Here is a 57,448-nt window from a genome sequence, read left to right as displayed (position 1 = left end):
AAGCCGAATGTGTAATGTCTTTGTGTGCGCTTAACCCTTTTGCTCTCTTGGTTAGCCATTAATAAGCCCCTCTTTGATAGACTTATTTCAGGGCGGGACAAATCACTCATTAAAAAAGCCCAAGCATAATGCTTGGGCTTTTCTGTTTAATAGTTTTAGTCGACTTAGTTAAATAAAAAAACCATTATTATAACTTATCTATTCACTATTGCCTTTGGCCCTCATTCATACTTTTCGCTTGGTAAATAGGTTTGCCATTTTTAATGGTGGTTACCACCTTAATGTCTCTAATCTGCATAGGTTTTACAGTCAGTGGGTTTTTCTCCAACACCACAAAGTCAGCCACTTTACCCACTTCCAGTGTTCCCTTGCTGTCCTCTTCGAACAATTGATAAGCAGCATGACTGGTGATTGATTTTAAAGCTTGATAAGGGCTGGCTTTTTGCTCAGAGCCAATAACTTTTCCACTTCTAGAAACCCTATTTACCGCAGTCCATAAGGTGAATATAGGATCAGTCGGCGTCACCGTGGCATCTGAATGGTTGGTGTATTTAAGCCCCAGTTTATCTGCACTGACTATCGGACTTAAAAACTCCGCTCTTTTTTTACCTAAGTTTTCAATGTGGACATCACCCCAAAAGTAGGCATGATTGGTAAAGAAAGATGGCTCTATATGGTATTTTTTAAAAGTTTGAAGCTGGTCAGGTCTGACAAATTGTGAATGTATCACCACAGTTCGGCGGTCTTTATCTAGTGGCTGCTGCAAAGCTTCTGCCGCATATTCATGTGCTTTGAGAATCATATCAATGCTGGCATCACCATTGGCATGAATAAACAGCTGATTGTCCGCTTGATACGCCAATTTGAATAAATCATTAAGGGTATCTTGGGATAGGCTGGGGAGCCCAGTACAGTCCTTATCACAGCCTTCAACCTGGGTTAGATAAGGCTGAGTAAAGTAGGCGGTCTTACCTTGGGGTGAGCCATCAGCGATAATTTTAGTGCCTTGGACTTTAAAACCGTTTTTATAGTCTTTAAATTTAAAATCTGAATCTTTTAGGTTGCTCTCTAGCTCACTAAAACCTGCCAGCGATACTAAGTCGATTTTCAATCTACCTTGGTCGGCTTGAGACTGGAAGAAGCGAATCGCCTCTCTATCCGTCATCCCATCTTGCGCGGTCGTAATGCCCTTCTCAGCATAAAAATCTTGAGTTTGGTCAAAGAACTCAGCCTGCTTACTGTTGAGCACTTGCAGCATATGACCGACGAAAGGATACATCGCCGTCTCTTGCACTAGCCCACTGGGTTCACTTGAATTTGGCAATCGAGCAATCATGCCCCCTTCTGGATTTTTGGTCTCTGCAGAAACCTGCATTTTTTCAAGTGCAAGAGAATTAGCAACCCCCATATGACCACTGGCATGCTGAATATATACTGGATTGTTGGGAAGGGCCTTATCAAGCTCCATCTTGGTAGGGTGACGCTTATCAGTCAATTGGCTTTCATCATAGCCCCAACCGTATAGCCACTCTCCGTCAGCAATATTATTGTTCTTTTTATAAGCCACTAAGGCCGCTAACATTTGTTCTATATTAGAAATATTGCCCACAGGAGGGGAATTCAAATCCACTTGACCCATGGTATTAGAAACCATACCAAAATGGCTGTGCGGGTCTATAAATCCTGGCAGTAAGGTTTTGCCTTTTAGATCCACCTGCTCAATGTCAGTAAACTGATCTTTGGCTTTTTCCAAGTTACCCACATAAACAATCTTGCCCCCTTGCTCAACCACTGCCTCAACCGTGCTAGGCTGATGGGTATTCATGGGGATAATATCACCATTATAATACAAGTGAGCCTTGGTAACTTTAGTCGCCTTAGGCTCAACACTAACCGTATTTTCAACATTAGAGTTGCAACCTGCAAGAAGACCTAAACTCACAATAGTGGGGATAATTTTTTTTAACATAACTTTTTTATGGAAACCTTTTAGTTCAAACCGGTTTTATAAATCAATGGTTTATTGAGCACTAACTGTGCTTAGCCTGTCTGTTCTCATTGATCTGGCTCTTTATAAATCATCAGCGGGCTATTCTAAGGTTTGAACACCGCCACCATTGACAAATAAAGTCTGGCCACTGACCCATTCAGAAATTGGCGCGGCAAAGTATAACATGGCTCCTGCAATATCATCAGCACTGCCCAAACGCTTAATCGGGGTATGCTGCAACATGGTCTCTTCAATCTCTGGCGTTAAGACACTCTCCAACGCTGCTGTCTTAGTAGCCCCTGGTCCCACAGCATTAATACGAACCTCAGGACCAAAGTCATGCGCTAAATTAGCAACCATATGATTTACGGCCGCTTTTGAGCCCCCATAGCCGCTCATATTTGGGCTCTTATTAATACTAGACATGGAGGTGGTAAATATAATTGAGCCGTAGCCAGCTTTTTTCATATGAGGCACCACCAATTGACACAAGCGCCAACCACTAAAGACATTTAGTTCAAAATCACGCTTAATGTCATCAACATCTATCTTAAATGGGTTCTCACGACCACCACCCCCACCGCCAGCATTGTTAATTAGAATGTGAATGGCTCCGAACTGCTTGACCGTCTCTTCTGTTAACCTGACCAAGTGCTCATCTTTTAACACATTACATTCAATAGCCAGTGCCTTTACCCCTAGCGCTTCAATCTCTTTGGCAGTAGCTTGGGCATCTTCTAATTTTAAGTCAGCAATAACAATGTTGGCCCCATGCTTGGCTAGCATAATCGCAGTGGCCTTACCGATACCATTTGCCCCACCGGTAACAATGGCTGTCTTGTCCGTTAAATTAAATAATTCACTCGCATGCATGGATGGCTCCTAAGTCTTTTTGGATTGTTCGGGGGTTTCAAATCCTATCATTATGGCAAGATTATGCAGGCCATAAACATAGCAAATTTAGCCCTAGTCAAAGGTGATTATTTGTTTCTTTCCAGTAAGGAGCAAAGATTTTATTCTAATGACTGTATGCTTTATAATAACCTCTATTATTAAATATAATATAAAAATATATTTTATATAAAGTTAACAATATACATTCCCCTTATTTATATCGTCATTTACTATCAAAGCAACTAAGGAGATAGTTATCATTACCGAAGACAGCCTCATTGAATATATTGAGGCTTTTTTACTTACCCTCTCCCTCATCCCTTGTGTTCTGTACGCCATAAAAAGCCGCTTCAATATAGCCCGATCGTTTTGGATAGGCTCCATCTTGGTCTTCTTCTCTGCTCTTCGCCGAGAACTGAGTTTTTTATCAGACCTATTAGTGCCTGAAGATTTTTTATGGCTTGGTAAAAACTATGAATGGTGGGAGGACACAGTATTATTGATCATTGCTTTAGCGGCTCTTGGTTTATTAATATCTGCGCGGCGCTATGTCTGGACAGTCCTAAAAGAGGTTCCTAAAAAACTATATCTAATCGTAACCCTTTTAGTGATAGTGCAATATCTGGCTGAAAACGAGATAGGATTTAATACCTTCAGTGGTACCCTAGTGGAAGAACTTTGTGAGGCCGTCATTTATATTATCGCCTTTACTTATTTATGGCGCTTTAAACTTGATGACTTTAATACGAGGTTTATCACTACTAGATTTGACAATAATGGGCTTGTCAATAAAAGGTAGCCCTTCATAAAAAGGCAGTCCCTACCACTCCGTTACAACTTTTTACCTCTATCACAGAATGCGAACAACTCATAACTCAGCCTTACTTATTAACCCAAAAATTGCTTTTATAATGGAATGGAATTAAAAGTTATTAACCAGTGGTTCTGTATTTTTATAGAACCTTTTTTTAGATAACTTTTGTTTAGATAGCTCTTTCTAATTCCAAATAAAATAACCAACAATAATTAATTGAGGATAATAATAATGAGTGATAAGCGCATCTCAGATAGTATGGAACAAGCTTTAAACGATCAAATGAATAATGAGGCGGCTCAAGCCCAAGCCTATTTATCCCTCGGAGTTTGGGCAGACTCAAACAATTACTCTGGTATTGCGGACTTCTTTTATAAGCATTCAGAAGAAGAGCGCCAACATATGTTTAAGTTCTTGGAGTACATCCAGACCAGAGGCGGCGAAGCAAAAATCAGTGCCATTCCTGCTCCGCGTGATAATCCAGTAGATTTAGAGTCTTGTATTGAAGATGTCTGGCAACATGAGCTTGATAACTCTAAGAAAATTTATGCGTTAGTGGACAAAGCTTTTGACGAGAGAGATTGGCCAACCTTTAATTTCTTGCAGTGGTTCGTTAAGGAGCAAATTGAAGAAGAGGCCCTAATTGATGAGCTTCGTGATAAATTTGCCTTAGCTTCAGAAAGTAAAGACAACAATGCTAACTTCTACTCTTTAGACCGCGATATGGCCAATGCTCCTCAAGAAGCTGAACTTCCTCGCGAAAAAAATCTATAAGCAATCGCACCTGTGAGGTTTATGGCTTCAATGCCGAAGCCAGTTTATTAAGCCTCGAGTTTAGCGAACCGATCACCCTAGGAGAATGCCATGAACGATCCAGAAAATAACTTAGATCAAATCACTACTCAGGAAGGACTAACGCCTATGCACCGTCAAAATATTGATGAGGCGCGTATTGATGAAGTCTTGGTGGAAGATAGCTTAGACAGCACTGATTATCCTGATATTCGTGATATCGCGGATGAAGATGCTGTTTCTCAAAGTCATGAAGATGAGTAATTATAAGTCTGTGTCATTAATTATCTGACTATTTGTACGTACTTTAATCTGCATTTTAAAAAGCCCCCTATCTATGGATAGAGGGCTTTTTTTATTGGATTAGTTGGTAGCTGATGGCAAATACAGATTAGTCCCAACCTTCCAGAGTAACCGCCCAAGCGGCAACTAAAGGCTTGGCTAAGGCTTCGATAAGGTCTATGTGAGCCTCATCATCATTTAAAGCAGGGATATAGTGATATTCTTGACCACCGGCGTTGATAAAGTTGTCTCGGTTTTCCATTGCCAGCTCCTCTAGCGTCTCTAAGCAATCAGCTGAGAAAGCAGGACTAACCACTTGCACTGAACGCACCCCAGCTTTGCCCCATTCCTCTAAGGTCACGTCGGTATAAGGCTTGACCCACTCTTGCTTACCAAAGCGTGACTGGAAGCTAATAATCCACTCATCATCATTAAGCCCCAACTCCTGTGCTACCTGAGCGGCGGTACATTTACAGCGCTTAGGATACGGATCACCTTTATCGGCATAAGGCTGCGGGATACCGTGGAAACTAAACATCAGCTTTTCAGGCTTACCGTGTACTGCTTGGAAACGGCGTATCGAATCGGCCAATGCTTTGATATATAAAGGATGGGCAAAGTAGTCTTTGACAATGGTGTAATTGGGCAGATTGCGCTGCTTAAGCGACCACTTAGTTAGCGCATCATAAACCGCACCCCCTGAAGTGGCTGAATACTGAGGAAATAGCGGTAAGATAACAAAATGATCCACCCCTTCACCGCGCAGCTGATCCATCACATCGGGTAGACCAGGGTTGCCATAGGTCATTGCGGCATGAACCGACACTTCAAAAGGCGCCATACTACCGTCTAAACGCGACTGTAGTTTTTCTACTTGCTGACCTAATATCTTGCGGATTGGCGAATCGCCTTCCCAAACACTGGCATAGGCCTCTGCCACACGCTTTGGTCGGCTGGGCAGTACAAATAGATTAAGGATAATCGCCCATAAAAACTGCGGTATCTCAATAACCCTAGGATCCGATAGAAACTGTTTCAGATAACGTCTTACAGCGGGTGCCGTAGGCTCATCGGGCGTACCAAGGTTGACGAGTAAAACGGCAATACGGGGGGGCTTATTGGGTTTCATAGTGCGCTGAGTGTCCTTGCTAAATCAAGTTTAATGATTCTATAAAGCATAATGGGTCTGGCCTAAACTGACGTTGTCAGGGCATCAAGGTATAAATCAAAGTACAAATAAAAACGCCTATAAATTAAAGCTGCGCCTTTAAGATTGATAACCGTTATTTAAGTCGCTGATTGACAACAGATATTGATTGGCCATAAAGCTTCAGTGTACCATTATTAACGGTCAATTTACTAAAGTAGTGCTAAACCATGATGGCCAGTTTTTATTTTGAGAGTCATGGACTTGACCACCACAGATGCAAGTTGTACTTATAGGCCCTTACGCCTACAATAGCCATGAGCGAACACTTCTACGTCCCCTATCCTAATTGACATAGCAAATATCATTATTGAGGTAATTTTGAGTATCCAATCGACTGCGACAGATCCAAAATTTGCCAACTCTGTGGGTATTGTAGCCCCGCAGACGATGCATTTTGATACCCCCCTAACTTTAGAGTGCAACCGTACTTTGCCTGAGTTCGATTTGGTTTATGAGACTTACGGCGAGTTAAATGCGGATAAATCCAATGCCATCCTGATTTGTCATGCCCTTTCAGGCAGTCATCATGCTGCCGGCTGGCACAGTGAAGAGGATAAAAAACCAGGCTGGTGGGACAATATGATTGGTCCTGGCAAAGCCATTGATACCACCCGTTATTTTGTGGTCTGTTTGAACAATATTGGTAGCTGTCATGGCTCTACAGGCCCAACCACGCCCATTCCAGAGTCTAGCGATGAAGGCACTCCAGGTAAGCCTTATGGTCCAGACTTCCCCTTAATTACCATCAAAGATTGGGTAAAAACCCAAGCCATGCTCTCTGATCGCTTAGACATAGAGGTGTGGCACGCAGTGGTCGGTGGATCAATGGGCGGGATGCAGGCCTTGCAGTGGTCGGTTGATTATCCCGATCGCTTAAAGCGCTGTGTCATCATTGCCAGTACCCCAAAATTGTCTGCCCAAAACATTGCCTTTAATGAGGTCGCCCGTCAATCTATATTGTCTGACCCTGACTTTAACAAAGGCCGTTATCTAGAAGCCGGTACTTATCCTCGCCGTGGCCTTATTCTGGCCCGTATGGTAGGTCATATCACCTATCTGACTGAAGATGCTATGAAGTCTAAATTTGGTCGTGACTTGAAGTCTGGCAAATTTATGTACGGCTACGATGTAGAGTTCCAAGTAGAGAGCTACTTACGCTATCAAGGCGAGCGCTTTAGCGAAAACTTTGATGCCAATACCTATCTGCTGATGACCAAAGCTTTGGATTACTTCGACCCCACTCGCGATTATGTCGATGATGAGTCATTATCCGATTTAGAGGCTTTAAAACAAACGCTAAAACATGCCCGCTGCCAGTTTTTAATCGTGTCTTTCACTACGGACTGGCGATTTGCTCCGGCCCGATCACAAGAAATTGTCGATGCCTTAATGGCAAATGATAAACCCGTTAGCTATGTCAATGTTGACGCTCCCCATGGTCATGACTCCTTCTTGTTCGATATCCCGCGTTATATGGATGCCATTAGAGGCTTCTTAAACGCGCCTTTTTTAACCCCTAATCCCAAAGCCCTGCCTCAACAAACTGAGGTCCAAACTGAAAATGACACCGAAGCCAGGAGAGCCTAACATGAGATTAGATCATGAACTTGCCAAACAATGGATTGCCCCGCACTCTCGTGTCTTGGACTTAGGCTGTGGCGACGGCTCGTTACTTGAGCAGATGCAGCATTCGCTAGGCGTCACTGGGTATGGGCTTGAGCTAGATGAAGAGAAAATAAACGAAGGAATTGCCAAAGGTTTGAATATCATCGAGCAGGACCTCAATGATGGTTTGGCCCGCTTTGCCGATAACAGTTTTGATACGGTGGTAATGGCTCGGGCGCTGCAAGCCGTTAAATCACCCGATACTTTATTACTAGACATGCTCCGTGTGGGCCGAGAAGCGGTCATTACCTTCCCTAACTTTGCTCATTGGCAAAACCGTCTGCATTTAGGCTTAAAAGGATTGATGCCGGTCTCTGAGGCACTTCCTTATGAGTGGTACAACACCCCTAACATTCATCTATGTACCTTCAAAGACTTTGAAAAACTGTGCTTTGATAATGATATTAAAATCATCAATCGCTTTGCAGTTACTGACTCACACTCCAAAAAACCCTCTGCACTAATGGCATCGATCATTCGTAAAGCGCCTAATTTATTGGCCGACGTGGCGATTTATAGAGTGACGAAATCTAAATAGCTGCTAAAAATTTTTATATAAACTAGGCACAGTAGTAATTTAAGGCTAATATAACTCTACACAGACCCAATTGTTACTTTAACCTTTCTGGTATTACTTAGTTACAAAAGTTTGAGGTAATTTGACTATTAAATTATTGTTTAAGGCTATATTAGCGTTAACAGCGTTTGAGTTTCGTCTTTTTGGGTGTTAAGCTATGTAAATCTTGTCGAATATATGTTATCGACACAACCTTTCTAATCAAAATCATAATGTCATTATCATTTTAAATGTTACCAATTTAGTGCAAAGCGAAGACAATAAATTGGGTTATATTTAGATTCTAAGTATTTGTAAATAAATTTTAGTGCCCTATTCGTTTAAATTTTTTTGCTTAAATACAATCAATTTCTGGATAACTCTATGAAACTTTTAAAAGCAACTTTATTCACTGCGCTGTTTTCAACAGCAGGTTTGGCCCAAGCAGATCTTGTCTCAAACGTTCCGTTAGATGTGTCTCGTTTTGAGATGATGAACATCAGTGAGTTGACCAATCGTGCCAACCAAGGTAATGATCACGCCCAATTTTACTTAGCAAAGCGCTACCAAAAAGGGGAAGGTGTTGCTAAAAACTCATTAAAAGCAATCGAATGGTACACTCGTGCCGCTAAACAGAATGTAACTCCAGCTCAGTTAAACCTAGGTATCATGTATGCTCGTGGTGAAGGCGTAGCCGTTAACGAACAGCAAGCCCGCTACTGGTTAGAGCGTGCTGCAAAACGTGGTGATAACCGTGCTAGCTATACTCTAGCCTTAATTGATGAAAAACAGCGTAAGCTGGTAGATGCTTACAAATGGTATGATCTTGCTGCTCGTGATGGCATGTTAAACGACGAAGTTCGCACCAAAGCTCGTGGTAAAATTGGTCAGTTAGCCTTGAACCTATCAAGCTCTGATGTCGCCACCGCTCGCAACCAAGCTGACAGCTGGTTCCAAAGCAACTAATTAGCAATATCAAGTCGTTAAAAAATAAATACCAGTCAATTAGATATTAAAAACCCAGCCATAAGGCTGGGTTTTTTAGTTTAAACTAAGGCTAAAACTGCGCTAGTTGGTCTAAAAACTTGATTTATTTGACACTTTTAACAGTGGCTGTGGCCACAACTTCTCCCTCTGCGGTTACCTGTTGTAATACCAACTCATGACCCACTTCCGTTTCTGTGTCACTAATCATTTGCCATTTAGCGAACTGCTCATTTGCTGTTGGCGCCCCTGTGGCACTCACAGAGATGGATTTATTTTTTAATCGAATCATAGGCGGTTTATGCACATAGGCTTGATGCTCATAAGCTTCCTCTGCCTGCTTAGGATGCTTTCCTAATTGGGCCAAAATATGCTCAGCTATGGTAGAGGCTTGAGCTCTAAGGGGGGCCACATAGCGACAAGGTACCCCAGCAATCGACATACAATCCCCAATGGCATAAATGTCGGGGTTACTAGTTTGTAAGGTTGCTTCTTGTACCGAAATACCAGAGAGTCTGTCAAAATCTAGTTGGGCACTTTGAGGTAACGCTTCCTCTACCTTAAGCCCAGTGCTCACTAATATATGGTCTACCTTAAGCTTGTGCTCGCCACTCGTATCACAGTCCGTCACTGTCATTTGATAGCCGCCAGTGGGCAAAGCATCCACCCCATCTACTCGGCTATTGCCCATAAAGTCAATACCTTGTGCGATTAATGCCTGTTTGATCTTATTCCCCGCCACTTCAGGCAACATCAAGGCCAAAGGTGTATGCTGCATATCTAACAAGCTAACTTTATGACCTACCTTGGTTAGGTCTTCAGCAATTTCTGTCCCCACCATGCCGGCACCAATGACTGCAATATGCTTGGCGTTATTCGAGTTTGATAGCGCTTGCTCTATGCTATTAAATCCCTCAATATGGTTAATGTGCCATACATTTTGGGCGTCTATCGTAGGCGGAATGGCAGGCGTGGCCCCAATAGCCATTACTAATTTATCATAGCTAAGCTCAGCCTCATTGAGTCGCACCTTACGATTATCACTATCAATAGCGAGTACTGTACTGTTTGTTAATAACTCAATTCCAGCCTTATTGGCAGCCTCCTCACCAGTAAAGCGTATCAGGTCAGTAGCTGTCCTCTTCTGGCTAAAAGCCGCTGATAACATGGGCTTGTGATAGCGATCCGCGTTATCAGCAGCAATTAAGGTAATACCAACCTCTTTATCTAACGCCCTTATCGCATCCACCACGGACCAACCCGCTAGGCCTGCCCCTATAATTACAATTTGTCGATACTCATTTTGATAAAGCTCAGAGTCAGCTGTCTCAGTTGCCTCATGGATGGGACGAAACTCCGACTTACCCACCCCACATAAGGAGCAACTAAAATCGTCGGCAAGTTCAGAGAACTGAACCACACCTTTTGAATTTTCTGATTTAAGGTCTGATTGTGTGGGGTATATCCAGCCGCAAGCTTGGCACTCATATGGGGTGATATTCATCATACATCCTTTTCAATTACCACTTTTTAATTTTCATTTATACCCTATCTTACCCTTAATTCAATAAAAAAACGCCCCAATCATAACGATGGGACGTAATTTTATCTTTTGGGAACATCATTAAGATAGGTCAACTAAACTCTTATTTGGTTTCGTTAAACAATTCACGACCAATTAACATACGACGAATCTCGCTGGTACCGGCGCCAATTTCATAAAGTTTAGCATCTCGCCAGAATCGGCCCAACGGATATTCATTGGTATAGCCATTACCACCGAAGATTTGAATGCCTTCGCCTGCCATCCAGGTTGCTTTTTCAGCACACCATAAGATGACACTGGCACAGTCTTTACGCACTTCACGGCTATGACCTGCACCGCGCTGATCTAACAGATCCAAGTTTTTACCCACAGTGTATAAGAAGCTTCGGCCTGCTTGTAAAATGGTATACATATCGGCCACTTTGCCTTGAATCAATTGGAACTCACCGATAGACTGACCAAATTGCTTACGGTCATGAATATAAGGAATAACGTTGTCCATCACTGCCTGCATGATACCAACTGGGCCTGCCGCCAATACCGCACGCTCATAATCTAGGCCACTCATCAATACTTTGACCCCATTATTTAAGCCGCCCATGATATTTTCTTCAGGTACAAAAACATTATTGAAGGTCATCTCACCAGTGTGACTCCCCCGCATACCCAGCTTATCAAGCTTTTGCGCGGTACCAAATCCTTCCATGCCCTTCTCTACTAAGAAAGCTGTGATGCCTTTCGCGTCTAGCTCGGGGTTGGTTTTAGCATAGACCACCATCACATCAGCATCTGGACCATTGGTAATCCACATTTTGCTACCGTTTAACACGTAGCCACCGTCTTTTGCTTCAGCCCGCAACTTCATACTGGTCACATCAGACCCTGCGCCTGGCTCACTCATGGCCAAAGCACCCACAAACTCACCACTGATAAGCTTGGATAAAAACTTCTGTTTTTGAGCTTCACTACCATTACGCTTAATTTGGTTAATGCATAAGTTTGAATGTGCGCCATAGCTCAAGGCCACGGAAGCTGAAGCACGACTAATCTCTTCCATCGCAATCATATGGGCCACATAACCCATGTCCACCCCACCGTACTCTTCAGGCACGGTAATGCCATGCAAGCCTAAGTCACCCATTTTCTGCCATAAGTCCATTGGGAACTCATCGCTACTGTCAATCTCCGCTGCTCTTGGAATAATCTCTTTTTCAGCAAAAGCTCGAACCGTATCACGAAGCGCCTGAATGTCTTCCCCTAATTGAAAGTCTAACCCTGGTAAGCTCATAAATATCCCTTTTATGTTAATAATTAATTAATTGCTATGATATAAACCGCCTCTTTAGCTACAAATAAATAGCGGCCAATAGGTAACTCTGTTGACTAAGGACTACTGCTGCTTAGCCAATAAGGCTTTCGCCGTTCTAGAACCGTTGGTTCGGCCCAAAAAATCACTGATTTGCTGACCAACATAAATCAGCTTGCTCAAATCTATCCCGGTTTCAATACCCATACCGTGTAGCATATAAACCACATCTTCTGTTGCAACGTTACCGGTAGCCCCTTTGGCATAAGGACAGCCGCCTAAGCCTGCAACAGAGGTATCATACTGCGCCACCCCTAAACTTAAAGAGGTTAAAATGTTGGCCAGTGCCTGACCATAGGTATCATGAAAATGACCAGAAATATCTTTCACATCAATGTACTGCATTGCCGCTTTTAAGGCGTTTTGTACTTTGATCGGTGTGCCAACCCCAATGGTATCAGCAATACCAATATGCTCAGCACCAATTTCCACCAATCGCTTGGTCACATAAGCCACTTGACTAGGATCAATCTCTCCCTCATAAGGACAACCCACAGTACAAGAAATCACTCCCCTTACTTTAATGCCGGCCGCTTTAGCAGCCTCAGCAACGGGGGCAAAGCGTTCAATACTTTCATCGATACTACAGTTGATGTTCTTTTGGCTAAAGGTTTCACTGGCTGACCCAAAAATAACCACTTCATCAGGATTGAAGGCCAAAGCGTTTTCAAAACCCCGTAAGTTTGGGGTTAATACAGAATAGCAAACTTCAGACTTGCGAGACTGATTAATCAGCTGCATCAGCTCGCTATTGTCCCCCATCTGTGGCACCCATTTTGGCGACACAAAACTGGTGGCTTCAAGCTTATTAACCCCCGCATTAATTAAGCCTTCGATAAGATCAAACTTAATCTTGGTCGGTACCGTTTGCTTTTCGTTCTGTAGCCCATCTCTTGGGCTAACCTCAATGATCTGAACCTTGTCTGGATAATTCATTGGTGTAACTCGTCTTTAATTAGGTTTAAAGTGACTGGGCAGCATTTAAAAACTATGCAGGCTCAGTCTCTAGTCTTAACAGCTCATCGCCATCTGCCACTAGATCACCTGGCGCGAATAACAGCTCTGCTACTACGCCATCAGCAGGCGCATTAATAGTGTGTTCAATTTTCATAGCTTCAATCACTGCCAACGGTTGACCCCGTTTCACCACATCTCCTGCTGCGACCTTGAAAGCAACCACTTGACCTGGCATCGGCGACTTTAAGCTACCCGCCGCTTGAGTATCTCCTTCGACATGTGCCATCGGGTCTATCAAGGTAATACTGCCACTGCCTTCATCACTAAAAATATGTACCTTCTCATTTTCTACCCAGCTTTGTAATTTTTTACGTTGGCCATCTAGCCATAATACATAGCTATCAGCATCGCCTGTGCTGTATTCAACACTGCCTTTATACAGGACTGAATCAGAAGCTTGGGCTTGGGGTTGCTCGTCCTTATGCTCGCCTTTATTAACCACCTTCAGGGTTAAGTCAAAAACTTGACCGCCTTTGCTGTCTGAGCTTTGGACGCCACCGGCTTTAATATTACTAATAGTGGCTAGATAATTTTGCTCTTCCTCACCTTGACTTAATAACAGCTCAAACTGACGCTGATAGTCGCTAAAGCCTCGCCAGCCGCCAAGTTTACTAAAAGGATCATTGCTTTGAGTCTGAGTGTTAGCAGAGGTAGCCTGCTGCTCTGAGTTGAGCTTGTTCACCACAGCTGATGCTACCATTAGTGGCAACGATAACGGCTGCTGATTAAACAGCACCTGTTTTTCACGTTCGATGAGTGCCGTGTCTAACTTAGCTTGGCTAAATGACTCAGTTGCTAAAACATGGCGTAAAAAAGCCACGTTATTGGGCAAACCAACAATTCTAGTCTGTGCCAAAGCCTGATCTAATTTTGCTAAAGCCTGCTCACGTGTTGGGGCATGAACAATTAGCTTGGCAATCATAGAATCATAGAACGGGCTAATGACATCGCCTTCTTCTACCCCATCGTCAACACGAACAGCCCCCACGTTAAATTTAGTATGTTCCGGCTTACGGTAAGTGAACAAGGTTCCGGTCGCAGGTAAGAACTCATTGTCAGGGTTTTCAGCACAAATACGGGCTTCAATGGCATGACCGTTAATAGTCAGGTCTTGCTGTTTCACTGGGATTTCACCGCCCGCTGCCACCAGCAATTGCCACTCTACCAAATCCATACCGGTAATGGCTTCTGTTACTGGGTGTTCCACCTGCAGGCGGGTATTCATCTCCATGAAATAAAAGCCCATCTCTACCTTGCCATCACTTGAGGGGCGCTGCTCTACGATGAACTCAACGGTACCGGCACCCACATAGTCAACCGCACGCGCAGCATTAATAGCCGCGGTTCCCATGGCTTGGCGCATCGCCTCATCTACCCCTGGTGCGGGCGCTTCTTCCAATACTTTTTGGTGACGACGCTGTACGGAGCAGTCTCGCTCAAATAAATGCACATAATTGCCGTGGCTGTCACCAAATACTTGGATTTCAATATGGCGTGGGTTTAAGGCATACTTCTCGATAAGCACCGCATCATTGCCGAAGCTGGTAATGGCTTCACGGCGGCAAGAATCTAACAAAGTGATAAAGTCTTCACTACGCTCTACCAAACGCATCCCTTTACCACCACCGCCTGAACTGGCTTTAATCAGTAAAGGATAGCCAATTCTATCGGCTTCTTTGTGCAGAAATTCTGGGTCTTGATTGTCGCCATGATAACCAGGAATCAACGGCACGCCAGCCGTTTCCATTAATTGCTTAGATTCTGACTTAAGACCCATTGCGGTAATGGCTGAGGCGGAGGGGCCAATAAACACAATGCCGGCGTCTTCACAAGCTTTGGCAAAAGAAGCGTTTTCACTTAAAAACCCATAACCAGGATGAATGGCTTGTGCCCCAGTCTCTTGCGCAATTTTAATCAGCAAGTCGCCTTTAAGATAACTGTCTTTTGGAGCTGAGCCACCTAGGTAAACGGCTTCATCACAAGCACTCACATGCTTGGCGTAGCGGTCAGCATCTGAGTAGACCGCTACCGTACGCACGCCCATACGCTTTGCAGTGGCTGCCACTCGACAAGCAATCTCTCCACGGTTGGCGATTAAAATTTTAGAAAACATAGCTATTCCTTTAGAAGTTGGCTCTTTTATAATTGGCCCTATATGTATTTATTCCTTTATTACACTAATTCTGACACTCAATAAAGGGGTAGAGTTCTATAAAACTGAATACTAACTTAACCAATTTGGTTTACGCTTTTGTAGGAAGGACTGGACCCCCTCTTTACCTTCATCGGACGCACGGATATCTGCAATCCCTTCCACTGTCTGTGCGATAAGTGCCTCATCAATGGTTGCTTCGGCTACATATTGCACCAGTTGTTTACACTCTTTAACTGCATTTGGACTATTGTTACGCAGCTTTTTGGCCACCGAAGCTACTTTGTCTTCAAGCTCCGCTACGCTTACACATTCATGAACAAGCCCTATCCGCTGTGACTCTACGGCATCAAATACTTCCGCTGTTAAGAAATAACGGTGGGCCGCTCGTGCGCCCATTGCTCTGATAACGTAAGGGCTAATAGTGGCCGGAGCCAGACCTAAGCGCACTTCGCTAAGACAGAAGTTAGCCGAATCTACCGCTATGGCAATATCACAAGCAGATATCAGCCCAATACCACCGGCATAAACATCTCCTTGAATGGCGGCGACGGTGGGCTTAGGACAGCGATAAAGAGTGCTTAACATTTGGGCCAATTTATCTGCGTCCGCCAAGTTTTCCTCACGGCTATAATCAGCCATGGCCCGCATCCAATTGAGATCAGCGCCGGCACAAAACGCTTTGCCTTCTGCCGCTAAAACAATAACTCGCACCTGCTCACTACTACCCAGCTGAGTAAAAGCTTGGTTTAGCTCAGCAATAACCTCATCGTTAAAAGCATTGCGTTTATCAGGACGAGCCAGAGTTACGGTAGCAACATAGTCATCTACACTGACTTTTAACGTAGTCAACTCAGCTAAAGGCTGTAAAGCATCTGGTAGGGCTTGGCTGGCGGTCATAAGTCTCTCTTTCTGTTATCTATGAAAAGGGTTGGCTGCGTCTATCCTCTAAGACAGCGCTTACATTCTAAATACGCCAAACTTAGTTTCTTCAATAGGGGCGTTATAGGCCGCACTTAAACCAAGCGCTAGCACTTTACGAGTATCTGCTGGATCAATCACCCCGTCATCCCATAAGCGAGCACTGGCATAGTAAGGATGACCTTGTTTTTCATACATCTCCTTATAAGGGGCTTTGAAGGCTTCTTCTTCCTCCACACTCCAGGTCTCGCCTTTACGCTCAATATTGTCCCGTTTGACTGTGGCCAATACCGACGCAGCTTGCTCACCACCCATTACTGAAATACGCGCGTTTGGCCACATCCATAAGAATCTTGGGCTATAGGCTCGGCCACACATACCGTAGTTACCAGCACCGAATGACCCGCCGACAATCACCGTAAACTTAGGCACCTTGGCATTGGCAACGGCCATCACCATCTTCGCCCCATGACGGGCAATACCTTCGTTCTCGTATTTACGACCGACCATAAAGCCGGTGATATTTTGCAGGAACACCAAAGGAATATTACGCTTACAGCACAGCTCAATAAAGTGGGTGCCTTTTTGCGCCGACTCACTAAACAAAATACCGTTGTTGGCGATAATGCCAACCTTCATACCTTCAATGTAAGCGAAACCGCACACCAAAGTAGTTGCAAAACGGGCTTTGAACTCATCAAACTCACTGGCATCAACAATACGTGCAATGATTTCACGGATATCAAACGGTTTACGAGTGTCCGTTGGAATCACGCCATACAGCTCTTTGGCGTCGTATTTTGGCGCTCTGGGTTCAATTTGATTCGGGATCTGCTTCTGCGGACGGTTTAAGTTACCAACAATATCTCGTGCCAGCGATAAGGCATGCAGATCATTTTGGGCCAGATAATCCACCACACCCGATAAACGAGTATGGACATCACCGCCGCCTAAGTCTTCTGCACTCACTACTTCACCTGTAGCCGCTTTCACCAGTGGTGGACCGCCCAAGAAGATAGTGCCTTGCTCTTTGACAATAATAGACTCATCGCTCATGGCAGGCACATACGCTCCCCCTGCGGTACAACTGCCCATAACTACGGCAATCTGCGGAATACCAGCAGCACTCATATTGGCTTGGTTAAAGAAAATACGACCAAAGTGCTCTTTATCAGGGAAGACTTCATCTTGGTTGGGCAGGTTAGCACCGCCTGAGTCAACCAAATACACACAAGGCAAGTTGTTCTCTTGCGCAATTTCTTGGGCCCGTAAGTGTTTTTTAACGGTCATGGGATAATAAGTACCGCCTTTTACGGTCGCATCATTACAGACAATCATACACTCAATGCCATTGATACGACCGATACCGGCAATCACCCCAGCAGCGGGAATATCCGCATCATACATATCGAAGGCTGCCATCGGTGCCACTTCTAGAAAGGCAGTACCTGGATCCAATAAGCGCTCCACACGCTCCCGTGGCAATAGCTTTCCTCGTGCTAAATGCTTGGCTCTAGAATGCTCTGGACCTCCTTGTGCAATCTTCTTTAGATGAGCGTGTAAATCATCGACTACTGCCTGCATGGCGGCTGTATTGTCGGCAAATTCTTTTGAATTCGGACTCAGCTTACTGGTAATAATGGCACTCATGACATCCCTTATCTTTGATTTTACTCGCCACTGTTTGTGTTAACTGTTTTTCTTAAGCGTGGTTCGACAGTGGCGGTTATTTATAATTAATGGCTATATAGTTAATGGCTATATAATTAATGGCTTTATAATTAATGACTACTATTATTAATAGCTACCCAACTTTCAGGGTTTATAAGCCCAACTCTTCAATCATCATCTCAGTAATCTTATACTTCTGGATTTTTCCGGTGATGGTCATTGGATATTCCTCGACGAAGCGGAAATACTGCGGAATTTTATAGTGGGCAATATTTTCTTTACAGAACTGCTTCACCTCCTCCTCCGTTAGCTCCACATCTTTCTTTTTAATAATCCAAGCTGCCAATACCTCACCATATTTCTTGTCTGGCACCCCAACGATTTGCACATCGCTAATTTTCGGATGACGGTATAAATAGTTTTCAATCTCTACCGGATAAATATTTTCACCACCGCGGATGACCATGTCTTTACTACGGCCTACCACTTTAATGTAGCCGTCTTCATCCATAGTGGCTAAGTCGCCAGTATGCATCCAGCCATCTTGAATCGACTCGCGGGTTTTAAAGCGGCTGCCCCAATAGCCCTTCATCACTGAATAGCCTTTGGTCAATAGCTCACCGGTTTCTCCAATGGGCACCACCTCTCCGGTTTCAGTATCGACAATTTTTACTTCCAGGTTGGGTTGCACTAGGCCAACCGTAGATACTTGTTTTTCTAGAGGGGTATTTTTATTGGTTTGACAAGACACAGGACTGGTTTCCGTCATACCATAAGCAATGGTCACCTCTTTCATGTGCATCTCATCAATGACACGGCGCATCACCTCAATAGGGCAGCTTGAGCCGGCCATAATGCCAGTACGTAAGGTCGATAAGTCGTACTTATCAAAGTCTGGATGCTCAAGCTCTGCAATGAACATGGTCGGCACCCCATGTAATGCGGTGCACTTTTCGTCTTGTACCGCTTGCAATACACTCAGTGGCTCAAAGCCGTCATTGGGATAAATAATACAGCCACCATGGGTCAAAATAGCCAAGTTGCCTAAGACCATGCCGAAGCAGTGATACAATGGCACAGGGATACATAAGCGATCCTCTTCGCTTAAGTCCATCGCCTCACCAATAAAATAGCCGTTATTTAAAATATTACAATGGGTAAGTGTCGCCCCTTTTGGGGTACCTGTGGTGCCACTGGTGAATTGTACGTTGATGGGATCAGTGTTTTTTAGTTGCGCTTGACGCTCAGCGACTCGAGGATCATTGGCATCACCCTCTTTCATCCACTCTGAGAACTTCTGCATAAAGCCAAATTCTTCATCGGTCTCTGGCTCATCAATCCATATGATGCGCTCTACCGTGGGTATCTCTACCAAATCTAATTGATAGTAGGGCTTGTGATAAATCTCAGGACACAGCTCACGGATGATATTGGCATAATCACTGCTCTTGAAGTGACGCATCAGCACTAAGGCTGTGCACCCCAGTTTATTTAGGGCATATTGCAATTCAAAGCTACGGTAAGCTGGGTTGATATTGACTAAGATAACGCCAACTTTAGCCGTCGCCAATTGCATTAATAGCCACTCAGCATTGTTGTGCGACCAAATACCCACACGGTCACCAATCTCCAGACCCATCTCAATCATAGCACTGGCCAATTGATTAACCTGCTGCTGTAATTGACGGTAAGTCCAGCGAATATTTTGATGGCAAACCACTAAGGCTTCTCTATCGGGATAGCGCTCAACCATCGCGTCAAAAAAGTCACCAATAGTGGCCTCAATAAGCGGGGTTTCTGGGCCCCGATCTTGACTCATTTTTAAAGGGGCATTAGCAGATTTGGCGCCCATACTGACGCCTTTTAAGGCATTTAAATCTATAGAGGGAGTTTTTTTGGAAACAGAAACTGCGTTGGAGTTGTTGCTTGAAGCGTTGACAGAACCAATCATAACGAATCCTTTCGTTGTTGCTATAACGTTATTACCATTAACGTTGAGGTTAAAATCACATAGTTAATAACTATATAAAGCTATTAACTATATAAAAATAGGGTTAGTACTCTACTTTGCTGATTTAGCATTAACAGTGATGAGATACTAACCTGCCCAAAGTCCTTTTGGATAATTATGAAATCGATGACATTTTCTAGGTCACCGCAGCTGTGCTCTGATATCCCATAAGCCTAATTCTTCTATGATAGACAGTAGGCAATAAAATTTTATTGACTGGGTTATTTATTTTTAAAACAATAGTTTAGTCTTACAACCACTGACTATCAGGACACAGCTGTTTACTGCCCTAATATAAAGGCTAATCCTAGCCACTGTCAACCTAAGCCGCCTGTCAAGTGTCACTTATTTACTAACTCATCAGGTCAATTTGATCTTAATTTAGTTAAATTACTCCTAAAAAACTTAGCTTTCCTACACATTTTTATATTGATAAACTGAACATCATCCCCCATATAATTTCTCTAACCCATTCAAGATTATTTTAATTACAACCGCACTATATAACTGATTGAGACACTAAATGACTGAACTTACTGATTTACGTCAACGCTTTTTTATCGCAGACTCGCCTGTCCGTGGTGATGTGGTCCGCTTACAACAAAGCTATGCCACCATCACTGCGCAAAAAGAGTACCCAGAATCAATCAAGCGCTTGTTGGGCGAGATGTTGACAGCAGCCAGTTTACTGATTGGTACGCTAAAAATTGACGGGACTTTATCTATTCAGCTACAGTCCTCCGATGAAAGCAGCTTACTGAATTGGGCCATGGCAGAATGCAACCAGTCAGGCATCATTCGTGCGTTAGCCAGCTGGAAAGCGGAGACCGAAGAGCAGCAAAAAGCTTGGGCGGATAAAACCAGTGCCGATGAAGCTTTTGCTGAGCTAGGTGAGGTGGGCAAAGGGGTCATGTTCATTAATATTCAGCCCGCCAAAGGCGAAGCTTATCAAGGTATTGTTGAAAGAAGTCATAATAATTTGGCCGAATGTTTAGCACACTATCAACTGCAATCAGCCCAAATCCCAACCTTGATTAATCTAGCTTGTGACGGTCTGCAAGCTGGCGGTATTCTAGTCCAAATGTTACCTCGTACTGCACAAGAGCAGTACCAAGTAGAACAAGATGAGACAGCAGGCATTGATGACGACTTGTGGACTCGCTTAACCTTACTTACCCGTACGGTTAAATTTGAAGAGCTGACCACTCTGGATGCCAATGAGATTATATATCGTTTATATAACGAGGAAAGTGTGGTGGCCCCAGAGCCTGTTGCTTTGGAATTTGGCTGCACCTGTTCTCGTGATAAGTGTGAAGCAGCGATTGCTCAACTGGGTGAGGCAGAAGCCTTAGAAATCGTCGAGGAACAAAATGGCAGCTTTGAGATGGACTGTGGCTTCTGCGGCTCTATTTACAAATTCAATAAAGCCGATATTGAAGAGATTTTTGGTTAATTAAGCCTTTAATTGACATAAAAAAACCTCCTACAGCCGAAGCTTAGGAGGTTTTTTTAGGGCTGTATTTTTAGACCACCACTTCAATATCATCTTCAGGGAATGATTCCTTACGTGACTTTAGCGCTGAGTCAATACTGCCATTGTCCTTTAGCCATTCTATAACTTGATAGTGAATTCGGCGGTCATACAGCAGATTTAGGTGACTCACCCCATAGAAAATGGCTTTACGCCCTTCTGGCACATATAGCGTATGCAACTCTCCAGCTTCTCCTAATGCAGACTCAATATTTACTAAGCCATCCCCTACTAGGTTAGTGGCTTTAGAGTCATAGACCCCTTCCACTATAGAGCCGGCAATAAAATAAGTTCTGACATGGCGAGGCAGCTTGGTAGGATGGCGGAACTCTTCTGGTAATACATCCCGCTGTTTTAGATATTTCCAGTCCTCATCACGAATACTGCCATGACGCAAATCAATAATTCCAGCACTGCGGATATTACCCATCTTCGATAAAGAAGTTGCAAAAGGCACCTTACCCACAATATCTAATAAATAATGACCGGTACGCTCAAGCAATGCCCCTTGATGCGGACTCCCTAAGGTTATCAAATTGCCGACTCGATCGAGCCAATCAAGTCCCTCTTGTTCAGCATAGAACAAAGCACTACGGGCAACCAAACCACCCATGCTATAGCCTACCAAATCAATTTGGGTAACATCTGGGTTTTCTTCCAGCAGCTGCTTCATGATGTGTGATAAACGGCGACCGTTTTGTGATATTCGCTTCCCAGTGTTGTAATCTAAGTAGAGAACGGTCGTCTGTGGCTGAGCCAAAGCAATGTTCTCGCCCAAGCTATCATCCTCACAAGGATGCCAACTTAGGTAACTCAAACACAGGCCATGACACAGTAAAACTATTCTACCCGACAACTTATTGCCCAGAGGCTGACCATATCTATCATAAATAGTCATGGGCACAGCGAGCGGATTTTGCTGGGCAATTAAATGATCGCCTATCATGCCATTAATAATATTAACGCCCTGCTTTATAGCCCCTGATAGTCTTCGATCATGATGCCGTTTCAATGCTTTACGCACCAATTTAGTATTGGTCTCAGTGACCCCCGTACCCACTTGCTGTACTAAGTGACGCATCCCATTATAAAACTTACGATTAAGTCCCTTTTGCCAGCGCGTCAAATAATCTTCATTAAAACGGCCCAAAGGTCTAAGTAGCAACTCCGAGTGCAATGACTCTATAATCTCAGTGACTTCCAGTACCCCAGAGGTCGCCAGTTGAGTCAAGCCCTCAAACACATCCCCTATCGTAAGCGGAGTACTCTTGCGAGGGTTACCTAAGTCGGTAGCCGCCATTCTGATAATTTCTTCTTCATCAAGAATATCGAGGGTGTCCATTTTTTCATGGAGCTCATTTAAGAATACCGGACGAGAAGAAGTAACCAGCTCACACGCTTCATATAAGTTGTAACTTTCAACAGAGTTTGGCTTAGTCATATTTTAATAGAGTAAGTTATGATAGAGCTCTCATATTAGCCTGTCTTATAAATAAAGTAAAAACCTCAAGTGTTACACGCTTGAAGTTTTTGTAGACCTATTATTGCAGGGTCAGCCCTAACCCCTCTTTTTTTTACTCATAAAAAAACCGCGATTAACTTTCAATCGCGGTTTTTTATGGACCCAATCACAAAGAACGACTCAAGTCATTATTCCACTTCAGCCTGCCACTGATGCTCACCCAGTTTCAAGGTCAATTTATCGCCTGCCTTTAATACTCCCACACCGCTTGGGGTACCGGTCATGATCACATCACCAGGCTGCAAGCTAAACGCATAACTGATTTCACTTAATAGCTCATATATCGGAAACAGCATCAGCTCAGTATTGCCCTCTTGCGTCAACTGCTCATTAATATACAGCTCATAATGCACGCTACTAAAGTCAGCAAAAGCTTCAGGGTCAACCCACTGCGCCAGCACACAGGACCCATCGAAGCATTTGGCACGCTCCCAAGGATGACCTTTGGCTTTGAGCTCACTTTGTAACTCACGCAAGGTTAAGTCTAGTCCTAAAGTGACCGCATCGATTGCTTTTGGTGTCGCTTTGATAGAGTCGACCGAGGCCGCTTTTAGAGGCGCCCCAATACGTACGCAGAGCTCAGCTTCATAATGCACCTCATACGCAGTATCTCTTGGTACATCTCTGATTTGACTGGGAATCAACGAGTCAGTACCAATCACACTAGACGCCGGCTTAATAAATAATATGGGCCGTGTTGGAATTTCATTGCCTAATTCGGCCGCATGGGCAGCATAGTTACGCCCAACGCACACCACTTTTCCGAAGTGCATAGCGTTACCGTGGCTCTCGATAGAAGTTGTCATATTAACTCTCACAATTTAATTTACAGTAGCTTTATCAATCAGCATTATTAATGACCACATTATCATCTAAGTTTAGATAAAAAAACAGCCAGCATATATTAATAGCTGGCTGTTTTTGTTGTTAACAAGGGTTTGACTAAGGGGCAGTACTCATTAAGGAATGGTATTGGTGGCTACATCAGGCGGCACATAGCTGGCATGACGGTTCATCCGCTTTTCTATCAAACGGAAGGTTAGCAAGATTACCCAAGACAATACTAGGTAAATAATGCCAGCCGCAAAGTACAACTCAAAAATAGTATAGGTACGAGCACTGATGGTCTTGGCAATACCGGTAATGTCCATCAAGGCGATGGTCATGGCCAGCGAACTGCCTTTTAGCATAAAGATAACTTCATTACTATAAGCAGGAATCATGATACCAAAGGCACGAGGCAGAGTGATACGGGTTAACTTTTGCCAGCGTGACATACCAATGGCATCGGCTGCTTCCAGCTCACCTGGTGGGATAGATTGGATAGCCCCCCGAATAATTTCTGCTATATAAGCACTGGTATTTAGAGTGAAAGCGATAATGGCACACCAAAATGGCTGTTTTAGTACCGGCTCCCACAAGAAAGACTCTTTGATAAATTCAAACTGCGATAGACCATAATAGATGAGGAATATCTGTACCAGTAAGGGGGTGCCTCGGAAAAAGAAGATATATAAAAACGGTAATACTTGCACCAGCTTATTAGAAGATAAGCGTAGTAAAGCCAAGCCCAAACCAAAAATAAAACCCAAGATCCCAGAGATAACCACCAGCTTAACGGTTAGTGCGACACCACTTAATAAGTCAGGTAGGTAGGTAAAAATTACTTGCCAATTCCAGTCCATGTCTGCCCCCTACCCTTTAGCTGCATTAATTGATTGCGACACGTGCTGTTTCGCAAGTTTTTTTGCATAGCGCTGAGCAGGATTTGCCCGCCACTCAAGCCACATCATAAAGGCAGTCACCACGATGGTAAGTCCCAAGTAAATAAAAGCAGCGGCCATATAGAAAGTAAAGGCTTGCTGGGTTGCTTGAGCCCCGCGCGCAGCATGATACATGATGTCTTTTAACCCCACCACTGAAACCAATGCCGTGTCTTTCAATAGCACCAAGAATAAGTTACCCAAACCCGGTAAGGCCAAACGCCAAACTTGGGGTACAATAATACGGAAATAAACCTGCATGGGCTTCATACCCAGCGCTTCAGCCGCTTCCCACTGACCTTTGGGTATCTCTTGAATGGCCATCCTAAATACTTCGGTCGCATAGGCACCAAAGGCAATAGACAGGGCCAAGACCCCTGCTAAAAACGGACTGACTTCGATGTATTCGTTGTAACCGAACTTCTGTAGCACCGCCATAATGAGCATGGAGCCGCCGTAATACAAGAACAATACCAATAGCAGCTCGGGTATACCACGCATAGTCGCAGTATAAACTGTCGCCAGTTTGCGAAATATCCAAATCTTAGAAAGTTTGGCAGTAGCCCCTAATAGCCCCAAGACCAAACCTATTGCAAGACTTGATAAGGCAAGTTTGATGGTAATCAACGAGCCACTAAGTAAGAGATGTCCAAAACCTTGCAAATCAAACACGTGAGAAGCAACCTAAATAATGAGAGTAGAATAAACGACTATATATGATACGGGGTAGTAAAACTGAAAACTCACTAACAGCCCTTAAAGCTGGGGCCGTCATCAAGTGTATTGAACAACACTGAGATTAAATCGTATTTTATGATTATATGCAAACGGCGAATTCTAACATATTATATGCCCATTAGTTAAGTAGATGATGACATCTAAGTATGGCTATTGACCTGTAAGCATGACTTTGTCGAAAGTCTGTGCCATTAAAAATTTCTACTGCCTAACCCTAAAGCCATTCCAAAGCTTTCTTTCCATAAAAAAAGCCTCACTCTGTGGTGAGGCTAATTGTTGATATCGTGCTATCTCTACTAAGGCATTGGGAAATGCTTGTCTTTAATACGGTCATAAGTGCCGTTGGCTTTTATCGCTGCCAACGCGGTATTGATCTCTTGCTTCAACGCATCTTGCTTGCGTACTGCAATAGCAAAGTTATCATCAATTTCAATTTCTGAGCCTTTAATTTCAAACGTTGAGCCGTTCTTAGACAACCACTCTAAAGCCGGTAATTTATCAGAAATCATGGCATCGACACGATTGGACTCTAAATCCAAAAAGGCATTATTCAATGTGTCGTACATTTTAATGCTGGTTTTTGGATAGTTGCTTTCTAACCACTGTGAGGAAATGGTCGAACGCTGAGCAGCAATCTCACTACTATTAATAGTCTCGGCACTGCTAGGATCAAAACTACTGGCTTTGGTGGCAATAAATACCAAAGAGTTGGTGAAATAAGGCTCGGTAAAATCCACTTGTTCAGCACGCTCAGGAGTCACTGACATCGCAGCGATAATGGCATCATATTTTTTGGCCTTGAGACCTGGAATAATACCTTCCCAATCTTGAGCAGTGATCTCACATTTTCGCTGCATCTGTTCACAAAGCGCATTGGTGATATCCACATCAAAGCCCGCTAAGTTGCCTTCAGCATCGGTATAGTTAAAAGGAGCATAGGCCCCCTCAGTGGCGACGCGTAGTACTTTTTGCTCTGCATCAGCCCCTTCAGCGGCAGTCTCACTGGTGCTATCTGTATTATTACAGCCCGTTACTAAGACAGAAACAGACAATGCGGCAATAAGAGTGATAGCCCCTTTTTTGATACGACTATGGGATATGTTGCTAGGTGCTACTCGGCTTTTAAGCATGCTTATGTCCTTATAAATTCAAAAAACCTGGCCTGAAATCTTATCGCCTTAGCCGCTTTATCAAAACTAAGTAGCTCCTTAAAGACTTACGACTTCAGCCAGTAACCTGAACACCTGCCTTTAGGCTGTGATGTTCAATTGTTATCTTGCTATTTTGGCAAAACCCTACTTAATAACAGTCTACTGAGCAGCTGCAGCTTGAGCAGCAGCAGCGGTATTGCTGGTACCAAAGTAAGGCGCTGAGATTTCATCATACTTGCCACTATCTTTTAGAGCTTGTAGTGCCGTATTGAATTTAGCCGCCAATTCATCACCTTTACGCACCGCAATACCCATGGTGTCGTCCGTATTAAACTCTTCGCCTTTTTGTTCAAAAGCTTGGCCTTCTTCGCTGGTTAACCAGTAAGCGGCTGTCACTTTATCTGAGAACAGAGCGCGAATACGACCTGAAGTTAAATCTAGATAAGCATTTTCTTGGGTATCATATAAGTTAAGTTTGGCTTTTGGGTGAGTCTCTTCGATGTACTGGGCCGCAATGGTAGCGCGCTGAGCTCCCACAGATACATCACTAAAGTCATCGGCCACACTAACCTCATCACCCTTTTTCGCCACTAAGATAAGACCGTTGCTTAAGTACGGCTCAGTGAAGTCTACTTTTTGTAGACGCTCAGGCGTGATTGACATACCCGCAATAATGGCATCGAACTTCTTAGCTTGCAGACCTGGAATTAAGCCATCCCACTCTTGAGAGGTAACATCACACTTAGCTTTCATTTCATCACAAAGCGCATTGATTAAATCAATCTCAAAGCCAATTAACTTGCCATCAGCATCGGTATAACTTAAAGGCTTGTAGCTTGATTCAGTTGCGATTCTGATGGCTTGCTCTGTACCTTCAGCATTGCTAGCAGCTGTTGAGTCACTAGCCGCAGGAGCTTCACTACTGTTGTTACAAGCAGCCAGCATTAAGCCAGATAAAGCCACAGATAATACAGCCCATTTACTTTTTGATTTTATTGCAGTTGTCATGATGTGATCCTAGTTTTGTCTAATAGTTGATAACAAAAATTTCGTTGATAAGACTACGATAGCTTGGGCTTATTTACCAAAGTTAGCGGCTTCAATTTCCGCCAGCTTGCCGTTAGCACGAATCGCTTCAATGCCCTTATCGAACTCAGCTTTTAGAGGATCGTTTTTACGGAACGCAATCCCTAAATTGTCATCATTATCAATCTCTTCACCAATTACTGCATACTCAGGGTTCTCAGGCAACCAGTCTGCTGCCGATACTTTTTCAGCCAAAACAGCATCTACACGACCTGACTTTAGATCCAGATAAGCATTCTCATAAGTGTCATATAAGTTAACTTTGTTGCCCTCTTTATTATCAAAATTGGCCAACAGATACTCGCCCAAAGTGGTTGAACGTTGGCTACCTAAGTCTTTATTGGTAATGTCATCAGGACTGAAGGTACCATCTTTTTTGGCCAACCACACCATAGTGTTTGAGAAGTAAGGCGCACTGAAGTCGACAGTTGCTGCACGCTCTGGCGTGATAGACATACCGGCGATGATGGCATCGTATTTATTGGCCAATAGCCCTGGAATAATACCGTCCCAGTCTTGAGAGGTAATCTCACACTTGGCTTTAATTTCATCACAAACGGCATTGATAACGTCAACATCGAAGCCACCTAAGCTACCATCATTATTGGTGTAGTTAAATGGAGGGTAGGCCCCTTCAGTAGCGATACGAACCGTTTTGCCTTCTACAGAAGTAGCACCCTCTGTCTCTGCCTTGGTATCAGACTGTGAACAACCTGCTAACCCTACCATACCAGCCATGACTAGTACTGGGAAAACCTTGCGCGATAACTGCATATCAAATAATGACATTTCTTCTTTCTCCAAAGCCAAAAAGTGGCCTATACAAAACTAAGTGGGCTAAAATTTTATGGATATTACCAAACGAATTAGTGGCCTTTTAAATCCAATTAAAGCCTTGAACTAGATATAGTGATAATGAGGGATATACGATAAGGTTTGTGTAATCTACATACACAAAAATAATACATGAGGGTTTGAGTAAAAACAAATCATTTTATTGTCACATTGTTACCCAGTCCCACAAAAAAGAGTGAGTACCCATAGACACTCACTCTTATTAACCCACCATCTATTAATCAACTTTTAATAACTCATCAAGCAAGTGATTGATAACTAACTAAGCTTATTGGCATCGGCATGGTGCGAAGCCATAAACTCACGCACTCGAGGTGAGGTTGGGTTGTCGAATATTTGTTCTGGGGTACCCGCTTCTTCAATACCACCCTGATGGAGGAACACTACTTGCGACGATACATCACGAGCAAAGCGCATTTCATGGGTAACGATAAGCATGGTACGGCCTTCTGCAGCTAAATCACGCATAACGGCTAGCACTTCATTTACAAGCTCTGGGTCTAGGGCTGAAGTCGGCTCGTCAAACAACAATACTTGTGGATTCATGGCCAAAGCACGAGCGATAGCCACACGTTGACGCTGGCCCCCTGATAGGTTATCAGGATAAGCATCTTTTTTATCGAGCAGACCCACTTTTTTTAACAGTTGCTCAGCTTCTCTTATAGCTTGATCCTTACCTATTTTTAAGACCTGAGTCGGTCCTTCAATAATATTTTGTAAAATAGTCTTATGCGGCCATAAGTTAAAGTTTTGGAAAACAAATCCAACACGAGCGCGGAATCTTTCTAGCTGACCCCGATTAGCGGCTTCTAACTCACCTGATTTACCAGGAACCAAATCCAAAGACTCACCGCCTAGGGTAATGGTGCCCTGATTGGGCTTCTCTAGAAGATTAATACAGCGCAATAAAGTGGACTTCCCTGAGCCTGATGATCCCAAAATAGAAATCACATCGCCATCATAGGCTGTGAGTGAGACCCCTTTTAATACCTCAAGCGAGCCGTAGCTTTTATGAATGTTTTGCAAATCAAGGGCAATAGGTCGATCTGAAGTGGAGTGTGGCATAACAGTGGCTAGTGTCCGAAATAGTTGTGAACAATAAGATAAAGGGTATAACAAAAAATAGGTAGACTACCCTAAGCGATAATTTTTAATAGCGTATTGTCTCTTAAAACCCAGTTGATAAGCAAATTTTTTACCTATTAAGCTTATGACTTATCATATTTTTAAATTACTAGTCAGGATAACTTTTACTAATTTGCTAATCTTTTAACCTTTGCTAAATAAACGGCTCAATTAATTGCTCAGAAAGGGATTAATTATTGTTAAAATAAAAACCCTCTCTACCGCATATTATTTTAATAATGCAATAAAGAGGGCTGCTATTTAATTAAAGAAACTCGTTAATTAAGCTCATTAATTAAAAGAGTCGGCTTATTGAGAAGCCTATAACCCATTAACCTATAATCAATTAATTAGTAGAAATATGCTCTTCTGTTTCTGTACCATCGATGATTTGGTCTTGATCTAGCATGTCAGTGTCAACTTCACCTTCAGCTCCAGAAGCATTAGGGTCAGGTTGGGTCGAATCGCCTTCAGGTTTTGTCATACCCTCATCCTGCATAGCGTTTTCTCCCATACCATGATCTTCCATATTATTCATGTCATGCCCTTCCTCTACGGTACCCATATTGCTATCGGTTGCCATAGCATCAGCATTATCTTGAGTCTCAATTGAACTTGATTCTACCGGTTCTTCAGCTTCAGGAGCATTGGCTGCATTGTCACAAGCAGTAACCCCCATACTTAATAGACCCACTGCGAAAACTGGCGCTAAAATTGATTTTTTTAGATTTTTCATATCATTACCTGTATTTAATTTTTTAGAGTAAGTTTTCAATAAATCTTGCTTATAAAAGCGAAGCTCGGTTGAAAGCTTGTTATAGCCTATCCTACTCCTCTCTATTTTTATTTCAGCCAATTTTCGTAGTGGTTTATAAGCATTTATGTAGAATAAGTAATCTAAGTAGTAAACACTGGTAATTAATTATATATTTAGTTAGCTAAACTTTAGATAAATAGTTGTTTTATTGGGATTTATGGTAATTGCGAATATCGGCTATAGGCCTTCCAAAGGCTAATGAATATTTTTTCATTCAAATTAAGTTACTTAGTTTTAAACTCCTTAATCTCAAAATTGTAGGCTAAAAATATAAGCTAGTGCTTAAAATATTACATTCTCTCCTATTGTTATAAAGCTTATATCTGGCTTTACTATTGTCTATATCTGCTTTATGTTATAGGCAAATGAATCTTATTTTTAAAATCCACATCCTAGGAGAATAATAAATGTCACAAGACATAACGGACGTCAAAAGCTATATGCAACAAGTGGGACAACAAGCCAGACAAGCTTCAAGATTGCTAGCTGCTGCCAATACTGGGGATAAGAACAACGCGCTTTTAACTATTTATGAGCAATTAAAAAAAGCAAAATCTGATATTTTGGCCGCCAATAAAGTTGATATGGATAAGGGTCATGAAAACAATTTAGAGGCTGCCCTACTAGACCGCTTAGAGCTAACAGATGACCGTTTTGAAGGTATGCTACAAGGCTTAAAAGATGTGGCTGCTTTGCCCGACCCAATTGGGGAAGTGACCGACATGACTTATCGTCCTTCAGGGATTCAACTGGGTAAAATGCGAGTGCCTTTGGGTGTCGTGGGTATGATTTATGAGTCTCGTCCAAACGTCACCTTAGAAGCCGCTTCATTAGCATTGAAATCAGGAAATGCCATTATATTGCGTGGCGGCTCCGAAGCTTTTGAATCAAACCAAGCCATTGCTAAGTGTATTTTGGCCGGCCTAAAACAAGCCGGACTCCCCGAGCATGGGGTACAAGTGCTACAAACTACCGACCGTGCTGCTGTAGGTGAGCTAATCACGATGACTGAATTTGTCGATGTGATTGTGCCTCGGGGCGGTAAAGGCTTGATTGAGCGTATCAGTAATGATGCTCGCGTGCCGGTAATTAAGCATTTAGATGGCAACTGTCATACCTTTATCGATCGTGACGCAGACCCTGAAATTGCCGTTAAAGTCAGCGTGAATGCCAAAACCCATCGTTATGGCACCTGTAATACGATGGAAACCTTATTGGTAGATGAGGCCATTGCTGACACCTTATTGCCTAAGATTGCCGAAGCCATTATCGAAGCGGATGACGCTATGCAACTACGCTTAGATGCTGAATCCAAAGCCATCTTGCAAGACAATGCCAAGTTGCAAGGTCATCTCAATGATGCCAATGAGGAAGATTGGGACACAGAGTATCTGGCGCCCATCTTAGCCATTAAAATTGTCGAGGGAATTGATGAAGCAATCTCTCACATCAATACCCACGGTAGCCACCACACTGATGTGATTATCACTGACAATTACAGCAAGTCACAGCGCTTTATTCGTGAAGTGGACTCATCAAGCGTTATGATTAACGCCTCTAGCCGCTTTGCAGATGGATTTGAGTATGGCCTGGGCGCCGAAATTGGTATTTCAACGGATAAAATTCATGCCCGTGGTCCAGTCGGTCTAAATGGTCTGACCTCTCAGAAATGGATTGTATATGGCCATGGCGAAGTGCGAGGTTAAAAACTTTCGCTAACGTCTAGCCATTGAGGGCTGTTGTAATAAATAAAAACGTCAACCTTAAGGTTGGCGTTTTTTTATTTATGCGCTCTTAACTGTTAATTTAGTATTTAAAATCAGTTGCTTCCTCTATCAGACCAAGATTAAATTAGCTCACTTTAAAGTTTGGCTATCTGGGCAGATATAGGGTGCTTTAAAATGCTAAATTTAGTAAGATAAGCCCTTCAATTTGGACATAGATAAGGCCACTTCAAATCAGCGCCTTTTTTTACTCTTGTCCCACCCTATAACGAAAACTGAGCTATATAAGCTATTAGTCATAGCCAGTTGCATAATTTTTCAGAATGCTACCCGTTTGGCACTCTCAAAAAATTCAGTTTTATAGTTATTACTAACATTATGATGCCTACTGTAAGAATACTCAGTTGCTATGCACTGCAGGCATTCTATTTTCAAAATTAAGCCAAAGATAATTCATTCATAAGCATCACCAGTCGGCCTGAAATATAGCCGAAATTTGACCGATTATAAACGGCTTAACCATAACCTTATAAAAAACTAGAGTTCAGTTAAGTACCCCTTAATTTGGGATGTAGTAACCCAACTTTTCACTCCAAATTAAGGTGACTTTACACTTATTAAAGGAGTACTCATGGAAGTTACTTTAAATGGCTATTACACCTTGATTTTAGCCACACTCGTCCTACTCTTGGGGCGTTTTTTGGTAAAGAAAGTGAAGTTTTTAGAAGACTTCAACATCCCTGAACCGGTGGCAGGTGGCTTGGTAGCTGCTGTCATTGTTTATGCCCTAAATATCATCTGGGGCTATAGCTTCATCTTCCAACAAGAGCTACAGACTGCTTGTATGTTGATGTTCTTTGCCTCTATCGGATTAAGTGCAGATTTCGGACGCTTAAAAGCTGGGGGCACACCGCTTCTGACATTCACTGCTGTGGTGTCCTTATTTATTGTGGTGCAAGATATCGTTGGCGTCTCTATGGCCACCCTGCTAGGCCTTGATCCTTTATTAGGCTTAGTCACTGGGTCAATCGCTTTAACCGGTGGTCATGGTACCGCCGGCGCTTGGGGTCTCACTTTAGAAGAGCAATACGGCGTAGTCGGTGCCACCACATTAGGCATTGCCGTGGCTACTTATGGCTTGGTTGCTGGTGGCGTTATCGGTGGTCCTGTTGCCCGCCGACTGATTAATAAATTGGGCGTTGAACCAGAGCCGGTTAACCCAAACCCTAGTGAGACAGAAAAGCTGGCTAGTAAACAGTCGCTTTATAGTACCAAACACAACGAAGAAGACGCCTATAGAAACAAAGAGATCTTCGAAAAACCGGACAACATCCGTCTAATCACTGCCTCATCAACCATTGAGTCGTTAGCCTTATTTGCAGCTGCATTGGCCTTCGCTGACTTTATGACTGTGATTGGCAAGGACACTTGGTTTGATTTGCCAACATTCGTTTGGGCGCTGGCTGGCGGGGTAATTATCCGTAACGTGTTAACCACAGTCTTTGATTTCCATATGTTTGACCGTGCCATCGATGTGATTGGTAACGCTTCATTAAGTCTATTCTTAGCCATGGCCTTATTGTCATTAAAACTATGGCAGTTAACCGATCTTGCCGGTCCGGTACTAATTATCTTAATGGTACAGACCTTGGTGATGGTACTCTACGTCTATTTCGTGACCTTTAGAATCATGGGTAAAGACTACGATTCGGCGGTGTTATCAGCGGGTCATTGTGGCTTTGGTATGGGAGCAACACCAACAGCTATTGCCAATATGCAGGCCGTAACTGACCGCTACTTAGCTTCTCCAAAGGCATTCTTAATCGTGCCTATGGTGGGTGCCTTCTTCGTGGATATCGTCAACGCCACGGTACTTCAGATATTTGTTAACCTGCCGTTTATGTAGCCTATATTAGACTTAAATAAAAGCAACAAGGGCTGGATTATTTAGATAATCCAGCCCTTTTTTTATTATATCTACCGGGCTTCTGTTCAGCCCCCTCTGCTATAAGTATCCTTTTATTTTAACTGTTCAGTTAAGCTGACAGCCTGATTCACCAGCTCGTCAATAAAACCAATTGTGTCTATCAAGGTGGCTTTATCATTGATATTCACCCCTATCATTTGAGCCAATTCTGCCGGAGTTTTGCTACCGCCTGCCCGCAATACCGCCAACCAATCATCGATCACCTCTTCACCATTACGCAGCTTTTTAAACAACTGAGTGGCAATACTCAAGCCAGCACTATAAGTATAAGAGTACAAACCCAAATAATAATGCGGCTGGCGCATCCAAGTTAAGGCAGCATCTTCATCAATCTCTACGGTTTCCCCCCAGAACTGTTGCAGAGTTGCTTGCATCATGTCATGCAAGTCATCAGTGCTTAAATTCTTGCCAGCATCCACCGCACGATATACTTCACGCTGGAAATGGGCTTCAAGATAATGGGTTACAAAGTTATGGTAATAGGTATTGGATAATAAAGAAGAAACTACGTAACGCTGAAACGCCTCGTCCTCTGTGTTTTGTTGTAATAAATGATAACCCAGTAGCAGCTCATTACACGTTGAAGGCGCTTCAATAAAATACAACGAAGGCTCATAACTTAAGTAGTTTTGATACTGACCGGCGTTATAAAAATGTCCAGCGTGACCTATTTCGTGAATCAAGGTAAACACATCGCCTAGGTTTTGGGTCCAAGACATCAACACATAGGAGTGCTCGCCATAGGGTGATGCACAAAAACCACCTGTACTCTTACCTTGGTTTTGCGCAAAGTCATACCAACGCTCCTCAAAAGAGCGTTTCACCATATTGGTATAATCCGAACCTAATAAAGATAATGCTTCTACGCAATATGTTTTTGCCTCATCAATGCTTACCTTTGCCACAAAGTTAGCATCTAATGGTATTTTGAGGTCAGCAAAAGTCATTTTATCAATGCCATTGACCTGTTGTAACAGCTTGGCATAACGGCGCATCGGTGGTGCGAGATGCTGCATAATGGTATCGATGTGCTCATCATACTGCTCGCGCGACACTTTCTGATCCTGTAGCAGATAGTCAAATACTGAATCATAGCCACGCATATCGGCGATGATTTTCTCTTTTTTGACTTGTGCCAAGTAATTGCTGGCAATAGTGTGTTGAGACTCACGCAGTCGTTTTGAGAATGCTTTAAAGGCTTGACGACGAAACTCGGTGTCGACCGCGGTTTCATATTCATTTTCAAAAGTCGAAAAACTCAAAGGATAAGTCTGCCCATTGGCTTCAAAGTCTGGGAAAGTCATATCGGCCAATTTGCACTGCTCATAGTTTTGATACGGCAAATCCAGCACAGGCGATAACGAGATAAGCGCTGTTTCTAACTCTAGACTTAAGGTATAGGGCTTTTGCGCCAATAAGTCTGATAAAAACGGACGATACTTATCGTTTTTAGTCATTGCTTGCTTAATCAGTGCTTCATCGGCCTGCTTTAGGGTTTGCTCCACAATGGCAGTTTGGCTGTTTAGTTTGGCCACTTGCGACTCAAAATCTCTGGCTCTGATTTGCAGTTCGCTGTCACTCATATCGACTGCACTTTGCGCTCCAGCATAGGTACCTGCTTTTGATAAAATAGTTAAATAGGCTTCATAAGTTTTTAGCAGACGCACGATGCTGGCCCCATCAGTTAGATTTAGCATCGACTCGCTGGTTAGCTCATTGGCAAGCTGCCCCGCTTGCTCTAAATCTGCGTAGAAATCTTCTGGTGTGGCATAAAGCGCAGTCATGTCCCAGGTTAAATACGTCGGAACATCGCTGCGTTTGGGTAAAGCTTGGGTAGTCATATTGGTCCTTTCATTTTTAAAAATATTGTTTTAAATTCATATTATCTTGGTTTTTTAAAGAATGGGCATCAGCAAAACTGCTTAAGATACTGCTAAAATCTTGACTGACTTTCATTTTTTAGCTTATAGCTTGAGGCTAAATTATCCAATATCGTATCAAAGTAGGCATTATTATCAGTAGCAAACTCGCCGGTTTTTTCTAAAATATGAGCTGGAGATTGCACGCTTTTCGGGTACTCCCTCATATCCTGCTCAGAGATACCTTTACCCTCATGGATCATAGTCTTTAAGCTATCAGGTGTGACTTCGAAATGACATTGCCAGCCCATGAGCCAAGAACCCAGCTGTTTATGGTTCTCGGTTTGGTAAATAAAACCTTGGTTTGGCCAATAATCAGAGGTAGCTAGAGACGTAGCGCCATCAGGTAAATCAAAACCATCACCATGCCAATGAAAGGTAGTAAATTGAGGGGGCACTCCCTTTAGTAGCGGATGACGGCTACCTGGTTCGGTCAGTCTCAACTGTGTCCAACCAATTTCTTTGATATCGATTTTGCCCACATTGGCACCCAAACTTTCAGCGAGTAGCTGGGCCCCCAAACACATACCAATGACCGTCTTACCTGCTTCAATAGCTTCAGTTATAAACTGCTTTTCCATCTTTAGCCAAGGAAATTTATCAACATCGTAAACCCCCATAGGCCCACCCATGACAATCAACCAGTCAAAGCTATCTTGATCCGGCAGAGCGTTATCCCCTACCAACTCCTCTGCAAACTGAATAAGGGTTAGCTCATGACCGTTGCGCCTTATCCAATCCTCAATAGAGCCTAAAGTATTGATAGGGTTGTGCAATAAGGCGTGGATGCGTAGAGTCATACTTCGTCCTTTATTTTTTATGCTTTTATTTTGATACCTTTACTTTGATGCTTTTATTCTAATAATTGCGATTGCTATTCATTACGCTACTTGTGGCTTATAAATAGTACCATACCCCATCAAGCCTTTAATGAACTCCAAATAAAGGACCTGAAAAAGATTAAATCAATCATTCTAGACACTAACTGAGTAAATCATGAAAAATAAAAAGCTTTTGCAGCTAGATAAAGAAGAGGAAGAAGTCCTACTCGATGAGTTACGAGCCTATATGAGAGATGAACTGGATATGGATATGGGCAACCTGCCTGCTAAGTTTCTGCTAGACTTTATGGTGGATTTAATAGGACCCAAGATTTACGACCAAGCGATTAGCGATGCTGAGCCTTGGCTATACAATAGATTTACGGGCATCTTAGAAGATTTGTCGGTTTTAAAAAAAGCTTAGCTTTTTCATTTTATATTTCAGTGATAAAAAAACCGATTAGCTTTTAGCTAGGCGGTTTTTTTATACATAATACTAAAGCTTATTTTCTAGTTACAAATAGTACTAGAGTACACGGTAGTACAGGTAGTTCCATCTGAGTGAAGAGTACTATTCCCTATACGTGTCGATGACGTACCATTAGAATTAATGGTATTGTTACCGATGCGAGTAGATGAGGTGCCATTTGAATGAATAGTATTATTTCCGATATGGGTTGATGAAGAGCCATTTGAATAAATGGTATTATTGCCGATATCTGTTGATGAAATACCATTAGAATAAATACTAGTATTTCCAATTCTTGTAGACGAAAAACTTGCTGCATAAATACTTGTTGAAAGCAAAGCAAGGGCCATTGGTATTACCAATTTCTTAATCATTTTAAATTCCTTAGTTATATTTCTCATTATAGTCTTTACTTCCAATAAGTTAAGCCATGGGAGAGCCTTCACAACTATCTAAAAAAGGGCTAAAAACTCATTTTTAGCCCTTTAACTATCTAGAAATTATATGATGAATCTAATTACTGGTTACGCTCATAAACAGGAAGTTCGGCACAGATTTTCTCAACTTTAGCGCGAGTTTCTGCTAGTACTTTTTCGTCACCACGGCTGTCTAATACATCACAAATCCAGCCCGCTAGGTCAGAAGCTTGTGCTTCGTTGAAACCGCGAGTGGTAATTGCTGGTGTACCGATACGGATACCAGAAGTTACGAATGGAGATTTAGGGTCGTTTGGTACCGCGTTTTTATTCACAGTGATACCAGCATCACCCAACCATTTGTCAGCTTCTTTACCAGTCATGTCTTGCTTAACTAAGCTGATTAGCATTAGGTGGTTTTCAGTACCGCCAGAGATGATTTCATAGCCGCGATCTTGGATAACTTTGGCCATAGCTTGAGCGTTTTTCACTACTTGGTGCTGGTAAGTTTTGAAGTCGTCTTGTAGCGCTTCTTTGAAGCATACCGCTTTAGCAGCGATAGCGTGCATCAATGGGCCACCTTGGTTGCCTGGGAATACCGCTGAATTTAGTTTCTTAGCCAGTTTGTCATCACGAGATAGGATTAGGCCTGAACGTGGACCACGTAGGGTCTTGTGCGTGGTAGTAGTTACTACGTCAGCGAAGGGTACTGGGCTTGGGTATACACCAGCAGCAACTAGACCTGCAACGTGTGCCATATCCACAAATAGATAAGCACCAACGCTGTCTGCGATATCACGGAAACGCTGCCAATCAACTACTTGTGAGTAAGCTGAGAAACCCGCAATGATCATTTTTGGTTTGTGCTCTTGGGCCAAACGCTCAACTTCATCATAGTCAATTAGACCGGTTTCTTCTACTAGACCGTACTGAACTGCGTTGTAGTTGATGCCTGAGAAGTTCACGTGTGCACCATGCGTTAAGTGACCACCCGCGTCTAGGCTCATGCCTAACACAGTATCGCCCGCTTCTAGTAAGGCCAAGAATACCGCAGAGTTGGCTTGGCTACCTGCGTGTGGCTGTACGTTGGCATACTCAGCGCCGAATAACTCTTTGGCACGGTCAATAGCCAATTGCTCAACGATATCCACGAACTCACAACCGCCATAGTAGCGCTTGCCAGGATAACCTTCAGCATATTTGTTGGTTAGGTCAGAGCCTTGCGCTTCCATTACTGCTGGCGAGCAATAGTTTTCTGAAGCGATTAGCTCGATATGGCTCTCTTGACGCTTGGTCTCTGACACCATGGCTTGATACAAGTCTGGGTCATAGTCTTTAATGCTAATATCTTTAAACATAGTTTTATCCTATTAATAAGTCACATACGTTAATAAATCACATACGACATATAAAAAATACAAGCGCCGAACCCGCCAACCACTCTGTATCCTAAATTTTAACCGCTCAATCAGGCAATACTCAGCTATTACCGTATAGATTTGAAAGAAGTATTTTTAGGAGGGGGCTACTCTGCACAATTAGAGGGTAAGTGTAACATGAAATCCGGTCGATTAGAGTGAAAAAACAGCTCAAAAAGCGGATGTTTTTGTGAGTTTAGCTAACTTATAGGCTGTTTAAAATCTAGGTTATAAGTAAAACAGCTAGGGATTAAGACCCTTCTATAAAAAAGTCCGCCAAAAAAGTTTCACTGATTAACAATTCTCTATTATACCAATTATAGAAGGTGCTTCGGCGCCAACCCAAATCCGTGCAGTCAATCACTCTTCTATTGGGCAAGCTGTTTTGACGCTTAAAGAGCACATAACCAATGGGAGTGCCCTGCAAGTACTGCAAACGCTTAGCTTCCCCTTTGAGGCTAACCAGAGGGAAAATGCTTTGCGCTGCCACCCAAGGTTTTTCGCTATTTCCGTATAATAAAGACTCTCGCACCCACGCCATAACCGGTCTATTTAACTGGGCACCTTGATAACCTATTTGCTTTTTTTGTGCCAACGTTAACACCCGATACCCTTCAAAGGTAGGCTCTACTTTCAACGCTTGCCCTGCCTTAGCTTCTAACAGAGCCGTTAATGAACCGTCTGAGGTCAGCCAATATAGCGCCTCTGCTGGTATAGACATGTTTTATCCCTTAACTAAGTATTATGCCTAGCCTTTAAAGTGAGGCATATTTTCAATATTAAATGGTAGAGCATCATGGGCCTGTTGCCGATATTGCTGCATATAGTCACGGTCTTGCTGACAAAAGTTAGCAATCGCCGGCTCAAAACGAGGGTCATAAACTCGGTGTAGCGAATGCGTCTTTTGTGGTATAAAGCCGCGAATCAGCTTGTGCTCGCCCTGCGTGCCCGGATCAAAGTAATGCAGCCCCTTATCAATAGCAAATTTGATGCCCTGATAATAGCATAGCTCAAAATGCAAGCTGTCATATTCTTCTAGGGCGCCCCAATAGCGCCCATATAAGGTCGAGTTATCTTGATTTGGGTCATCATAAAAGAACAAGCTACTTGCCACTACTTGTTCGTTCTCATCAATAGCTTGAGCCAACATAATCTGCTCAGACATCGTGTCTGCAATTTGCTCAAAAAATTCTGGGGTTAGATAAGGATGACGACCCCGCACAGCGTAAGTCATGGCATAGCACTGGTAAAATATGTCCCAGTCTTCAGCAGTAATAGCTTGCCCAGTCTTTATACGGCAGCTTATATTCTGCTTGGCTATCTTTTTGCGCTCAGCTCGGATGTTTTTTCTTTTTTTAGCAGTTAGGGTACTTAAAAAATCATCGAAATCAGCAAACCGCTTGGGGTTACCTTGTGGCTCTATATCCGTCAGCTTTTGGTTTTGCCACAAAAACTGACAGCCTTGACGCTCTAACAATTGATGCTCAAATAAGGGATTAGGCAACTGCTTAGCGACTTCAACCTGCTCAGCTTCAATAAATAAACCATGCCAACTTGACGCCCCCACTTGTTGCGCCACATCATCCACAGCTGCAACGGCCGTCTGCCAAATAGCGGGGGCTATAGTTTCGCCTTCAGCCAACCACAAACGCTGTCCCATCACTGGGGTGTACGGCACACTGGTTACCAATCTTGGGTAATAATCCACGCCATAGCGGGCATAAGCCTCCGCCCAAGAATGATCAAATACATACTCACCTTGGTGATGACCTTTAATAAATAACGGCATGACTGCGATTAAGGTCGGAGACTGCTCACCATTTATCTTAGCTTGCACAGGTCGTCTATAGATCTGTAGATACAGAGGTATCCAGCCAGAAGCCTGACCAATAGCGTCACTGTCAATAAGGGCTTTCCAATAAGCAAAAGACATAAAGGGGGTGTCTGTCACCTGCCATTTGGCCTCATTTTGCCACTGTAAATCTTGGGTTATGCTGTAGGAATAAGTCATCGTTTTTGATCTAATTGATTATTATTGCCCTAGAGTAGCAAATTATCAGCGTTTTGCTGACCCTATTTTAACCCCGCCCTCTTTTTTAGCCGTTTATTATTTGAAAAAATAGTTTTCATCCCCATAATTGACCCTGCCCTCTATCGGGGTGTTTGATAAAATGCAGAAAGAACTCGATATATTGACAATAAAAAAGCCATCTACACTGATATAGATGGCTTTTATTGATTATCTTATTGGTTATTTGGTTTTTTAAAAATAACTATTTTAGGTAATAGATGATATCGAGGCTGAGGACTGGTAAAATACAAGTTTACTAGCTTAATATAATTCGTATACATAGGGTATGCATTAAAATTGTATACTTAGTTCATTATACGAGATTGACATTGTTTCGATTTTATAGTGGATTCGCTATAATACTCGCCACAGTTGTTCATTAAACATTCACAGAGATAAATTAACTTAGTTACATCAGCTAGGTTCATGGGTTAGGCCCAGTCTCAAATTTTATTACTCTTGGGCCATCTCACTGTTTATAAGCTTATATAAAGTTTATAAGCTTTTTTCAGTTCTCTTTTGCATTGCACCTATAGATTAGTTTTATTCAAGTCGAAGTTTTTTTATTATCTACGAACTAAAGGGACCGATTACTATAATGTCAAAAATCATTTATACAAAAACCGACGAAGCCCCAGCACTAGCAACCCTATCATTCTTGCCTATTGTTGAAGCTTTTACTAAGACAGCAGATATTACTGTCGAGACCAGTGACATCTCAGTTGCTGCTCGTGTTTTGGCAGAATTTCCTGACTATTTAACAGAAGATCAGCGTGTTCCAGACAACTTAGCGGAGCTAGGTCGTTTGACTCAAGACCCTAACACTAACATCATTAAGCTGCCTAACATCAGTGCTTCTGTACAACAGCTGAAAGCAGCCATCAAAGAGCTGCAAAGCAAAGGCTACGCCCTTCCTGATTTCCCAGAAGACCCACAAACTGAAGAAGAGCATGAGCTTCGTAAGCGCTATGGTAAGGCTTTAGGTAGTGCGGTTAACCCAGTATTGCGTGAAGGTAACTCAGACCGCCGTGCGCCAAAAGCAGTTAAAAACTATGCCCGCAAACACCCTCATTCAATGGGCGAGTGGAAACAGTGGTCAAGCACTCACGTATCTCACATGCATGGCGGCGACTTCTACAGTGGCGAGCAATCAATGACACTAGACAAAGCCCGTACCGTACGTATGGAGCTTTTGTTAGAAGACGGCTCAACCAAAGTATTGAAGCCAGAAATTCCTTTGAAAGACAAAGAAGTCATCGATTTGATGTTCATGAGCAAAAAAGCATTGCTTGAGTTCTATGAGCGTGAAATGGAAGACTGCCGCGATGCCGGTATCTTATTCTCATTGCACGTAAAAGCGACGATGATGAAGGTATCTCACCCTATCGTATTCGGTCACGCAGTTCGCATTTATTATAAAGACGCGTTTGAGAAACATGGCAAGCTATTTGATGAGCTTGGCATTAACGTAAATAACGGTATGGCTGATCTGTATGACAAGATTAAAGACCTACCTGCCTCAAAACGTGAAGAGATTGAGCAAGACCTACATGCTTGTCAGGAGCATCGTCCTCGTCTGGCCATGGTTGATTCTTCAAAAGGCATCACAAACTTCCACTCACCAAGTGACGTTATTGTAGACGCTTCAATGCCTGCTATGATCCGTAATGGCGGTAAGATGTGGGGTGCTGATGGCAAGATGTATGACTGTAAAGCAGTTATGCCTGAGTCAACTTTCGCTCGTATCTACCAAGAGATGATTAACTTCTGTAAGTGGCATGGTAACTTTGACCCAACCACTATGGGTACTGTCCCTAACGTAGGTCTAATGGCCCAAAAAGCCGAAGAATACGGCTCACACGATAAGACCTTTGAATCAAGCGATTCAGGTATTGCTCGTATTGTAGACGTTGAGACTGGCGAAGTTCTAATGGAGCAAGCGGTCGAGAAAGGTGATATCTGGCGTATGTGTCAGGTGAAAGATGAGCCTATCCAAGACTGGGTGAAATTAGCCGTTCGCCGTGCTCGTGAATCAGACACACCAGTAGTATTCTGGTTAGACCCATACCGTCCGCATGAAAACGAATTAATCAAGAAAGTTAAAACTTACTTGAAAGACCATGATACTGAAGGTCTACGCATCGAAATCATGTCACAAGTTCGTGCAATGCGCTACACCTTAGAGCGTGTGGCTCGCGGTCTTGATACTATTTCTGCGACAGGTAACATCCTACGCGACTACCTAACTGACTTATTCCCAATTTTAGAGCTTGGTACCAGTGCCAAGATGTTGTCAGTAGTACCTCTAATGAAGGGTGGCGGTTTATTTGAAACAGGTGCGGGTGGTTCAGCGCCTAAGCATGTACAACAGCTACTAGAAGAAAACCACTTACGTTGGGATTCACTGGGTGAATTCTTAGCGTTAACTGCGTCTTTAGAGCACTTAGCCTCTACTCAAGACAATGCCAAAGCCAAAGTATTGGCAGAAACGTTAGATAAAGCGACTGAGAAGCTGCTTGATAACGATAAGTCACCATCACGCTCTACTGGTGAATTAGACAACCGTGGTAGCCATTTCTATCTGGCCATGTACTGGGCACAAGAATTAGCTGCTCAAGACGAAGATGCTGAGTTAAAAGCACAATTTGCACCAGTGGCTGAAACTCTAGCCAAAAATGAAGAGACCATCGTTAAAGAAATGAACGAGGTTCAAGGCAAGTCAGTAGATATCAAAGGCTACTACTTCGCTGATGACGAAGTGGCTAAGAGCGTCATGCGTCCAAGTAAAACCTTCAACGACGCCATCGCCTCTATCTAATGCTGGCCAGTTAAGGTAATCCTTGACGGTTTGATTTAAAAAAAGCTGTAAGTAAATACCCTAAGAGTACGCTCTTGGGGTATTTTTTTGGCTTAAATTCAGCGATACCCTCACAAACTTTTAGAGGTAGATACGATTTGTAAACTGACTATTAAGACCCCTGTTTAGTATCATTAAACTTAAGCTTGATCACAGCATTACCGATAACAACAAATAAAAGTTTATTTATCCCTAACAAGCCCCTATTAATTCAGAAAACAATAAAAAGGACTTACCATAACCATGTCAAAAATTATATATACCAAAACAGATGAAGCCCCTGCCCTAGCCACTCAGTCTTTTTTACCTATTGTTGAGGCTTTTACCGACACTGCTGGAATAGAGGTTGAAGTCAGTGATATCTCTCTAGCGGCACGTATCCTTGCTCTTTTCCCAGATTACTTAAGTCCAGAGCAGCAAGTGCCGGATGCTCTTACTGAACTGGGTGAGCTGGTGTTAAAGCCGGAAGCCAATATCATTAAACTACCCAACATCAGTGCCTCTATTCATCAGTTAAAAGCCGCCATCAAAGAGTTACAAGACAAAGGCTTCGCGGTGCCAGACTTTCCCGACAACCCGCAAAATGATAAAGAACAAGAGATTCGAGCACGCTTTGATAAAGTCAAAGGCAGTGCGGTTAACCCAGTACTACGTGAGGGTAACTCAGATCGCCGCGCGCCAAAAGCGGTTAAAGCTTATGCCCGTGCCAATCCCCATTCTATGAAACCTTGGAGTCCTGACTCTAAGACCCACGTTTCTACTATGGCGCATTGCGACTTCGTTGATGATGAGAAGTCGGTCGTTATCGATAAACCCACCCAATATCGTGTGGTATATACAGACGAAAAAGGTACTGAGACTGAGCTCAAATCCGCTGCGCCCTTACTTCAAGGCGAGCTGATGGACACCTCAATCCTCTGTTTTGATGTGCTGAGTAATTTCTTACAAGAACAAGTTCAAGACGCCAAAGACAAAGATTTATTATTCTCCATTCACTTAAAAGCCACCATGATGAAAGTCTCTGACCCCATTATCTTTGGGGAGGCAGTGCGGGTTTATTTTAAAGACTTGTTCGCCAAGCATGGGGAAACCTTTGACAAGATTGGGGTAGACGTTAATAACGGCTTTGCCCAATTGCTATCGAAAATCCAAGAGCTGCCCGAAGAGCAACGAAAAGAGATTGAGGCGGATATTCAAAAGGTCTATGAGACCAACCCTCCCCTAGCTATGGTCGATTCAGACAAAGGCATTACTAACTTGCACGTACCTAGTGATGTGATTGTTGATGCCTCCATGCCAGCGATGATTCGTAATGGGGGTCAAATGTGGGGCCCTGATGGCAAGCTACACGATGTCAATGCCATCATCCCAGACAGCAGCTATGCTGCCCTTTATGATGAGACCATTCGCTTCTGTAAAGAGCATGGCGCTTTTGATCCCGCCACCATGGGTACTGTGCCCAATATTGGGCTTATGGCACAAAAAGCCGAAGAATATGGCTCGCATGACACCACCTTCCAAATGCCTGGCAAAGGAAAAATTCAGGTGATTAATGAGGAAGGCAAAGTGCTTACCGAACATGCGGTGAAAGAAAAAGACATCTGGCGTATGAACCGCGTTAAAGATGCCCCTATTCAAGACTGGGTAAAATTGGCGGTGACCCGCGCCCGAGCCAGTGGTATGCCGGCCGTCTTTTGGTTAGATAAAGACCGAGCTCACCATGCTGCCTTAATTGAAAAAGTTGAGCGTTATCTAAAAGATCATGATACTGATGGCTTAGAAATCCATATCATGTCTATTCGTGAAGCGACTCGCTTTACCTTAGAGCGTTTAGTTGCTGGCAAAGATACACTATCGGTGACAGGTAACGTTCTACGCGACTATCTCACTGATTTATTCCCTATTCTTGAGCTGGGCACCAGTGCCAAAATGCTGTCTATCGTTCCGCTGATGAATGGCGGCGGCTTGTTTGAAACTGGCGCTGGCGGCTCTGCCCCCAAGCATGTACAGCAAGTATTACAAGAAAACCACCTACGCTGGGACTCTTTAGGTGAGTTTTTGGCACTGACGGTTTCTTTAGAGCACGAGGCAGAATACGGCAGTGACCACAACCCGAAAGCTCAGATCTTAGCTGACACTTTAAGCGAAGCCACGGAAAAACTACTACTTAATAATAAATCCCCTTCACGAAATGTGGGTGAGTTGGATACTCGAGGCAGCCATTTTTACTTGACCCTGTACTGGGCACAAGAGCTGGCAAATCAGGATAAAGACCAAGATCTTAAGCAAAGATTTGCTACTTTTGCTAAAACATTGGCCGAACAGGAACAGACCATCATTGAAGAGCTTAATTCGGTTCAAGGAAAGCCCGTGGATTTAAAAGGTTATTACTTCATGGATGATAATATCGTTAAGCAGGTGATGCGCCCCAGCAAGACCTTTAATGAAGCTCTGGCTGCTTTATAATCAGCTAACTTCTTGTTAAGCTTTTACTACAATTCAGGCACCCTAAGGCTATCCGCTTTAGAGTGTCTTTTATTTTCTAAGCATTGGCTCATGATAGAATAGTCCCATTCGCTTTTAATACTCAACCCTTAAGATATTAACTCCCTTATGCCTTCAGTTATTTTATTTAACAAACCTTATGGTGTACAAAGCCAGTTCAGCGATGACGCCAATAATAAATTTGCCCCTTTATCACAGTTTTTTAGTGATAAATCACTGCGGGTGGCAGGTCGTCTGGATGCCACCAGTGAGGGATTATTACTTTTGACCTCAGATGGTCGGGTCAACAAAGCCATCACTCATCCGCCCAAAGCCAACGCTGGTCTTAAGCAAGGTAAGACTTATTTGGTTCAAGTAGAAGGTGAGCCAACCGCAGAGCAGTTAGAGCAGCTACGCCAAGGCGTTGTGCTTAAAGATGGCAAAACCTTGCCCGCTGAAGTTCAGCACGTGAGCGAAGACGAGTTACCTATGCCATTATGGCAGCGAGATCCTCCAATTCGCGAGCGAAAAAGTGTCCCGGACTCTTGGCTGATGATGACCATCTATGAGGGCAAAAACCGACAGGTAAGACGCATGACCGCCCATGTTGGACTGCCTTGTCTGCGTCTGATCCGTTGGTCTGCTGCCGGTTTTGAACTGGGGGATTTAGGCGTGGGAGAGTTTGTCCGAGTCCACTTAAATAAAAACCGATTGGCGCAGTTGGGCATTGATTAACCCTGAATCTGCTCCTTCTGATGGGCCTCTTCCCATAGCACTTCAACCGGGTTTTGACGACGCTCATAGTGAGTCACAAAAATGACAGAGGCTATAATTAACGCCGAGCCTAGCCACAGCATACCTGGTGGCACCCAGCCAAAGACAATAAAGCCGGCCAAGACATTTAGCGGCAGTTTGATATGATCAAACGGTTGCACAAATGACGCATCTGCTACCGAATAGGCCTTAGCAATGGCCCATTGAGCAAAAGCGGTGAGTGCCCCGATAGTTACCAATAGCGCCCAAACCTGCCAATCATTGGGTAGCTCGAACTTGGGTAGACCAAATACTAAGTTAAAGGGCAACATCAACACTAGCAGATAAAAAACAAGCGTGGTTGGGGTATCACGGCTTACAGTGAACTTGGTCATTAAAGAAGCACTTGCCCAAAAGAACGCCGCCGCTACCGGTAATAAACTGGCCCACATAAACCCATCTGACCACGGCTGTAGTACCAACATAGCGCCTATAAACCCAACCAAGGTTGCAAGCCAGCGCACCATGCTTACTGACTCACGCAATATAAGCCCTGAGCCGATAGTCGCAAATAAAGGCGATACCATAAGTAAAGCAATACCTTGCCAAATGGGCACGGGATAAGCCAGTGCCCAAGTCCAAAGCTGGATACCAATCACTGAAAAACCCACCCGTATCACATGCAACAATCGAAAGTCTGAGGTTACTGCTGAACGAATGGCGCCGGTGCGCATTAGGGGCAAAAATAGCAGCAGTGCAATACCATATTGTAGTAGCACTGCCGCCCCAGAACTTACACCATAATTAATCCCTAAATATTGTAACGTTGTATTGATGATTGCAAACATACTACCGGCTGCAACCATCCAAAAGGCGCCCTGTAAGGGCTGATGATAAGACATAAACTATGCTTCTAATAAAATGAGCAATGAGGGTTTAATGATAATTTAATAACACAGACTGAAAGTAAGCGATGACTATTTCACAAAACCTGGGCTTAACCAATCCTCATAACCGGACGCACCTAGACTCAAACTGACTTTTTTTAGGCTAGGATTAGCAGTAATGCCAGATTGAGTTGTGTTTGCCACCTCAAATATCATTAGCTCATCACGGCGGAAAGCATGACAGGTTACCGACTCAACATTTGATTTTGCCACGCCTTGTAGCTGTTTTTTGGTTGCCTTAATCCCATCGATCGCCACAATCATATCTTTGGCTGAGATGCCCGCTTCACTGGCCACACTATCTCGTAAGACTTTGGTGACTTGCAAGCCTTCGCTGTTCTCACTAAAGCTGATACCCCAAGCTTGCGTATTGTCTTTACTGTCTTCAGTAATCTTGATGCCACTAGCCTCAAGTAGCTCATAAATAGGCAGCTCTTCTACGCCATCGACATATTTAGCTTTGAAATCTTGCCAAACCGCTTTGTCCATAAACTGGCTAATAACCGCTTCTAAGTTATCGTTGTCCATACCAATACGGATACGATTGCCGGCCTCGCCCTGCTCTTTGGCCAGCTGATAGAAAGCTTTGACCACATCGAATAGACGGTATTGGCCATTGCTTTGCTGCATCAGGGTCAAATCCAAACATAGGGCCACCAAAGCGCCTTTGTTATAGTAGCTGATGCCAGCATTACCAGTATTTTCATCAGCGCGGTATAACTTAATCCAAGCGTCATAGCTGGACTCAGCCACACTTTGTAACGCCCGGCCATGGGTTTGGGTATAGCGGTTAATCTGAGATTGCAATAGCTTTAGGTAGCTGTCTTTACTGACCACACCGGAAGCCTGAAGCATAAAGTCATCAATATAAGAGGTAAAGCCCTCAAATACCCAAAGTAGTGGCGTATAGGCTTCCTTTCGTAAATCAACGTTCATCATCACATCAGGGCGGACTGTTTTTACCCACCATGAGTGAAAGTATTCATGGCTACACAAGCCTAAAAAGCGTTGGTAACTCTCACTAGGCTCATCAGCTTCTGCCGCTGTGGGTAGATCAGTACGCGGGGTAACCAGACTGGTTGAGTTGATGTGCTCAAGCCCGCCATAGTCATTGCCACTGGCATAGGTCATAAAGGTATAGCCGTCATAATCTTTGCCACCAAAAGGCGCATCGTCTAACCAATTGACAAAGGTCTGGCAAATTTGTTGCACATCGCGCTGTAATCTGCCCAGATTGGCACTGTGCTTACCTGAAATATAGAAGCGGTGGGCAATGGTATTATGCTTATGATCCTGAACAATAAAGTCGAACTCATCCTGTGGCGCAATCTCAAACGGATAATCAATCAGCTCGTGGTAGTTTTCAGCTTGCAAGTGATAATAGTGGGTATTGTCACTGTGGATATAAGTGGGCTTTAAACCGCAAGCTATTTTGACTGTCTTATCTTTTTTATCGGTATTATTAGGGTTATTAAGCTCATAAAAATCTTGAGGTACACTTAATGTCACTGAGACAGGGCTGTGCTCTAATCCTTCAACGGCCAAAGCTAGCGAAGTAAAATTGCCATAAAGGCGGGTCTGGTCCACGTAAGCGGTTCGCACTGATAAGTCATAACAGTAAACCTCATAAATGACCTGCAGTTTCTCCCCTGCTTTGGCTTCAGTAAGTTGCCACTCGTTCTTACTCAGCTTCGCTGCTCTATAGTTATCTTTTGAGCTGTCTTCTATAGAACTGTTTTCTATAGAGCGTTCATCCTGGTCGGCACGCTGATAATGTACCGCAGTAATATTGCGAGCAAACTCACGCATCAAATAGCTACCGGGTATCCAAGCCGGTAACCATAGGGCTGGCGAGTCCTGCTCAGCAGTAAAGCTCAAGGTAACATCAACCAGGTGCTGTCTAAAACGGCTAAAATCTAAGTGGTAATCAACAGCATCAGCGCTTGAATGAGAGGCATTGTTAGAAGATGAGGATTGGGGAATACTCTGCAAAGTGGTCATAGTTAGTGTTTATATCCATGATAATGAATTTAAATTGAGGACTGTCTTTGATAAAGCATAGGGATTAAGGCTTTATTATCCTTACTTAGTCTAACTTTTTTGTTAGTAGTAAGCTTAATTTTCATCGAAGTTAAATATACTTCCGCTACAATAAAAGAATAGTTATATAAAAAAGGCACTATATTTGCCCCTTAAGATTATATTCGTCCCTTAGCTTAGATAGGTATTAAATCGGGTGCTTTGGCCCAAACTTCAACCTCAAAGGACTAGATTAGCTTAATACCTTGTGACTATTTATCACCATCTTCGAAAAAGATAGAATGAAAAACAGTGCCTAAAGTGACTTATAAAAGGAGCAAGTAGCCTCTTTTTTTGGCTTTATGACCTAAAAAAGCTTAATTTTTTGTAAAAAACTTAGCAATTTGGCAATTAATTTGAGAACATGACTTGAAACTTTTGTCTATCATCGCAATCTATTAGACAAGGCAATTAGCAGAGGTGTGGCTAAATAACAGGTTGGCTTTCATGTTTCGTTTTATATTTGCATGGTTAACTTTGTGTTTCGCCGCTATAAGCACCCTCTTTATTGTATTATTTATGAACATATAGAACGCCTATATTTATTTGAGGAAATTTTATGACAACAATCGCAAAAGATACTGCCGTACGCTTTAACTATATTCTAAAAGACGAAAGTGGCAACGTTATCGACCAGTCACAAGGTGAGCCACTAGCTTATCTACATGGTCATAACAACATCATCCCAGGTCTTGAAAAAGAGCTAGAAGGCAAGTCTGCTGGCGATTCATTAACAGCGGTTATCGAGCCAGCGGATGCTTACGGTGAATACCAAGAGCAAGCCGTACAACAAGTACCTCGCGCTAATTTCCAAGGCGTTGACAACATTCAACCTGGTATGCAGTTCCAGTCTGAAGCCGAAGGTCAAGTTATGCTAGTAACCGTTACTGACGTTAATGATGACACAGTAACTGTAGACGCTAACCACCCACTAGCAGGTAAAAAACTAAGCTTTGACGTAGAAATCGTTGAAGTACGTGCCGCTACTGAAGACGAACTAAACCATGGCCACGTTCATGGCGTAGGTGGTGTACAACACTAAGAACTGCTCACCACAGTTAACTTGATATCTTTGGATTGATATCATGATATCAACGGAAAAGAGCCCTTCACTCAGTGAACGGCTCTTTTTTTATGGGCGCAATCTAATTGGATAGGTTAGTAATTAAGATAGTTTTAGATAATATTTTGCTAGTTTTAGATAATACCTTGATCGCTACTCGGCTGATTTGTTAGGCGCTTCTAAAAGTAGCGGCGGTTCAGTGTCAATGGCGTCGTCAATAGAATCCGTATTATGGGTAACCTTTTGCCTCCCTTTCTTCTTTGTGTTCTCTGCCTTTTCTCGATAGACACAACGGGCTGGGAAGAATACGCTAAAAGTAGAGCCCTTGCCCTCCTGAGATTCGACTTTCAATTTAGCGCCATGTTGATACAGTACATGCTTTACAATAGCCAGTCCTAGGCCGGTGCCACCAGTGCTTCTACTACGCCCACTATCGACTCTATAAAAGCGCTCAGTCAAACGCTCAAGATGCTCAGGCGCAATGCCAATACCATTGTCTTGTACTGAAAACAAACACCCCTCTCTCACTTCTTGCCAAGTAATTTTGACCACTCCGCCTTTAGGCGTATATTTTATGGCATTGGTGACCAAGTTTAATAAAGCACTATTAAGGTAACCGTAGGAGCCATAGACGTCTAGCTGAGAATCGATATGCAAGTCAATGAGGTGCCCATAATCTCGGTTATAGGCTTGAGCATCATCGAAGATACTGGTCATCAGCTTAGGCATATCGACCCGTTCAATATTAATAGATTCTTCGTTTTCGAGACGGGACAGCAGCAATAAATCATTAATAATATGATTCATTCGCTGGGTCTGCTGGGTCATTAAACTAAAGCCACGTTGCCATTTAGGATCTAGGTCTGGCTGGTCAGAGAAGGTCTCAATATACCCCATCAATACGGTTAATGGGGTACGCAGCTCATGGGACACATTGCCCACGAAGTCTTTGCGCATCTGCTCTAAATGCTGCAGGCGGGTCACATCATAAATAATAAGTAGCTTTTCATTACCAAAATGGGTCACCTCACATTGCAAAAACCTTTCATAATCTCGCCAAGAGCGCATACGCACCCCGTCATTTGGAGAGACAGCGTCCACATAATAGTTGGTAAACTCAGGGAGATTAATCAGATCCAAAATACTTCGACCCTGATCCTCTGAGCGCAAATCTAACAAAGTTTCCGCAGCCTGGTTCCACCACTCTAAACTGTCCTCTTTATCAAGCAAGATAACGGCATCCTGCAAGGCCAACAATGAACTCCGGATTTTTTTGATCAGTCCCATCATTTTCTGATGGGTCATTTGTTCTTGTTTTTTACTCTCATAGAGCTTATTGGCCATGAAGGTCAGGCTGCCAGACAGCTCAGGAGGCGGTAAAGTTAAAGACTTGGTCATCCAGCCATAGAATTGTTGCACCGCATATAGCCGCCAGAGGTTATAGAGCAACAACGCCACTATAATGCCCCAAGGCACTGAGTTGAGGAAATAATGGCCAAGGATGGTGCCCAATAGAGTTAAGGTCACCAACCATTTCAAATCTGACCATAGCAAAGCCGACCGAGGACTCTCGCTACTGGTGGCAGGCTGTCTGTTAGAAGGGCTCATGACACTCTCAGTTCATTGATAAATAACAACATAGTTAGCAGTACGGCCCTTAACACCCTCTACATTTGGCCCTTATGGTAGCACCCATTATAAAGCCAAAAATTTTGACTAAAGAATCATAGCGTATGGATCAAAGAGCCACTTACCCATTCACCTGGGTCGAGAAACGATAGCCGGTACCCCGCACCGTTTGGATAAACTTAGCATAGTCATAAGGCTCGAGCACCTTACGTAAGCGTCGAATGTGAACATCAATGGTCCGATCTTCTACATACACATTACCGCCCCATACCTGATCTAGTAATTGGGTCCGCGTATAGGCGCGCTCTGGATGGCTCATAAAAAAGGCCAACAAACGATATTCAGTGGGTCCTATTTCAACCGGTGTACCATCCGCTGATAGACGCTGGCTCACAGGGTCTAGACTTAACCCTTGTGCTTCAATAGGCTTATCCCCTGATAAAGCATTACTACGACGAAGGACCGCCTTGATTCTCGATATCAGCTCACGGGTAGAAAATGGCTTAGTAATATAGTCATCGGCGCCGGCATCCAACCCTTGTACTTTATTATCCTCCTCGCCTCTTGCGGTAAGCATAATAATGGGGAGTTCTGACAGCATCTCATCTTTTTTAAGGCGACGACATAAGTCTATCCCTGACTGGTTGCCTGGTAACATCCAGTCTAATAAAATCAAAGCAGGTCGATGATCAACCACTTGGTTATGCGCCTCATTAACATCTTCAGCCTGCAGACATTCAAATCCTGCCATCTCTAACGTGGTAACTATCATTTCACGGATAGCGGGTTCATCCTCTACAACCAATATGGTTTCTGTATTCATCTTATTTATTGTCCTATAGTTTACATCTCTGATACTGAGCCTGTTATTGCTAATAAAGTTTCAATATCTGGTAATTTGGCTCATAAAATTATGACCGTTATATTACAGCCTATAATTATGACAATTAGATGACAAATAAGTAACTTATTAGATTAAGTCAGTATTAAAGTCAATAACTTAGCCCTAAACTGTATCAAATAACCCTAATAAATGGCAGTGACCTAAATGACAGGCTTTAATATGAATATTAATCTATTTCTAAAATAAAATTTAGCGGGCCATCGTTGTCTGCTTTGACTAGCATATTAGCCCCAAACTCACCGGTCTCTACTTTTGAGTATTGCTGTTTGGCATAAGCTACCATCTGCTCAAATAGCTCACTGGCCTGCGCTGGTGCCATTGCGCCCCCAAAATCTGGGCGACGACCCTTGTCAGTTTTGGCCATTAACGTAAACTGGGAAACCAACAGCAACCCACCTTCTACTTGCTGCACATTTTTATCCAGCTTGCCTGCTTCATTATCAAAAATACGATAGGTCAATATTTTATCGACCATCTTTTTGGCGGTCTCAATATTATCTTCAGGACCCAAACCAATATAAGCCAAGATGCCTTGCTCAATCTCGCCCACAATCTGACCATCAACCGTCACACTGGCGGCACTTACCCTCTGAATTAAAGCCTTCATATTAATACCTCAATACCTTCTTTATACCACTATCTCACTACTAGGCTGTTACTGTTAACGTGGTTTAATACGGTTTATGATAAACTAGCTATCTATTAAAGTTTATTTTTAGTTCTTTTTAAGTTTACGATTTCTACCTTCTATTTCCACAGCTTACGATGATACTCCTTATGAAAAATATAATGAAAAACTCATTAAAACAAAAAGCTCAACAGTTACTCACTCGTGACGGTCTATTTACCGCAGCCCAACACTTAGTTCCTCAACAAAAAATTAGTGAGGTTGCAGGCCGTCTGGCAGCCAGTCAAAACCCCATTGTCAAAAAAGCATTCGTTAGTACCTTCGCTAAAGCTTATGGCATTACCTTAGAAGAGTATGCCAGACAAAATCTAGCAGACTTCAAAAGCTTTAACGACTTTTTTACCCGAGAATTAGCCGAAGAAGCTCGTCCTATCGACAGCACTGAACAAGGTATTGTTTCACCCGCTGACGGTATGATTTCACAAATCGGTTATATTGAGCAAGGCCAAATACTACAAGCCAAAGGCCGTGATTATGCGGTTAGTCACTTGTTGGCTGATACCAATAACCAAGACGGTAACTATTATGAAGGCGGCAGCTTTGCCACAGTTTACTTAGCGCCAAGTAACTACCATAGAGTTCACATGCCATTCGATGGCACTTTGGTTGAGACCCGCTATGTGCCTGGTACCTTATTCTCGGTGAATAATGTCACGGCGCAGAATGTCCCCGATTTATTTGCCCGTAATGAGCGTTTAGTCTGTATTTTTGAGACTGAGTATGGCCGTGCCGCTGTGGTCTTAGTGGGCGCTATGATTGTGGCCGGCATTGAGACCGTCGCTACTGGCAAAATTGACCGCACTGACAGCATCCAAACCTTAGAGCACAACCTTAGCTTGAAAAAAGGCGATGAATTAGGCCGTTTTTACTTGGGCTCAACCGCCATTGTGGTAATGCCAAAGTCTGCGGGTGTTGAGTGGTCACAAGACATGGAGCATGGCTCTGTGGTGCAAATGGGTCAGCTTTTGGGTGTGGCTAATCAAGCTTAACCTACTGATATCCGTATAATTTTTTATTATTTTAAAGGTGCCCCTCGTGCACCTTTATTTTTTTAATAATGTTTGTACTTATTGCCCTGCATCAGGCATCAATTAGCCAGCCCTGCTCAGTGGCATAATCAATCTGTTTCTCTATCCACTCATGGATAACTGGAAAACTGTCGGCAATAAAAGCATGCATACCAGCGACCTGTGAGCGCTTAACCCCGTGATTGCTCCAAGTTTTACCCCCAGTATTTATGTTCAATAAGAAGGGCAACAAGCGATCAATGGCCTTTAACAATTGGGTTTCAGGACTGCTGCCGGTCTCTTGCTCATCCCAGACGTCAAGCAAATTATCAATGCCATTACCACTGTGGGCCTGCAAACGCACAATCCCCTCCCGCTCCTCAATATGTGCCTCGCTGCGACTGCTGTCATACAAAAAAGTATCGCCGGCATCAATCTCACCTAAATCATGTACTAAAGCCAACTTCAAAAGCTTTTCATGATTAACGTCAAGTTGAAACAACTCTGCGATAGACCAGCAGGCCATTGCCAAATGCCAAGAATGTTCCGCCGAGTTCTCTAGCCGATTAGCCTGAGTAACATAACTGCGCCGGTTAACCCGCTTTAACGCATCTAGCTCTAATAAAAATTCGGTAATTTCGGTCATGTTCAGCGGTTTATCAGCTTTATTTTTTGCGGTGGGTAATGACATGGAAAACCTTGTGTCTTGGTAGAAAGTATTGCTATAGGCTAATGCAATATAAGGGCTTATACAAGGCGACACTGCTGACCTAGGGGTCTGAATCTCTTAGGCATCTAAGTTACAGGCATAAAAAAATCCGTGACCAAGCCAGCTGACTTTATCACGGATTATTTAACTAAATAGGGATTAAAGCTTTCAGGTCTGTTTCAATTATTCAATGAGCTCTATAAGTATAAGCTATTTAATTAACTGGCTAATGGCTTTAAACACCGGATCCTTACTCGAGCGGCACAACTCAAACAATATCGCCTCAGTAGTGGTTATCACAGCGCCTGCTCTACGCATACGGCGAATGGCTTGGCGACGGTCATAAGCATCGCGAGAACCTGTGGCATCGGCAATCACCACGGGCTGCATGCCATTATCAAGTAGGTCTAGCACAGTTTGCATCACACAGACATGAGTTTCCATCCCAAACACCAGTACTGAAATACGGTTTTGCTGCGCTAGATAGTTCCAGGTTTCATCATTGTCACAAGCACTAAAGGTGACCTTTTCAATAATCTTGGCTTTTGAGGTATCCAGTACTTCCATGATCTCTGGCAGCGTCTCGCCCAGCCCCTTTTTGTATTGCTCGTTCAGCACAATAGGCACACCGAGTATCTGCAGACCTTGAACTAAAGTCAGTGTCTTGTTAACAATCTCCTCTTGGCGATAGATGTGCGGAGCAAGCTTCTCTTGCACATCAATGAGCATTGCCTGAGTATTTTCACGCATGATACGGTAGGTTCTATCCGTAGTGATAGTCTTTGACATAACACACTCCTTGTGTCGTTGAGGACAAAAATACCTACCCCTATTAAGTCATATAACCCTCACGGGGTCAAACCCTTTGGTGAACACTTGTGGTAATTTTAAACTTTATTAACTATCGGCAATTCCAACAATGGTAATCTGACGTTCATAATAGCCCATATGACCATAATTACCGGCCTTACTAATCAGCACCTTTACTCGAACCCTATTTAAGCTATAAAAGCTGTCCACTACCCTAATGCCAGTCAGTTAAGG

Annotated in this window: 46 protein-coding genes and 1 pseudogene; 15 read left to right on the top strand and 32 right to left on the bottom strand. The window is 43.2% G+C overall.

Annotated elements, in window-relative coordinates; all coding sequences use genetic code 11:
* Positions 1-205: 205 nt before the first annotated feature.
* Together B3S92_RS06945 and B3S92_RS06940 are read right to left on the bottom strand one after the other, a co-directional pair.
* On the bottom strand, positions 206-1,969 hold the full coding sequence (locus tag B3S92_RS06945; RefSeq protein WP_296204235.1) for an amidohydrolase: 1,764 nt from the start codon (positions 1,967-1,969) through the stop codon (positions 206-208).
* Positions 1,970-2,089: 120 nt separating this feature from the next.
* Positions 2,090-2,863, bottom strand: coding sequence for a glucose 1-dehydrogenase (locus tag B3S92_RS06940; protein WP_296204233.1), 774 nt, complete (start codon positions 2,861-2,863; stop codon positions 2,090-2,092).
* A gap of 460 nt (positions 2,864-3,323) precedes the next feature.
* Between B3S92_RS06940 and B3S92_RS06935 the strand changes: the two genes are divergently transcribed.
* The 3 genes from B3S92_RS06935 (at position 3,324) to B3S92_RS06925 (ending at position 4,754) form a co-directional block, all read left to right on the top strand.
* A complete protein-coding gene (locus B3S92_RS06935; RefSeq protein WP_296204231.1) occupies positions 3,324-3,683 on the top strand; it encodes a hypothetical protein in 360 nt (119 codons plus the stop codon).
* 246 nt (positions 3,684-3,929) lie between these two features.
* Entirely contained in the window at positions 3,930-4,472 is a 543-nt protein-coding gene (locus B3S92_RS06930; protein WP_296204229.1) for a ferritin, read from the top strand.
* 90 nt (positions 4,473-4,562) lie between these two features.
* Positions 4,563-4,754 (top strand): hypothetical protein, encoded by a 192-nt coding sequence (locus B3S92_RS06925; RefSeq protein WP_296204226.1) that lies wholly within the window; start codon positions 4,563-4,565, stop codon positions 4,752-4,754.
* 127 nt (positions 4,755-4,881) lie between these two features.
* Here the strand turns inward: B3S92_RS06925 and hemH are convergent, their stop codons facing one another.
* A complete protein-coding gene (gene hemH, locus B3S92_RS06920; protein WP_296204224.1) occupies positions 4,882-5,901 on the bottom strand; it encodes a ferrochelatase in 1,020 nt (339 codons plus the stop codon).
* A gap of 468 nt (positions 5,902-6,369) precedes the next feature.
* Between hemH and metX the strand changes: the two genes are divergently transcribed.
* From metX to B3S92_RS06905, 3 genes are all read left to right on the top strand, one after another.
* Positions 6,370-7,569, top strand: a complete 1,200-nt coding sequence (gene metX, locus B3S92_RS06915; RefSeq protein ID WP_414707006.1) for a homoserine O-succinyltransferase MetX — start codon at positions 6,370-6,372, stop codon at positions 7,567-7,569.
* A gap of 1 nt (position 7,570) precedes the next feature.
* Positions 7,571-8,185, top strand: coding sequence for a methionine biosynthesis protein MetW (gene metW / locus B3S92_RS06910; RefSeq protein WP_296204221.1), 615 nt, complete (start codon positions 7,571-7,573; stop codon positions 8,183-8,185).
* A gap of 402 nt (positions 8,186-8,587) precedes the next feature.
* Complete coding sequence (locus B3S92_RS06905; RefSeq protein ID WP_296204219.1) at positions 8,588-9,169, top strand: tetratricopeptide repeat protein; 582 nt, start codon at positions 8,588-8,590, stop codon at positions 9,167-9,169.
* A 124-nt stretch (positions 9,170-9,293) separates the two neighbouring features.
* On the opposite strand, the gene B3S92_RS06900 is transcribed toward B3S92_RS06905, so the two are convergent.
* The 8 genes and pseudogenes from B3S92_RS06900 to B3S92_RS06870 form a co-directional block, all read right to left on the bottom strand.
* Positions 9,294-10,691, bottom strand: coding sequence for an FAD-dependent oxidoreductase (locus B3S92_RS06900; RefSeq protein WP_296204217.1), 1,398 nt, complete (start codon positions 10,689-10,691; stop codon positions 9,294-9,296).
* Positions 10,692-10,833: 142 nt separating this feature from the next.
* Positions 10,834-12,021: an isovaleryl-CoA dehydrogenase gene (locus B3S92_RS06895; protein ID WP_296204216.1), complete on the bottom strand. Its 1,188-nt coding sequence runs from the start codon at positions 12,019-12,021 to the stop codon at positions 10,834-10,836.
* 102 nt (positions 12,022-12,123) lie between these two features.
* Complete coding sequence (locus B3S92_RS06890; protein WP_296204213.1) at positions 12,124-13,035, bottom strand: hydroxymethylglutaryl-CoA lyase; 912 nt, start codon at positions 13,033-13,035, stop codon at positions 12,124-12,126.
* Positions 13,036-13,087: 52 nt separating this feature from the next.
* On the bottom strand, positions 13,088-13,291 hold the full coding sequence (locus B3S92_RS12150) for an acetyl-CoA carboxylase biotin carboxyl carrier protein subunit (protein ID WP_414707005.1): 204 nt from the start codon (positions 13,289-13,291) through the stop codon (positions 13,088-13,090).
* A 384-nt stretch (positions 13,292-13,675) separates the two neighbouring features.
* Positions 13,676-15,229, bottom strand: a pseudogene (locus B3S92_RS06885) (acetyl-CoA carboxylase biotin carboxylase subunit); the annotation flags it as partial.
* Positions 15,230-15,340: 111 nt separating this feature from the next.
* Positions 15,341-16,168 (bottom strand): enoyl-CoA hydratase/isomerase family protein, encoded by an 828-nt coding sequence (locus B3S92_RS06880; protein WP_296204208.1) that lies wholly within the window; start codon positions 16,166-16,168, stop codon positions 15,341-15,343.
* 60 nt (positions 16,169-16,228) lie between these two features.
* Positions 16,229-17,839 carry a carboxyl transferase domain-containing protein gene (locus tag B3S92_RS06875; RefSeq protein ID WP_296204204.1) on the bottom strand — a complete coding sequence of 537 codons (1,611 nt, stop codon included), beginning with the start codon at positions 17,837-17,839 and terminating at the stop codon, positions 16,229-16,231.
* A 172-nt stretch (positions 17,840-18,011) separates the two neighbouring features.
* Positions 18,012-19,811 carry an AMP-binding protein gene (locus B3S92_RS06870; protein ID WP_296204200.1) on the bottom strand — a complete coding sequence of 600 codons (1,800 nt, stop codon included), beginning with the start codon at positions 19,809-19,811 and terminating at the stop codon, positions 18,012-18,014.
* A 583-nt stretch (positions 19,812-20,394) separates the two neighbouring features.
* Here B3S92_RS06870 and B3S92_RS06865 point away from each other — a divergent pair.
* Positions 20,395-21,324, top strand: a complete 930-nt coding sequence (locus tag B3S92_RS06865; RefSeq protein WP_296204198.1) for an Hsp33 family molecular chaperone HslO — start codon at positions 20,395-20,397, stop codon at positions 21,322-21,324.
* A gap of 70 nt (positions 21,325-21,394) precedes the next feature.
* Here the strand turns inward: B3S92_RS06865 and B3S92_RS06860 are convergent, their stop codons facing one another.
* The 9 genes from B3S92_RS06860 to B3S92_RS06820 form a co-directional block, all read right to left on the bottom strand.
* Complete coding sequence (locus tag B3S92_RS06860; RefSeq protein ID WP_296204195.1) at positions 21,395-22,843, bottom strand: alpha/beta hydrolase; 1,449 nt, start codon at positions 22,841-22,843, stop codon at positions 21,395-21,397.
* A 209-nt stretch (positions 22,844-23,052) separates the two neighbouring features.
* On the bottom strand, positions 23,053-23,730 hold the full coding sequence (locus B3S92_RS06855; RefSeq protein ID WP_296204194.1) for a fumarylacetoacetate hydrolase family protein: 678 nt from the start codon (positions 23,728-23,730) through the stop codon (positions 23,053-23,055).
* Positions 23,731-23,883: 153 nt separating this feature from the next.
* The gene (locus B3S92_RS06850; RefSeq protein WP_296204192.1) at positions 23,884-24,609 is read right to left on the bottom strand and encodes an ABC transporter permease; all 726 of its coding nucleotides are present in this window, start codon (positions 24,607-24,609) and stop codon (positions 23,884-23,886) included.
* A 9-nt stretch (positions 24,610-24,618) separates the two neighbouring features.
* Complete coding sequence (locus B3S92_RS06845) at positions 24,619-25,359, bottom strand: ABC transporter permease (protein ID WP_077450333.1); 741 nt, start codon at positions 25,357-25,359, stop codon at positions 24,619-24,621.
* A 362-nt stretch (positions 25,360-25,721) separates the two neighbouring features.
* Positions 25,722-26,555, bottom strand: a complete 834-nt coding sequence (locus B3S92_RS06840; RefSeq protein ID WP_296204188.1) for an ABC transporter substrate-binding protein — start codon at positions 26,553-26,555, stop codon at positions 25,722-25,724.
* A gap of 180 nt (positions 26,556-26,735) precedes the next feature.
* Positions 26,736-27,584: an ABC transporter substrate-binding protein gene (locus B3S92_RS06835; RefSeq protein ID WP_296204186.1), complete on the bottom strand. Its 849-nt coding sequence runs from the start codon at positions 27,582-27,584 to the stop codon at positions 26,736-26,738.
* A gap of 69 nt (positions 27,585-27,653) precedes the next feature.
* Positions 27,654-28,451: a transporter substrate-binding domain-containing protein gene (locus B3S92_RS06830; RefSeq protein ID WP_095532553.1), complete on the bottom strand. Its 798-nt coding sequence runs from the start codon at positions 28,449-28,451 to the stop codon at positions 27,654-27,656.
* A gap of 324 nt (positions 28,452-28,775) precedes the next feature.
* Positions 28,776-29,582 (bottom strand): ABC transporter ATP-binding protein, encoded by an 807-nt coding sequence (locus B3S92_RS06825; RefSeq protein WP_296204182.1) that lies wholly within the window; start codon positions 29,580-29,582, stop codon positions 28,776-28,778.
* 406 nt (positions 29,583-29,988) lie between these two features.
* Entirely contained in the window at positions 29,989-30,378 is a 390-nt protein-coding gene (locus tag B3S92_RS06820; RefSeq protein ID WP_296204179.1) for a hypothetical protein, read from the bottom strand.
* 488 nt (positions 30,379-30,866) lie between these two features.
* Between B3S92_RS06820 and B3S92_RS06815 the strand changes: the two genes are divergently transcribed.
* Complete coding sequence (locus B3S92_RS06815; RefSeq protein WP_296204176.1) at positions 30,867-32,165, top strand: glutamate-5-semialdehyde dehydrogenase; 1,299 nt, start codon at positions 30,867-30,869, stop codon at positions 32,163-32,165.
* Between the two features lie 649 nt (positions 32,166-32,814).
* The gene (gltS, locus tag B3S92_RS06810) at positions 32,815-34,089 is read left to right on the top strand and encodes a sodium/glutamate symporter (RefSeq protein WP_296204174.1); all 1,275 of its coding nucleotides are present in this window, start codon (positions 32,815-32,817) and stop codon (positions 34,087-34,089) included.
* 113 nt (positions 34,090-34,202) lie between these two features.
* Here gltS and pepF read toward each other — a convergent pair whose 3' ends face one another.
* Both pepF and B3S92_RS06800 read right to left on the bottom strand, forming a co-directional pair.
* Positions 34,203-36,011, bottom strand: a complete 1,809-nt coding sequence (pepF, locus tag B3S92_RS06805) for an oligoendopeptidase F (protein WP_296204172.1) — start codon at positions 36,009-36,011, stop codon at positions 34,203-34,205.
* Between the two features lie 92 nt (positions 36,012-36,103).
* Positions 36,104-36,889: a type 1 glutamine amidotransferase gene (locus B3S92_RS06800; protein WP_296204171.1), complete on the bottom strand. Its 786-nt coding sequence runs from the start codon at positions 36,887-36,889 to the stop codon at positions 36,104-36,106.
* A 196-nt stretch (positions 36,890-37,085) separates the two neighbouring features.
* Between B3S92_RS06800 and B3S92_RS06795 the strand changes: the two genes are divergently transcribed.
* Complete coding sequence (locus B3S92_RS06795; protein ID WP_296204169.1) at positions 37,086-37,334, top strand: DUF2164 family protein; 249 nt, start codon at positions 37,086-37,088, stop codon at positions 37,332-37,334.
* Positions 37,335-37,896: 562 nt separating this feature from the next.
* Here the strand turns inward: B3S92_RS06795 and glyA are convergent.
* The 3 genes from glyA to B3S92_RS06780 form a co-directional block, all read right to left on the bottom strand.
* Entirely contained in the window at positions 37,897-39,153 is a 1,257-nt protein-coding gene (gene glyA, locus B3S92_RS06790) for a serine hydroxymethyltransferase (RefSeq protein ID WP_296204167.1), read from the bottom strand.
* A 310-nt stretch (positions 39,154-39,463) separates the two neighbouring features.
* Positions 39,464-39,934, bottom strand: a complete 471-nt coding sequence (locus B3S92_RS06785) for a chorismate--pyruvate lyase family protein (protein WP_296204166.1) — start codon at positions 39,932-39,934, stop codon at positions 39,464-39,466.
* A gap of 27 nt (positions 39,935-39,961) precedes the next feature.
* Positions 39,962-41,224 (bottom strand): GNAT family N-acetyltransferase, encoded by a 1,263-nt coding sequence (locus B3S92_RS06780; protein WP_296204164.1) that lies wholly within the window; start codon positions 41,222-41,224, stop codon positions 39,962-39,964.
* 658 nt (positions 41,225-41,882) lie between these two features.
* On the opposite strand from B3S92_RS06780, the gene B3S92_RS06775 reads away from it, so the two are divergent.
* The 3 genes from B3S92_RS06775 to B3S92_RS06765 all read left to right on the top strand — a co-directional run bounded on the left by B3S92_RS06775 (position 41,883) and on the right by B3S92_RS06765 (position 47,360).
* Positions 41,883-44,102 (top strand): NADP-dependent isocitrate dehydrogenase, encoded by a 2,220-nt coding sequence (locus tag B3S92_RS06775; protein WP_296204162.1) that lies wholly within the window; start codon positions 41,883-41,885, stop codon positions 44,100-44,102.
* Positions 44,103-44,384: 282 nt separating this feature from the next.
* On the top strand, positions 44,385-46,607 hold the full coding sequence (locus B3S92_RS06770) for an NADP-dependent isocitrate dehydrogenase (protein ID WP_296204159.1): 2,223 nt from the start codon (positions 44,385-44,387) through the stop codon (positions 46,605-46,607).
* Between the two features lie 147 nt (positions 46,608-46,754).
* Positions 46,755-47,360 (top strand): pseudouridine synthase, encoded by a 606-nt coding sequence (locus B3S92_RS06765; protein ID WP_296204157.1) that lies wholly within the window; start codon positions 46,755-46,757, stop codon positions 47,358-47,360.
* On the opposite strand, the gene B3S92_RS06760 is transcribed toward B3S92_RS06765, so the two are convergent.
* Positions 47,357-48,280 carry a DMT family transporter gene (locus B3S92_RS06760; RefSeq protein WP_296204155.1) on the bottom strand — a complete coding sequence of 308 codons (924 nt, stop codon included), beginning with the start codon at positions 48,278-48,280 and terminating at the stop codon, positions 47,357-47,359. The genes B3S92_RS06765 and B3S92_RS06760 overlap by 4 nt on opposite strands.
* A gap of 75 nt (positions 48,281-48,355) precedes the next feature.
* The gene (locus B3S92_RS06755) at positions 48,356-50,326 is read right to left on the bottom strand and encodes a M61 family metallopeptidase (RefSeq protein WP_296204152.1); all 1,971 of its coding nucleotides are present in this window, start codon (positions 50,324-50,326) and stop codon (positions 48,356-48,358) included.
* A gap of 637 nt (positions 50,327-50,963) precedes the next feature.
* On the opposite strand from B3S92_RS06755, the gene B3S92_RS06750 reads away from it, so the two are divergent.
* The gene (locus B3S92_RS06750) at positions 50,964-51,446 is read left to right on the top strand and encodes an FKBP-type peptidyl-prolyl cis-trans isomerase (RefSeq protein WP_077450632.1); all 483 of its coding nucleotides are present in this window, start codon (positions 50,964-50,966) and stop codon (positions 51,444-51,446) included.
* Positions 51,447-51,620: 174 nt separating this feature from the next.
* Here B3S92_RS06750 and phoR read toward each other — a convergent pair whose 3' ends face one another.
* The 3 genes from phoR to dtd all read right to left on the bottom strand — a co-directional run bounded on the left by phoR (position 51,621) and on the right by dtd (position 54,607).
* Complete coding sequence (phoR, locus tag B3S92_RS06745) at positions 51,621-53,075, bottom strand: phosphate regulon sensor histidine kinase PhoR (RefSeq protein WP_296204148.1); 1,455 nt, start codon at positions 53,073-53,075, stop codon at positions 51,621-51,623.
* Positions 53,076-53,217: 142 nt separating this feature from the next.
* Positions 53,218-53,919, bottom strand: coding sequence for a phosphate regulon transcriptional regulator PhoB (phoB, locus tag B3S92_RS06740; protein WP_296204146.1), 702 nt, complete (start codon positions 53,917-53,919; stop codon positions 53,218-53,220).
* A 247-nt stretch (positions 53,920-54,166) separates the two neighbouring features.
* Complete coding sequence (gene dtd, locus B3S92_RS06735) at positions 54,167-54,607, bottom strand: D-aminoacyl-tRNA deacylase (protein ID WP_296204143.1); 441 nt, start codon at positions 54,605-54,607, stop codon at positions 54,167-54,169.
* A 182-nt stretch (positions 54,608-54,789) separates the two neighbouring features.
* On the opposite strand from dtd, the gene asd reads away from it, so the two are divergent.
* A complete protein-coding gene (asd, locus tag B3S92_RS06730; RefSeq protein WP_296204141.1) occupies positions 54,790-55,677 on the top strand; it encodes an archaetidylserine decarboxylase in 888 nt (295 codons plus the stop codon).
* A 91-nt stretch (positions 55,678-55,768) separates the two neighbouring features.
* On the opposite strand, the gene B3S92_RS06725 is transcribed toward asd, so the two are convergent.
* Both B3S92_RS06725 and B3S92_RS06720 read right to left on the bottom strand, forming a co-directional pair.
* A complete protein-coding gene (locus B3S92_RS06725) occupies positions 55,769-56,386 on the bottom strand; it encodes an HD domain-containing protein (protein ID WP_296204138.1) in 618 nt (205 codons plus the stop codon).
* Between the two features lie 228 nt (positions 56,387-56,614).
* Positions 56,615-57,193: an isochorismatase family protein gene (locus B3S92_RS06720; RefSeq protein ID WP_296204133.1), complete on the bottom strand. Its 579-nt coding sequence runs from the start codon at positions 57,191-57,193 to the stop codon at positions 56,615-56,617.
* Positions 57,194-57,448: the final 255 nt, after the last annotated feature.

The sequence above is a fragment of the Psychrobacter sp. UBA3962 genome (assembly GCF_002385225.1).
Lineage (GTDB): Bacteria > Pseudomonadota > Gammaproteobacteria > Pseudomonadales > Moraxellaceae > Psychrobacter.
This window is presented reverse-complemented; position numbering and strand designations above follow the sequence as displayed.

Excerpts from the sequence above, each read along its gene's own strand:
- B3S92_RS06945 (WP_296204235.1), bottom strand. The coding sequence starts at position 1,969 with ATGTTAAAAAAAATTATCCCCACTATTGTGAGTTTAGGTCTTCTTGCA.
- B3S92_RS06940 (WP_296204233.1), bottom strand. The coding sequence starts at position 2,863 with ATGCATGCGAGTGAATTATTTAATTTAACGGACAAGACAGCCATTGTT.
- B3S92_RS06930 (WP_296204229.1), top strand. The coding sequence starts at position 3,930 with ATGAGTGATAAGCGCATCTCAGATAGTATGGAACAAGCTTTAAACGAT.
- B3S92_RS06925 (WP_296204226.1), top strand. The coding sequence starts at position 4,563 with ATGAACGATCCAGAAAATAACTTAGATCAAATCACTACTCAGGAAGGA.
- hemH (WP_296204224.1), bottom strand. The coding sequence starts at position 5,901 with ATGAAACCCAATAAGCCCCCCCGTATTGCCGTTTTACTCGTCAACCTT.
- metX (WP_414707006.1), top strand. The coding sequence starts at position 6,370 with ATGCATTTTGATACCCCCCTAACTTTAGAGTGCAACCGTACTTTGCCT.
- metW (WP_296204221.1), top strand. The coding sequence starts at position 7,571 with ATGAGATTAGATCATGAACTTGCCAAACAATGGATTGCCCCGCACTCT.
- B3S92_RS06905 (WP_296204219.1), top strand. The coding sequence starts at position 8,588 with ATGAAACTTTTAAAAGCAACTTTATTCACTGCGCTGTTTTCAACAGCA.
- B3S92_RS06900 (WP_296204217.1), bottom strand. The coding sequence starts at position 10,691 with ATGAATATCACCCCATATGAGTGCCAAGCTTGCGGCTGGATATACCCC.
- B3S92_RS06895 (WP_296204216.1), bottom strand. The coding sequence starts at position 12,021 with ATGAGCTTACCAGGGTTAGACTTTCAATTAGGGGAAGACATTCAGGCG.
- B3S92_RS06890 (WP_296204213.1), bottom strand. The coding sequence starts at position 13,035 with ATGAATTATCCAGACAAGGTTCAGATCATTGAGGTTAGCCCAAGAGAT.
- B3S92_RS12150 (WP_414707005.1), bottom strand. The coding sequence starts at position 13,291 with ATGCCAGGTCAAGTGGTTGCTTTCAAGGTCGCAGCAGGAGATGTGGTG.
- B3S92_RS06880 (WP_296204208.1), bottom strand. The coding sequence starts at position 16,168 with ATGACCGCCAGCCAAGCCCTACCAGATGCTTTACAGCCTTTAGCTGAG.
- B3S92_RS06875 (WP_296204204.1), bottom strand. The coding sequence starts at position 17,839 with ATGAGTGCCATTATTACCAGTAAGCTGAGTCCGAATTCAAAAGAATTT.
- B3S92_RS06870 (WP_296204200.1), bottom strand. The coding sequence starts at position 19,811 with ATGATTGGTTCTGTCAACGCTTCAAGCAACAACTCCAACGCAGTTTCT.
- B3S92_RS06865 (WP_296204198.1), top strand. The coding sequence starts at position 20,395 with ATGACTGAACTTACTGATTTACGTCAACGCTTTTTTATCGCAGACTCG.
- B3S92_RS06860 (WP_296204195.1), bottom strand. The coding sequence starts at position 22,843 with ATGACTAAGCCAAACTCTGTTGAAAGTTACAACTTATATGAAGCGTGT.
- B3S92_RS06855 (WP_296204194.1), bottom strand. The coding sequence starts at position 23,730 with ATGACAACTTCTATCGAGAGCCACGGTAACGCTATGCACTTCGGAAAA.
- B3S92_RS06850 (WP_296204192.1), bottom strand. The coding sequence starts at position 24,609 with ATGGACTGGAATTGGCAAGTAATTTTTACCTACCTACCTGACTTATTA.
- B3S92_RS06840 (WP_296204188.1), bottom strand. The coding sequence starts at position 26,555 with ATGCTTAAAAGCCGAGTAGCACCTAGCAACATATCCCATAGTCGTATC.
- B3S92_RS06835 (WP_296204186.1), bottom strand. The coding sequence starts at position 27,584 with ATGACAACTGCAATAAAATCAAAAAGTAAATGGGCTGTATTATCTGTG.
- B3S92_RS06830 (WP_095532553.1), bottom strand. The coding sequence starts at position 28,451 with ATGTCATTATTTGATATGCAGTTATCGCGCAAGGTTTTCCCAGTACTA.
- B3S92_RS06825 (WP_296204182.1), bottom strand. The coding sequence starts at position 29,582 with ATGCCACACTCCACTTCAGATCGACCTATTGCCCTTGATTTGCAAAAC.
- B3S92_RS06820 (WP_296204179.1), bottom strand. The coding sequence starts at position 30,378 with ATGAAAAATCTAAAAAAATCAATTTTAGCGCCAGTTTTCGCAGTGGGT.
- B3S92_RS06815 (WP_296204176.1), top strand. The coding sequence starts at position 30,867 with ATGTCACAAGACATAACGGACGTCAAAAGCTATATGCAACAAGTGGGA.
- gltS (WP_296204174.1), top strand. The coding sequence starts at position 32,815 with ATGGAAGTTACTTTAAATGGCTATTACACCTTGATTTTAGCCACACTC.
- pepF (WP_296204172.1), bottom strand. The coding sequence starts at position 36,011 with ATGACTACCCAAGCTTTACCCAAACGCAGCGATGTTCCGACGTATTTA.
- B3S92_RS06800 (WP_296204171.1), bottom strand. The coding sequence starts at position 36,889 with ATGACTCTACGCATCCACGCCTTATTGCACAACCCTATCAATACTTTA.
- B3S92_RS06795 (WP_296204169.1), top strand. The coding sequence starts at position 37,086 with ATGAAAAATAAAAAGCTTTTGCAGCTAGATAAAGAAGAGGAAGAAGTC.
- glyA (WP_296204167.1), bottom strand. The coding sequence starts at position 39,153 with ATGTTTAAAGATATTAGCATTAAAGACTATGACCCAGACTTGTATCAA.
- B3S92_RS06785 (WP_296204166.1), bottom strand. The coding sequence starts at position 39,934 with ATGTCTATACCAGCAGAGGCGCTATATTGGCTGACCTCAGACGGTTCA.
- B3S92_RS06780 (WP_296204164.1), bottom strand. The coding sequence starts at position 41,224 with ATGACTTATTCCTACAGCATAACCCAAGATTTACAGTGGCAAAATGAG.
- B3S92_RS06775 (WP_296204162.1), top strand. The coding sequence starts at position 41,883 with ATGTCAAAAATCATTTATACAAAAACCGACGAAGCCCCAGCACTAGCA.
- B3S92_RS06770 (WP_296204159.1), top strand. The coding sequence starts at position 44,385 with ATGTCAAAAATTATATATACCAAAACAGATGAAGCCCCTGCCCTAGCC.
- B3S92_RS06765 (WP_296204157.1), top strand. The coding sequence starts at position 46,755 with ATGCCTTCAGTTATTTTATTTAACAAACCTTATGGTGTACAAAGCCAG.
- B3S92_RS06760 (WP_296204155.1), bottom strand. The coding sequence starts at position 48,280 with ATGTCTTATCATCAGCCCTTACAGGGCGCCTTTTGGATGGTTGCAGCC.
- B3S92_RS06755 (WP_296204152.1), bottom strand. The coding sequence starts at position 50,326 with ATGACCACTTTGCAGAGTATTCCCCAATCCTCATCTTCTAACAATGCC.
- B3S92_RS06750 (WP_077450632.1), top strand. The coding sequence starts at position 50,964 with ATGACAACAATCGCAAAAGATACTGCCGTACGCTTTAACTATATTCTA.
- phoR (WP_296204148.1), bottom strand. The coding sequence starts at position 53,075 with ATGAGCCCTTCTAACAGACAGCCTGCCACCAGTAGCGAGAGTCCTCGG.
- phoB (WP_296204146.1), bottom strand. The coding sequence starts at position 53,919 with ATGAATACAGAAACCATATTGGTTGTAGAGGATGAACCCGCTATCCGT.
- dtd (WP_296204143.1), bottom strand. The coding sequence starts at position 54,607 with ATGAAGGCTTTAATTCAGAGGGTAAGTGCCGCCAGTGTGACGGTTGAT.
- asd (WP_296204141.1), top strand. The coding sequence starts at position 54,790 with ATGAAAAACTCATTAAAACAAAAAGCTCAACAGTTACTCACTCGTGAC.
- B3S92_RS06725 (WP_296204138.1), bottom strand. The coding sequence starts at position 56,386 with ATGTCATTACCCACCGCAAAAAATAAAGCTGATAAACCGCTGAACATG.
- B3S92_RS06720 (WP_296204133.1), bottom strand. The coding sequence starts at position 57,193 with ATGTCAAAGACTATCACTACGGATAGAACCTACCGTATCATGCGTGAA.